Below are 55,172 nucleotides of genomic sequence, written 5' to 3' on the forward strand. Positions count from 1 at the left end.
AAGTTAAATCAGCAGGATTGTCATCTATCTCATCACCTGCCATCGCACCGATCATTTCAGGTGTAATTTCATCAGGACCACCCTTTCTATGATCATGTGCATGCTGTTTCATATGTGTGGGTGATGCCAGTCCGCACAGTTCTTCATTAAGCCTTTCATCAGCAATTTGAGAACTTTCAATATAAGACTTACCAGCTGAAATAGTTACAGTAGCTACACATATTTCATAAATCTTTGCCGTGCGTTCAAGAGTTGGTGCAGATCCACCAACCACTCCTTGTTTTACATATGCATTAATTGATCTCAAGTCCTTATCTAACCTAATAACAATGCGGTCTTTTCTTTCCTGTGCTTGGTCAGCTGTCGCATGTACTAGGTTGAGAGGTGCATCGTTTTCATAACGGTACCCTTCTAAATAAGCAACACCAGGACTAAGTGTCGTTTCCATTGATGTGCCTGCAGCTGTCACTTTTAATCCATTCACATCTTTATCGAGAAAAACACCGCTTTGAAATAAAGTACGGAAATACTCAGCAAACGCATCTGCAGAATACCTACGTATATCAGTAGGTGTACTGTCAAAAAAAGATGATTTTTCTGCCATGTTTTATCGCTCCTTTCTACACTCCGACATATCGTTTGCGCCAGTTAATTACTACATTTGCATCATCCGAATTGGAATCCATATTGTATTCAATTTCGTTATAGCCAACGTCGAGTTGCCAAAATATGCTGTTTTCATCGAGCCAGTTGAAAGCTCTTGTTTGCTTACCTGTACCATCTATAATTAGCACTGTTTTATTACCAAATGCTGTCCTAACAATTAACTTGTCGTTCGCTCCGAGCGTCCGTTTTACACGGATAAATTCTCCTGTTGTTTTATTTGTAACAATGGGATTTACTGCAGGACCATGAAAAACTATTTCCACTGGTACCTCTACATCTCCATCATTTAATAGAGTAGTGGATGAACTTTTCATTGCGAACTCCACAGGAAGTTGAAACGGAAATTCCATGCCGCCTATCCATGCACTCATTGGTTCAGACTCGGTGTGTGGATCAAGCCAGAAAGGATCTGAACAAATAAGAGACATCAAAGCTACTTGAAAAGTCGAACCCCTATTGCTTTCACCAGGAGGGAAAATTGGTGCAAATTCAGACGTGGCTTTTATTTCTCTATCTAAAGAACCGTATACATATTTCAGTGTACCTGCTCCTAGTTTTGGATTGAAAACACTTGTTAACTTTGCTCGAAGACGGAAAAGTTCATCTTGGCTTTTTGCTTGCAATAGTAGTTCTAAATTAATTGGCCTTATCTCCAACACACTATCCGTATGTGTCTGCCCATCTTGAAAAGGTGACTTTTGCATTTGTACGTTAGATTTTACAGCACCAACGCCTTCATGATTTAACAAAATAAAAGGGGCATCGTTAGCTAGCTCAACGATGTCCCCTCTTGCACTTATAAATATAAATTTTTCATCAATCATTATCTATTCCCCCATTCAAGAGCTTGTTGTCTTAATACTTGTTGGTTTTGTCTAGCTGTTTCAGATGGAGTTAGGTGTTTAGCACTGTTTATTGTTAAATGTTGTGTTATTCCACCAAGCATAGCCACGTTTCCTATTGGTGAGCTTCCTGTATATCCGATACCTTTACCACCAGTAACACCAACTATATTAACATCCGGTACATTTGGAATAGCTGCTAACGATAATTTTTTCGCTGTATTTCTTACTTTTCCGATCATGCTGTCAATTCCATCATCTAAACCTTCACCTGTGAATACGCCCAAGCCAAAAGTAAGTCGTGATGGAGATTTAATCTGTAGAACTTTTTTGATAGAGTCACCAATGCCATTTGCAATTTCTTTTGCTTTATCCCAAACTGCACTTGCCATTGAGCCAATACCATTTACTAGACCTGTGATAATGTCTTTACCTACTTGTCTTAAATCTATGTTTTTGAAGAATGTCATGACGCCATCCCATAGATCTTCAATCGTGGTTTTAACACTTCCCCAAATCGACTTAATAGAGTTTAACATTGCATTGAAAGCAGAGGTCACACCATTTTTTATCATGGTCGCTCCGTTTGTTATGAAGCTAATTAACCCATTCCAAATGGCTTCTAATCCCGCTTTAAGAGAATTGAAGATGGACATTACTACACCTTTAAATGCTTCAAATGTAGATGCTCCTCTTGTTTTAAACAAGTTAAATAGAGTAATTGCTGCATCAACAAAATCACGGAAAAAACCTACTACATTGTCTACAAAACTCTTTGCTATATTTTGCCCTGTTGTTGCAAAGCTTTTGAAAAAGTTGACAATACCCGTCGACATGTTTTTGATAATGTTTAATGCGCCTTTTGCTAGATTAGTTAGGAGTGTTTTTAATCCACCAACAAAAGTAACAGTCATCCATCCGATGATTACATCAATAGCTCCAAAAAATATTTGCTTAATGCCTTCCCACATCTTGCTAAAGTCACCTGTAAACAATCCACTAAATACTTTTATTAGACCCATAATGACGTTTAGGGCACCGTCAATAATCTGTTTAATTGCTGTCCAAACCATTTCAACAATAAATTTAACCGCGGGCATGACAAATTCTACAACTGCCATAATACCGTTAAAAACATTTTCAACTGCTTGCAGAAATTGAGCTCCGTTCTCATCCCAAAATGTTTTGATTGCACCCAGCTTTTCTTGAACAAAAGAAGAAATTGCTCCAAACACTTGTACAGCTGTAGCTTTGATACTTTCCCAAATACTTGTTACTGTGTCGCGAAAAGTCTCACTATGTTTCCATGCCGCAATAAGTGCTGCACCTATTCCGACAATTGCAGCTACTGCTATTCCGATAGGTCCGGTTAAGATAGCTAAAGCTCCGCCTGCACCTGCTATGGCTCCGCTTAATCCTGCGAAGGCAGTTATTACAGAACCGACGCTTGAAATGATTACACCTAAGGTAACTAAAAAAGGACCTATTGCTGCAGCTATTGCACCGATGGCAATAACCACCATTTGGATTGCTGGATCAAGACTTTTAAATTTCTCCGCTGCTTGTTCTGCCCATTGTAAAAGAGGTTTAATAGCCTCATTTACCATTAATAATGTCGGTAGTAAAGCATCGCCAAAAGCTATAGCAATTGCTTTTATCTGATTCCATAGCATTTGTAACTGTGAGGCAGTTGTTGCATATCTTTCCTCAGCCTCATTACTTAAAGCAACATTTTCTTCCCAAGCTTCATTTGATAATTTAACGGCATCGGCAAATAATTCACTAGCTCCTCCAGCACGAAGTAAGCTATCCCGTAACCTAATTTCTGTGATGCCCATCTCCTGGAGCATATTAATAGCTGAGTCTCCTGCTTCCTCTGCATTTGCTAGTCCATTAATAAATGCTCCGAGTGCCCCAATCGCATCTTGTTCAAATGCTTTCTTGAATTCTTCGCCTGTCATCCCTGCAATTTTCGAGAAATTTTCTAGATCTACCCCTGCATTTAGTAGGTTGGTAAGCTCAGTTTTTGTCATGCCCAAATCTTCTGCTAAGTGACCAAAAGCTTTTCCACTGTGAGAAGCCATCATCTGTAAATCTCGAATTGACATCCCTGTTGAATCTAGTAACTCTTGGACTTTGGTAAATCCAGTAGACGTTGCCACTTGCATATTGACCATAACACGGGAAATTGCACTACCTCCCATCTCTGCTTCAATTCCGACAGAAGATAAAGCCGTAGCAAGTGCTAATATGTCTGCTTCCGTCATGCCAACTTGTGCTCCGGCTCCCGCAAGACGCATGGCCATATCCACGATTTCACGTTCTGTTGTTGCAAAGTTATTACCAAGTGCGACAATCGAGGAGCCCAAACGGTCAAAGTCCTTTTGATTCATTTGGGTGATATTTGCAAGCCTTGCAAGAGATGTGGCAGCCTCATCACTGCTCATGTTCGTAGCAACACCAAGGTCAACCATCGTCCGAGTAAAGCCTAGAATATTTTCTTTTTGAATACCTAACTGCCCTGCTGCTTCTGCCACTGCCGCAATCTCAGTTGCAGCAGCAGGAATCTCTTTTGACATATCGATGATTCCTTTTCTCAAAACGGCAAATTCTTTTTCAGTTGCGTTTACAGTTTTTCTGACACCAGCAAAGGCACTTTCAAATTCAATAGCAGATTTTACTGAGGCAGTAGCTAAACCAACAATCGGAACAGTGATTGCAGCTGTAAGAGTTCCTCCGATTGCCGTTAGATCCCTACCGATATTCTGCATTTGTTGCCCAAACTGTCTTACTTGGTTTTGAGCTTGTGTAAATGTGTTAGAGAGGCCGCTCATATTCCCAAGAATACCAACCGTTAAGTTACCTAAAAGGCTCATTCTCTCACTCCTTCCGGTCGCTTAATTTTGTCGCCATATCGTTCATAAAAAGATGTTTTATCTGGAGTATCGTTATAATCTCTTTTCTGCTTTTTAGGCTCTTCTTTAACACCAAAAAAGCCAACCGCTATACGATTGACTAAAATGTTCGCTTTATTCTCTTCAAATTCAACACCATAATCGTAATACATGAATATTTGTTCAATGCTCATATGTTTAAGCATGTACTCTGGAGTTGCCCAGGCATACATGGACCCCATACGGGCAAAAATGCGCCCAAGCTCTAAAGGCTCGGGCTTTCCGCGTTTTTTCCATTTTTAGAAGATCTGTCTTTTAACGGTTTCATGATGAATTCAAGCATCGCAAGTAATTGCTCAATTGATGTTTTTCCAACTAGCCATTTCTTTGTAATTTCATCATCTGGATTACAGGCGTTACAAATTTTAACCGCCAAATCAAAAACCATATCAAAGCTTTCATCAGTTTCAGAGTCCAAAACGGTTTTCTTCTTTGCCAATTCCAAGATTACTTCCGATGGGATTTTTGAAACATCTATTACTTTTCCCGCTAATTTGACAATACGTTTTGCAGGGATAAATTTGTCTAAGTCTAAAATTTCTTGTTCGACTTCTTGGGCCATTTATTTTTCATCCTTTCAAGGTAAAATAAAAAAGCACCCATTAAATGAGTGCTTACGGTGTAGGGATTACTCCTTGTTCATCCCAAATCTCGAACAACTGCTCTCCGACAGCCTTGTTTGTATCTGGTGTACCCGTCATTTCGATAGGGGTCATTGCAGGATCTTCACCATCTGCTTCAGGAAACGTAATATTTAACCCTGTTGCAGCATTAGCTTTAAAAATGGTGATGCGGAATTCCTCTCCTGCTTCGTTATAGTTCGTGATTCGCGCAATTCGAGGTTGGAATGTGCTTGCTCCACCGGTTAGAAGTTTACGGGCTGCTTTCTTACCTGTCTCTTGATCTGCAGGAATCTCATCGTATTTATCTATACCGCCACGGATAGTTGCTAAAGTTTTGAGGTTGATTTCCATCAACTCTCCTGAAATTTTTGCACCGTGATTGGTAATGCCTGCAACAATTACCCCTGCATTATCGCTTTTTACCTGTAACTCATCCCAGGATTCTTCAAAGGTAATACCTCTCATTGCTCCAAGGTCAACTAACGATTCCTCTGTTTCCCCAACTTCAAACTTTGCAGAACCAAAACGAATTGAACTTCGTTGTTGAACTGTTGTCATGTTACGACTCAAATTAATCACTCCCAAAATATAAATTTAAAATCTATCGCAATATGATAGAGTTTGGTGTCTTTTTCATAGTTTTCATATTCATTTTCATAAACAACTTGTATGATATTTGAATTTCCCATCTGCCCTTTGAAACGCTGTAAAATTCCTCTTATTTCAGCCACTATTTCTTTGGCCTCAATGTATTTAGGGGAAAATACAGAAAACTGATATCTTGGATATGCAACATCTATATCATGATGGCTAGGTCTAGAAATACCAAGATAAGCCACGCTTGGCATTACAGCATTTTCAGGAATCCATCCAGGATAAAGACGATTGCTTATTTTTGATTTTAAAGAATCGAAAGTTAATAGATATGTCCTTAAATCTGTTTCTAGCAAGTTATCACCTTCCTAATCCTAGGATGATGCGTTCTAGGCCTTCAATAAGATGTTTTCGCATCTTTGCTTTGCTTTTATCAAATGCCGGGCGCATAAATGGTCTAGGTGGTTGATGGCTCGATCCCAACTCATAAAAAGTAACGTAAAAAGCACTAGTTGCTGTGGTATCTCCATTACGTGCACCGACAACCACATTTGCATAGAATATGCCCTTATTGTTTTTACCAATTTCGATACGTAATGAAAATCTTGTCCTACCTGTTTTACCGATAGGAGCTCTTGCGTCTGCTTCACGAAAGACAATTTCGGCACATTCAGAAACTAAGTCATTTAATTCTTTTTGAATTTGTTGATCGGCATTCCGCAAAGCTTTTACTAATTCTTCTATACCTTCAACTCGAAGGCGCATGCGGTTGTTCTGGCGGACTGATCTAGCCATTATTGCCGCTCCTTGCACATGATTTGCAACTCTTTATTTGCATATTTAGGATTAATGACATAAAGAAACTCAAATTCAATCTCATTGTGGAGAGCTTTCATCATCCGGTCTAACCCTTTTCGGTATCGAACGGTGATCTTTGTTGTGACTTCTGCATTGACCTGCATAGCAGCGAATAATTCACGACCTCTTAAAGGCTCTATTGAAGCCCAGGTTTCAGCAACTGGAATCCATTCGTCAAGAGGTTGCCCTGCTTCGTCTACATCTTTTTCAGGATCAGGCGGACGCAGAATAGAAATTCGTTTGTTAAGCTTACTCGCTAGGCTTGCCATCACTATCACCTTTTAATAGTGATTCAATATGCTCGATAACTGTCTTACGTTTTTTTCCCTCGACTTCCATCTTCAAAAGTACTTCTAATTTTTCTTTACTTAATTCGGCCGTCACTGCTTCCTTTATTTTTTCGACATTAGAATCTAAATCAATTGGATTTCCAGTGTCAGAATCATCTTCTACAACTTTAATAAATCCAAGTTTAATTAGTTGGTTCGCTCTTTCCTCATTTGGCGGTGTATGCTCATGTTTTTCTTGGTTAATCTTCATATTATCAAAACGATCATAAAAATCTTTCAAGACAATGTACTTCAAGGTGTTACACTTCCTTCCGTTGAATATTGTAGTTGTGCAAGCATTGATTGGATGGAAAATCGTACTTTTTCTGACGGTTTAGAACCTATCAAATCCCTATTTTCGTACCAATCTGTGACCAGGACTAAACAAAAAATCTTTGCACGGTGGTTAGTATCATCAAACTTTTTTCCAGTTGCCCCCTCTAAGTACTCTTCAGCTGCACCGATTATTGTAGAAATTATTGAATCTTCTTCAGTTCCATCAACACGGATCCATTCTTTAGTTTCATTTAATTCAAGAATCATAGAATCACCCTTTCAAAGGGAGAACGGCCGAAGCCGCTCTATTAAGGAGTTGGAGTGAGGTCGATTTGTCCATAAACAAATGCCTCAGCATCCCGTGTTTTAACTTCTTCACGCTCAATAGCTCTGAATAAAGTGTTATCTGTTAAATATGCATCACCAGCTACATCAGAGGCCATAATATCTGTTTGCTCACGGTCAAACATTACGATAGCTTCTTTTAAGTCTCCTATAATTACTGGGGCTTTTGTTGTATCTGTCAACAAGTCTTTATTTGAATAGACCTTTACAGGGTACTTACCGAACAAAAGTTTTTGAGTGGCAGAAGTGGGATCCTTCTGTAGCAGATAATTACCATCGGAATCCTTTTGCTTATCTAACCAGTTAAAACCATCTTGGTTTGTAACAACCACAGATGTTTCTTGAAAGGCCGGGTCAAGTTTCACATTGCAAATGTCTTTAAGATCATCAAAACCAGTAACAGCTGTTTTTGCCTTTTTTGCTAATTCGGCAAAAATTAATTTATTTCGAGTTACCCTAGATTCATCACCAATCCATCGAACTAACACGCTTCGTAAAGCTTGATCACTGTCCTTAAGCACCTCATTCGTCATCTTAAAGAATCCAGCATACTTTTTAACCTTGTATGCTAATTGTGTGAATTGAGGTGTTGCCTTTTCTGGAATAGAACCGTCCTCAGGAACTTCAACGAATCCAGTTTGTTGAGCCCTGGCTTTAAACACTCGTGAACCAGAAAGAGTTGTAACGGGCTCAACCGTGATCAGATTCTGTGCAGCATCTTTAGCCTGGCGAAGCTCATTGATTTCTGTTTGAATGTCCTGTGGTACAGTGTAACCACCATCAGTTGCAGAACCTTCACTCATAGCATTTTTAAATTTTTGACGAGCAGCATTAATGAAGTTTTTCACTTCGTCTTTTTCTGCTGGATTTTCATGTTTTTTATTTTCAATTTCTTCTTTTTCTTGATCGTAAAGGTCCTTAGCAATATCAAACTTATTTTGAAGCTCCTGTGCTTCATCACGTGCAGTCTTTGCTTCTTCAATCTTATTTTCTGCAAGTAATTGCTTAGCTTCCGCTTTCTTATTACTGATTTTTTCTAATAACTCACGAAGTTCTTTATTCATTAAAATTCCTCCTTAAATTAGGTCTAAATCCCATAATAATTTTTGTTTTTCTGCTTCATTATCCGTCTTATCCTCATTTTTAGGCTTATCAAATAGTTTAATAGCTTGATTGATTGATTTGTTTGCACTATTAACGATGGATAAACGGTTGAAGTTGAAATTTTGAATAGATGGTTCTTCTGTATCATCCTGGTACAAAACGTTATCGGCAAATCCTTTTTCCACCGCTGCATTAGCAGATAACCACGTTTCAGCATCCATCATATTAGATATATCTTCTAAGGACAGTCCTGTTTTAGCGACATAGGCATTCATGATCGATTCTTTTACTGTGTCCAAAACATCTGCAACTTTCCGTAAATCATGCATATCACCATAACCACCAGTCATAGGATTATGGATCATTAGTACCGCAGTAGGACTCATTAGGATTTCATCACCCGCCATCGCAATAACACTAGCAGCTGACATAGCTTTGTCGTCAATCTTTACAGTGACTTTACCTTTATGTTCCTTTAAGGCATTGTAAATGGATGCTCCTGCAAATACGCTCCCACCATAGCTGGAAATCCATACAGTTAAATCTTGCCCCTTGTACTCATTCAATTCGTTTCTGAATGCATTTGGGGCTGTTGCTGGCTCTCCAAACCATTCATAAATCCAAACGTCTCCATCGTCCACAATGTCGCCCTCGATGCGCAATTCAACGCTCTCCGGTTCTGTTTCAGTGGCTTGGTTCTTAATAAATTTCCAAAACTTCATCTATTCCTCACCTCCTTTCTTGTACTGCGAACCTACTTCAGTAATTGGAATATAGTTTCCGTTAACCATAAGTGTGTCGCCACCTTCTTTAGAAGGTAAATCTAAATAACCTCGAGCTTCATTGGCTGAGTAGATTCCGTTGTTTACACCCTTCGCCAACGCTTCCATCTGCGACTTAATATCAGCCCTCAAAATGACATTGACATTAAACCGCCAAAAATAACCCTGTTTAATTAATTCAGATGAAAGTGTTTTATAGGTTATCTCTTCTTCATAATGCTTTAAAGGAAATAGAAGGGTATCAACATAAAAAGCCAAGTTCTGTGCTTCTGCTGAAGCATAACTTGACTTTTCATAATCATTTATTTGATTAGGTTTAATGCCGAATGCTGCAGCGATCTGTAATGCAGAGTATTTCTTGAGCTCAAAAAACTGTGAATCAGTTAATTTAATATTCAGAGGAACTAATTTCATTCCTAAAGGAACAGGGATTATTTTCCCTGCGTTTTTCGAGCCATTAGCAAACTCTTCAAAGCCTTTGACCAATCTTTCCTTTGCTGTTGAATCCAAGTCTCCAGTGTATTCAAGAATAGCTTTTCCGGTTAATCCTGTTTTATAAAGGTTGTTCATGAATTTTTGGCTTTCGAGAGCACCTTCAACATTGTTCTTTAGAATTTCTCGAACAGGCACACCCGTGATTCCATCAAAAGTTGTGGAGGTCTTAAAGTGTAGGACTTCATCATGATTAAAGATATGGACTTTACCTGTTTTTTTATCAGTGTATCTGTACCATATCTTATCAGCTTTACCTAAAATACCTGCATCATCAATTACTAATGTTACATCCTCACTTGGCATAATCCACAAGTCTTTTATTTCTGGCCCCTTATACCTCTTCCACACATAAGCATTACCATAATGGTTTCTGTTCATTTCTGCCGTTGCCCAAAAAGTAGAGCTGGTCATATAAGGGTTTGGTCTTAGTTTTAAGAGACTGTATAAACTCTCTTTGTCGCTCGTCACAATACCCTTATCAGTTTTTTTCAACATATGAAGAGGGAGCTTACCAATACTTTCTGATAGAATTTTTAAACATGCAAAATAGGTAGATTCAGATAATGCATCTTTTGGTGTGTTTGGATCAATCCCTAACCACTCAAGTAATTTAGGATTATTCATATCTACAGTTTCGTTTTTAAAAATCCTCTTTACCCAAGAAAACAGTTTCATAAATTTTCACCTCCCTCACCATCCCATCATGTTTAGATATTCATTAGTTGTTTTGTTAATATCTATAGTTTCTATATTGAACATTGCCCTGGTATGAGCATTGATCCCAGCTGCTATAGGGTCAATCCGTTGGCGAGATTTTTCTTTATCTAACATGATGTTTCCATTATGATCTTGTCTTGTTACCGCATTACCAATAGCCCATGTTAAAACAGGGTTGTTATTATGAATGATTTTCTTTTGGAGAACAAGATCTCTAAAATTCTTAGTCGGTTCTCCTAGAGTTTTTATCCCTTGTCTAATTTCTACTGGAATAAATCCTTCTGCCTCCATATCTTGAGCAAACTGCGTAGCATTGTAAGGATCATAGCAATTTTCTCCAATGTTCCAACCGTTTTCCTCAATCTCTCGGATTACATATGCTTTAATAAAGTTATAATCTACTACTGATCCTGGAGTCAGCGTAATCCAACCTTCCCTTGCCCATAATCGATAAGGTATTTTATCCTTTTTCTCTCTTTCTTCAACTGTATCTTCTGGCATAAAACTATGGCTAAGAACAGCATGACGGCCATCTTCAAGAGGAAAATCAAAAGTAGTACTGGTTAAATCAATTTTTGAAGAAAGGTCAACTCCCATAAAACCTGTTTTCCCGCGCAAATCTGGTAAAGGGTTCTCTTTGGTTGATCCACAATCCGCCCAACGATCCATCCGCATATAGGCCTTTTCCTTTTGATTTATCCAAACATTCATATTTTTTGTAAGGTAATCATCCATCATTTCAGGTTTTTCTAGGGATTCTTTTAAACGTTTTCGGATATTTTTAATTCCTTCCGGATAAGAAGCAGCGATAGGATTCGCTTTTAACCACGCATCTTCATCTCGAATATTGTCAACTAAATTTCCATTCTCATCCTTATCTAATTCATTGACCATTGCATAATATTCATCGTTTTCAACTGGATTATTTGGATCTAATAGTTTAGAAACATAATCGTATTCTATTCGGAAACAAGGAGAACTTAGATCCTTCCCGGCAGTGGTAATTATTATAATTAATGGTTGTGCACGAGCGATCATTCCAGAATCCATAACATTAAGAATTTCATCTGTCTCATGTGCATGATATTCGTCAATAATGGCACATTGCGGGTTAAAACCATCACCAGACTTCTTATCCTCTTTCGACAAAGCTCTCATTATTGAATCACTATTTAAATGTTTTATCTCTCCATAAGCAACTTTGTATTTCCCTTTTAGTTCTGGGCAAGCTTTTAAAATTGCTTCTGTTTCATTCCAAACAATCTTTGCTTGTTCTTTTTTTGTAGCACCTATATAAACTTCTGACATGTTCTCACCGAAGGCCATTTGCTCATAGGTGCCAACAACCGCTAAGCTTTGGGACTTTGCATTTTTTCGTCCAACTTGCCAATAAGCTTTCCCGAAACGTCTATATCCTGTTTCTTTATGAATCCACCCATAGATATTTCCAAAAATAAATACCTGGATTTCATGCGGTTCTATTCGTTCTCCTCTAAGTACACCTTTGGTATGCCGGAAGAGACTCATCCAGTCAAAAAAGCGCATTGCTTTTTCCTCGTCAAAAATATAAGGAAAGTCTTCTGTTCCTTCTTTTTCGACATCTCGTAAGAATCTCATGCATGCCCAAATATGCTTTTGACATGCAATTACTTCCCCGTTAATTACAGCATGACAGTATTGGACCATCCATTGTTTCAATTCAAACATTAAACATTACCAAATTTCTTTTCGAACTCTGTTGGTTCTTTTTTGTCTTCATTTTTAGGGACAACCAACTTACAGCGAGAAGATATAGTCAAACCAAGGTCGCTTGCTGCTGTACGACATTGTTTAAATAGTTTATCTTGATTGATTAAAAGGTCTGAATATAATCCACTCGATACTTCTACGCTTTCCTCTGTTTCAGGGTCTTCTACTGTTGTAACAGGGTTTCTTGCCATTAATTCTTCCGTAACATCTAGGTATAATTTTTTGGCCAATAAAAAACGAGCTAATGCGTCAACATCAAGATTACTCATGATGCCAATATCCAAAAGCTCGCTTGCTAATTCTTTAAATTCTTTTTTTAATTTTGTTGGTAAGTATTTGGGCGGTTTAATATTATCTGTCTTAGCTTTTACTTCTTGAGACTGTCTTTCTTCAATCTCTTTTTTGGTCAAATTCTTTTTTCCTTTATATACCAATAAACTAACTGGATAACGGGATCTTCCCAAGGTTTTACTCTCCTTTCCAAAATTTCATAAAGGGAACTTTGTGTAAAGAAAGAGGGGCGAGCGGTCTTCTGTGAAAAAATTTAAACTTTTTTGACTCCCCCCTACCCTTCTACTCTTTTCTTTGTTTTATCCATTCCTGCTTTTATCTTCTTTTTAAGTTTAGCTTCCTGCTTTATTAATTTATTTTTATTTTCATTTTCATTCGGATTAGCGAACCGTTTGTGAAGCTTCTGCATCTGCTCTTGTAGTTTCCTTGTCTCAAGGTCTGTGTAATAGCAAATGTATTCATGGTCACAATGAGGGCAGTTAAAGAATACCTTCTCAATATTTCCTGGCAATTGCTCTGATTTAAACTGTTCTAAATAGAATTGATTATTACAGCCTTCATTGCAGTATGCTAGTTTACTCATACTCTACCTCCATACTCCCTCTTATCCTCTGCAGTCTTAGCTGCATGACATCTATTACATAGTGATTGTAAATTATCTAGCCACAGCCGATACTCCCAAGCTAACTTAATAGGAATAATGTGGTCCACCATATCCGCAAGTGTTATCTCTTTGTTAGCAAAGCAATGCTGGCACAAGCCGAGGTCACGTTGCAATGCTTGTTCCCTCATTCGTTGCCATGCGACTGACTTATAAAATGCAGCTGCATCTTTATCTCTTTGATATTTATCATAGTAATTATGTCGTGCTTTGTTCTGCTGCACTTCTATTTGTTTATGCTCTTCACAATAACGTTCTCTTGTTAGGTTACGGCAAGATGGGGCATTGCAAGGCCGTAAAGGTTTCCTTGCCATTAACAAGCAGTCCTTGCACTAATCCTCAATGGCTTATTGATAATTACTTGTGATCTTATTCGATAATCTTTCATGAAACATAATTTGGATGCTGGGTGAACTTGCCTTGGATAATCGGGCTTATATGATGCAACGAATTCTTTCGCTGATTTCCATACTTCTTTAATTACATCCATCAAGAACTTAAGTCCTTCTGCCATCTTCTTTATTGCAGTAGATAATAATTCATAATCTATTATCATTTGAATCACTCCTCTTTTCTCCATAATAAAAAGCCACGCTCATTTGAACGTGACTCTCTATGTAGTAGTTATTTATCTAATTCTAACGCTCTTCCGTTAAACGGTTTTACTTCATCTCCAATAACTTCCCAAACATATTTAGCTGGAGAACTTAATGGATTGTCTTTTAAATTTACTGTTGGGCTAAACCAAAAGACTACTTTACTATTCTCAATTGACCAACCATTTTCAAAGCCTGCATGTTTTGTTTCAACTAATTCTTTATAGGTTTTTCCACTTCGATGTGTATGGTTTTGCACAATACTGATTGTATCCATCTTCAACACCTCCCATCTACCCATATCATAGGATAAATGGAACGGATTGTCATATAAAATATCCAACTAAAAAGTGAATACCAATTTAGTAGCCTCCTATGCTTGTTTCTAGAATACACGTACAAGCAACGTTCTATTATAAAAGCACCCTCGAAAGGATGCGTTTATAAGTAAACTTCCATACTATCAATATAACACAGCAAAAACATTAATTCGTCCGTTAATTGTTCGCTAATAGTTCGCTAATCCTCCGTTAAAAGTTCGCCTTATTTATTTCTTAAGAAGAGCAAAGCTCACCTTCTGTAAACTAACCTAATTATCATTTTTAAGCCCATAATCACTATGAATGAGTTCTCTATAATAGATAGGGAACGGAACTCACATGGTAGTTCACTTTCTTACAGCCATATGGTTTAATCCATTCTCTTTAAAATGAGTTTGAATGTTTCTTTTTGAATCGAATTAAAAAAAGCCTAAAAAAAATAGGCTTCTCTAAATTTTAAATTTCTTCTGATATTTATTTTTTTCATCTTGCTTCATACCGATATAGATAAGCGTTATTTTCGGGTCTGAGTGGTTGAAGTGTTCCATTAAAGCAACTACGTCATTAAATTGTTTATAATGATGATATCCATATGTTTTCCGTAGAGAATGACATCCTATCCTTTCTAACCCAAATTCTTCTTCTATATTTTTCATGATGACATAAGCCATGCTAACTGTGATTGGTTTGTTTTTCCCTTCTCTGCTTTTAAAAAGGTATTCATTTTTGTCCTTCCCCTTTATATAGGAACGAAGAGCCCGTTTGAGCTCATTAGGCATGTGTATCTCTGTCAGTTTACCTGTTTTTCCTTCCTTTAAGAAAATGCTCCAACCTTCCACATCACTGACTCTTAGCTTTAAAATATCCTTAATACGTAGTCCTGTGTTGATTCCCAATAAAAAGAGGATATAATTGCGTTCATTCCAATTCTTCAAAAATTCTTTTATTTCTTGAATGAGCTCAGCATCTCTTATTGGCTGTACAATATTCATGCGCTTCTCACCTCTTTTTTCTTTTTATAAACTTCTACTCTTAAAGCAAATGCCAAACGTAACATTGCTTCGCCTTTTAGTTGGTAGTATTTTGTTTTGCCAATACCGAGCTCAGTCCAGATATCTGGATCGTAGCCAAGGTGATGTTCCATAAAACATTTAATAATAACAAATCGCTCGTCTTGTTTAAGCGAATTAACTGCAGTATGGATAACACTCATAAACTTGTTTCGTGCTCTCTCGAATTCCGCGCGCTCTATGGCTGCATCCTCTGTTGAACTATGAAACTGATTGTTGTTTACTGGAGGAAGCAATGAATATGAAGCCGTAATTGCTGGTAAAAAATCGCTAGGTAGAGTTAGTAAGAATTGGCGATATTCATATAGTTCCTTTTCTACCTTTTTTCTAGTGTCTTTTTCATCTACAACAGGTAAGTAAAAAGATAATTGTTTTTTCATTCATTTTCCCCTCCATTATTACTAAGGAATTTGGCTGACAACCGTTTATTAACGAATTATCTTCCGAACTGTATGTTTAGGTTTTCTATTAATCACTTGGCTTTTTATTCTAGTGTCTTTTGGTGCATTCCAGGAAGAGTGCATATTGTCTATTTGTTTTTTCTTTTTTAAATATTCGTCCTGAGAAGAAGCTATTGACTTTAAAACACTCCAAGCTTCACAAATATTTTTTACGACTGGTTCTAACGCTTCACGAAGTGCTGCAATAGTTTTCTGTAACTTTTCATAATCAATCATTTCCATGCTCCTCCTTTTCCTCTGCGTAATGTGCGCATGTTAGCTCCCATAAGGTTTCTGATGTCTGATTCGCTCAATCGCTCAGTTTTCGTTATTTTTGATTTATTATGATGCTTCTTTTTCTTAGAAACTGATTCTTGGTGTTGTCGCTTCCAGTCCTTTAACTGTTCTTTAAAAGATGGATTCATAATTTCAACTCCTATTAGATAAAATAAAAGAGGGCAAAAATCACCATCACGATATTGCTCGCAATGCATGATTTTTGCCCTCGGTTTTCCCGACAAGCTTATTAAAATTTATAGATAGTCTCTAATTTCCCGTGACAAGGTTTTCCTCCCTGCCAATTGATTATTTGTGTCCCGTAACCTTCAACAGGAGTAGGAACTTCTGTAATCTGTCCGTCTTTAACAATGTATGTTGCATTCTTCTTCAAATCTATTTCAGCGATTGTTTTATTGTTTGCCACAGGACCACTCCTATATGGTAAAATTTATATAGGCTAGCTGGGAGTAATCCTGGCTTTTTTTTATCCCCATCTTGCTTCTGCTGCTTTTTGTCCTCTCCACTTATAGTCCGTATGAATATTTGAGAATGCATCTTCGCCTTTCTTCTTGGTTTTCTTAGTTGGCCTAATCGGATGCTTTTCAATATAAGCAAGACGTTCCTCTTCAGTCATTTGCCATTCCGTTACTCTATTCATATGAATTCCCCTTTCTGATTAACAGGTTCTATCTTGTGTTCACTTAATTTCTTACATATCGACCTCTGGCCTTAAACAAAGATACTCTTCTAGACCATACCGATTAACATTTTATGGATATATACTCTACATACAAACTTTAAAAGGGTGAGTCTTATGTACATATCAAAAAGAATCGGTATATTAAGTTGGGTTGCTACTTGTTTGTACTTTCTTATTGAACCATTTTTCATTTTGACTTCTACAGCACCTTACAGCTTTTTAAATCATGCAATGAGTGATCTTGGGGTTACTTCTTGTGGCGAATACACCTATTCAATTGCACCTCATGAAATTTGTTCCCCATACCATTTCTGGATGAATGTATTGTTTATTGTAAATGGAATTACATTTTCAATTGGTGTTTTGTACCTTTCACAAAAACTTGAGAAAACACGATTAAACAAAATGGCAACAGTTTTTATACTTTTATTAGCTCTTGGTAATATTGTTTCTGGCTTTATACCAGCTGATATTAATCTATTTTGGCATTCAATTGTGTCTCAAATTGGCATGATTACTGTTTTGCCTGGTCTTTGGATATATGCAACATCCTTAAGAAAGGGAAAACGCTGGACTTATTACTGTTTAGCTTCATTGTTAGTCATTCTAATGCTCATCATGCTAATATTTTTTATCCCCATGCCCGCTGGATTATTACAAAGGCTATTCTATATTGTGATTTTCTTATGGGGTACAGTACTTACAATTATTTTAGAAAAATAATTTATAATCAATGTGATTTACTTGAGCCCTCTATGGGCTCATTCTTAATATAAATTACTAAATAAACCCAAGCTATCCTTGTCCTATTTTCCTGAAACATATCCTACCTTGTGTTTATTAATTTCTAATCAAACAAATTTTGGTATATTTTTTAATTACCGTTGAAAACTAATCCTTGTGGATATGAATATCCAACAAAAAGGAGAGAGCTAATTATGTCTTTCAATTTAAGGAGTGTTTTCATGGGAATTCTAAGCGGTAATCCTCAAAATGAACCTATGCATTATGGTGAAGTCTTTGGTGCTTGGAGCTACTTATCTGTAGCTAAAGGTCTTCATGCTGGCTACCAAACCTTTGCTAATCACACAGGTGATAATGACCTCAAAAAACTTATTGAAGAAGCAATTCAAGGTTTAAAACAGGAAATTAGCCAAACCGAAGAGCTTCTGAAAGTAAATGGAGTAGGACTTCCACCTACACCCCCAGATCGTCCAACAGCTGATCTCGAAAGTATCCCTGTAGGAGCAAGATTTGCAGATCCTGAAATCAGTGCTGCAGTATCAATGGACATTGCCGCTGGTTTAGTTGCTTGTAGCCAAATAATTGGACAATGCATTCGTGAAGATATCGCTTTAATGTTCGGTCAATTTCACACAGCAAAAGCTCTTCTAGGTGCAAAATTTTTAAAACTTAATAAGGAAAAAGGTTGGTTAATCCCACCACCGTTACATTTACAAACTCCTGAAAATAATTAATTTACTTAGAACAAAGTCCATTTATCCCAAATCCTTATGGACTTTGTTTTTTATTTTAATAAGCCATGAATAATTTTTACTGAGATTATAAACATTAATGTTATTACCTATGATTGGAGGAAAAACCATGTTTAATAAAATTCTTTATTCATCTATTGCTCTGCTGTTTTCTGTAATGCTGTTTGGCAGTTCAATCGGTAATGCTCAAACCCCCGTCACAGATTTTAACAATAACAAAGTCATCCATGTTGCTCAAAATGGTGATAACAATGATGTTAATGACGACAACGATATGGATTGGGGCTGGATTGGTTTAATTGGTTTAGCAGGTCTTTTAGGTTTAAGAAGAAATGATAAGAAATAAAAGACTAAGTATTTGAACTAATTTATTCTAAATCTTATTGTGACGTAAATATTTAAGATCCTTTTAATCTCAATATGACAAGTTCAAAAAAGTTGTATTCAATTTACAAATTACGTGTAATTTATACTATGAGTTAAGTTAAAACCCTATATAGCTCTACGGGGCAAGGCCCAAAAAATTGAAAAATATAATCAAACTTCAACGCCTGCCTTGCCCTGGAAACAAATTACTTATTGTGATTAGTTAAGAAGTTCTAATAGTTGCTGCCATCACGAATGGCTTTCCATTTGGTCCATATTTCATTGCTTGAGCAACGTTCTTTAACCAATCATGAGCATCTACATTCATTTCATCTTTTGCAGGAATAATAGTGGTTGTGCAATACATTGGTTCACCAGTATATTCAGGATGCTCTTCCTTAAGGAAAAACTGTGCAACCATCGGAAGATTCTCTCTCTTGCATACAGCAATTATCTGCTTCATTAGTGGAGCAATTTCATTATCATAAATTTCCTCTTTATCGAACATGCATCTTCCTCCTTAGGAAATTCCGTTACTCTTAAGTTACCTATTTACTTAATTACCTACTTATTTAAATATTTGGGTATTTTGGTATAATCACCTTAAAGGAGGTGATTATAATGGACCCTATTACGATAGGAACAGCAATTGGTACAACTTTGATAACTAACTTCGCTACTAAAGGCGACAGTGCACCTATTCAAACTTTGAACGACTTATGGTATTTAACTTTTGGTAGGTTACAATTGTTAGTTGATAAAAAACGTGCAAACCATTCTGCCCAATTAGAATCATATAAAAATGAACTGGTTGATGCTGTTTCAGCTATACCCGATGAAAACTTAATTGAACCGCCTTTAAGTATTGTAGGGCCAGCATTAGAAGCGTCAAAATATTATATTGAAGAAGAAGAATTAAGAAAAATGTTTGCAAAAATAGTAGCTTCTTCAATGGATGATAGGAAAGCTTCATTAGCTCACCATTCATTTGTAGAGATAATTAAACAACTATCCCCATTAGATGCCCAAAATATTGCGCTTTTTAAGGGTAATTATCATTTGCCATTGGTGAACTATGGTGTGAAACGAGACGGGAATAATAAAATTACCACTATTACCAATGTTTTTCTAAGTAATCCAGAATGCACTGATATTCGGGTTATAAGAAGTTCAATCACCAATTTACATAGATTGGGATTAGTGGATTTTAGATTTGATATTCTCTTTAATGATGGTCAAAAGTACGATGTATTTACCCACCATCCAGTTTTTAATAATGTGGTTAGTGCATCTATAAAAGACTTGAATGAATTCCCAAATGCTGAGCCGTTTATTGATAAAGGAGTAATTGAGATTACTCCTTTCGGAAGTGATTTTCTAAGTGTATGCTTATAGTGTTTTCTTTTTAAGAATACTTAGTGTTTCATTTCTTAATAGTTCTAATTGTTTTAGAAACCTGTCATCACTATTATTTAGTTCAAAAAGAATTTTATCTAACATAAATTTGGCTACAATTATGGCTGTAATAGTTGATGCAACGACGCTTACTATTACAGTCATCCAATTTATTGCTACCATTCCATTGCCCCCTTATGAAACTTAATAATTCAAGAGTTGATTAATATGCCTTGCCACCATGCTTATAAGTTCGCCCTTTATTTCGTTCCATCTTATCGACAATAGCCTTTTCTAAATCAAGTGTCCGTGAGCCACAAAGGTCAAACACTCTGATACAAACATCTGCCATTTCTTCAAGAAAGTTTTCTGCATCTCCTTTTCTATCTGCCTCAAGAGCTTCACTCACTTCACTGTGAATAAGTGCGAGTAAGGTTCCTGTTTCTCTAGGCTCATCATGCCACCCCTTAGATTTAGCAGTCTCATATGCCTGTTTACACAATTCATTTATCATCTTTATCCCTCCAATTTTAATGAAACATAATTTACAAAATCTATTGATTAATGATAGCTTCTGCTTGAGATTTCTCAGTTTCGTTCAATTCATAAATTGTAGCCATAGTCTCAGTTTTTTGACTGTATTTTCTGAGAAAAGCGTATAAATGTTTTTGAAAATCCTCACTATCTTGATTAGTTTTTAAAATAAACATGTTATGCATTTTCTTTATCCTTTCTTTTAATGATTTAGAGCGAAAAGCCATCAATTTTTTGGTCCATAATATCTTGGTTTATCCCGATATATCTCATGGTTACTGCTGGAGACGAATGATTAAAAATCTCCTGGAGTACTGCTACATCTTTATATTGCTGATAGAAATGGTATCCGAATGTCTTTCTTAAAGTGTGCGTGCCGACCTCTTTCAATCCCACTTCTTCGGCTGCAGCGTTTAAGATTTTCCATGCTTGGACTCGATGAATGCGATCTGTACCACGCCTTGATTTAAATAAATACTCATTACCATCTTTTTTAACAGTAAATTCTCTAATATGCTGCTGGAGCTCGTTATTGATCTTAAACCGTTTTAACTTCCCTGTTTTCTGCTCAGTAATGACGATATGGATTTTATCCCTCACGTCTCCTACCCTCAATGAGAGTAAATCACTAATGCGTAATCCAGTGTTAATGCCTAATACAAACAAGAAATAGTTGCGATAATGCTGTTTCAAAAGAACTTCTTTCATGGCCGCAATCATTGCTATGTCACGTATTGGCTGGACGGTCTTCACAACACTCACTCCTCTAAGTTATTAGTTTGCTAATCCCTTAAACTCGTAAGCTCCAGAAGCATTGTATAGAACACTATGCTTTTTACTGAATGGATTCTCTTTTCGAATATCTTGCTTTGAAATACCTTCCTCATAGATGACAATTACTTGAAGTCGTTCCCGATCAAGGCTAATTCCGTTTGTCTCGACAACTCTTCTTGTCATTTCCTTTTAACCTCCGTTCTAATTCATTCAGCGCAACTTCTCTAAAATCTGTTTTTCGTGCTATGTATAGAAGTTGGCTTAGATTTGCCTTTCTATAATCCAAGAAGAAAACCACCTTTACGCCTTGTAATTCTGTCTGTTCGCCCAAGATGGACTAATGCAAGGATTACTTCATCAGGATCTCTTTCAAATTTGTTAGAAATATACATAATGCTAAATCCTTGCGTCCATAACTCTGCAATTTCTTCTAACTCTGGTTCATCCCAAACAAAGTTAAGTTCCTCCAAAACAACGATTCTGTTTTTCCTTGGATTCCTCAGAACCACCTGATTTCTACCCATTATTCAATCTCCTTGAAGTATTCAGGGCCAAAAGCTAAACGGAATTTTTCAAGCGTTTTAGGACCAATCCCGGGCATTTCTTGAAGTTCAGCAAATTTCTCAGCAACAAAATCAACAGTCTTTTGAATACCACGGTTTTCGCCGTGATTTAGACCTAATTGATAACCCTCCTGCTTTCCTTTTTCAAATGCCTTTTGAATAACTGTATTCCTAGCCATTAAAACCACCCGTTATTCTCGTTCTCAACATCTTTCTGCCGGAATGATGCTAGCACTAACTCATATTTCAAATCTTCGTAATTTAGTTGATCAAGTGGGATTCCTTGTTGACTGACTGTGATGCCTACGTTTTGCAACTGTTCTAGAATAAAGTTGTGCTTTAACTTATTTTCCACAACAACAGCCTTTTTAAGGACAGCCATCTATTTCAACTCCCTGCTTCGTTTGATCTCATCTGTTCCAGCATCTCGTCTAGCTCTTTCTTTTTTTGTTCAATATTTGGGTCAACTACTTTAGGCTTCTTCTGTTGCTGATCATCCTCATTAAACCAACTAGGCAACATTTCAGTTCTGCGAGAATATCCCTGTTTTGGTTTAACGCGTTTATTTTCGAATTCAACGTCAAGAGCAAGTACATCATTAATGGTTTTAACATTGCTATTAGCCCAGGCTTTTAATATCCCTTCTGCATAGCCCCACTTTTTTTGTTGTTTAAGAGCCCTTTTCATTGCTTCTATCACTATTTCTGTACCTAAGTCATTTTCCCAATGAACTATGCATTCTCCGACAAAAGAACTAATGGGTCCAAAATTTACTTGAAAAAAATCAGCAGCAGTATTATGTTGTTGTTTTTCTTCTTCTTTTTCTTCTTCTTTTTCTTCTTCTTTTTCTTCTTCTTGCCACCGTGTCGTTAACGTATCGTAAAAAGGTTGATTTAAAGGCATTTCGTCTTTTTCTTCATTTTCTTCTTCGCTTTTCTCAACGACTTGTTCTCGTGTCGTATACGAATCGTATATTTTCTTGATTTCTTCCCTTTCAACTCGCTCGCCAACATAAGCAATTAAAGAAATATCTTTAACTGTTTTTAGTTCACTACTCACACAATCAAGAACAGGTTTTCCTCCACGGTTGAAGTTATACTTACCCCAGTTTTTAATAGCAATTTCGCGAGTTTCAAAACTATAGGCCACAATCTTATGATTATTTATGAACCTGTTTAACAAAGAATTGATACTTTCAATGGAATATCCCATGTCGAAAGCCATTTGTTTTTTGGTAATTTGATAGATTCCAATTTGAGTAGTATTTGAGTTTGTTAATAGATAAAGAAAAAAGAATTTATCCTCAGGCGTCATTTCCTCGACTACTCTTGGATCATCCCAAAATTCTGTGTGAACCATTCTAAACTTAGCCATTTTGTCCTCCTCTTTCACATACTGCTAAGCCGTCTTCAATGCGAACGAGCATGTAATTTTGATATTTCCTCAAGTATTCTTCAACAAGTTTGAAAAAATCACAATTCGATAAATGTTTTTCTTGTTCTAAAATTCTCAAAGGAATAACAACTTTTGATTGATTGTTTAACATTATTTCTTATCCATTCCAATGCTCAACAAATCGAATAGCTGTCTGCAACTCATGCCTTTTCACATCTCGATATGACTTAACCTTAAATTGTCTTTTCAGTGAGCTATAAATTCCTCTATAAAGTTCACTGTGTTTGTCCTTATTTTTTTCAAGCGTGTATACTCTTTCGGCAACAGCTCTCTGTAAACGTCTTTGTTCACCAGATTGCAAGGTAATTTGCTCAAACATATTCTGCTCTATTGCCAACACCTTCTTTTCGCATTCATAAAGTTTTGATTCTAAAGCAACTATCTTTTCACCTTGGACCTTCAAAAGTTCATCTGGAGAGTTAAGTCTTTTTGTGATATTAAAATAACTGTCAACAAGCAATTCGTATGCTTGCCACGCCTTGTCGTTATTTAACGACTTCGCCAGCATCCATGCTCCTTTTTCAGTCCATAGATAGAGTATCGATGCAAATTTAAGGCTAACGTCATTTTGACGTAATGCTTTAAATTCCTTCAACTGTTCACCAGCAAGTGAAAAGAAATGCTTTCCCTGTTCATACCGTTCTCGATTACGTTGATAGTTTCTATTTATTATTTTCGAATCAACGTTAAATGATTGTGCTAACTGAGTTGTTGTGAGAACTCTCATTCCTTCTCGTTCAATTACTTGAATTTCTATCATTCTCACTCCTTTTTAGGTGTACGTCATTTTGACGCAATCCATTTTTCATTTAACTAAGCAGCAATAAAAATATAAATCTGTTGTTTATTATTTTCTGTTAGATTAGCTTTCATTTCCTCAGCTAGATGCATACACTCTGATACGCTAATTGCTGGAATGAATGCTGTGTGAATCGTTGAAAAAATGTTGTTAACACGAACAGAAAAGTCGACTGAATACAACACTGCTTGTCCACCTTCTTTAAAAATGGTAAAATTTATTTAAGATATTTTTCTTAAGACTCGTGTCGCAAGCATGAGTCTTTTTTTTGTAAGTAATTCCTACACATAAAGGAACCCCTTTCAATTTTTTAGAACTAAATTCGTTCATCAAATTTTGCAAAGTGAGTAAAAGAGGAAGCCCTTAGGGCTTAATAACCTTGATCGGCAAACAATTCGTGCATACGCTTTTTGTAAGCCATTAAGCGCTCATGACGGAAAGTGTATTTTCGTGGCATATCTTTAGCTGGGTGTACCGAAAACCTTTCTGCAACCTTTTTTGTATAAAATGCAATACGCTCTGAGATTGGTTTATGTTCAGCAACCTCTTTAGTCCTAGCCCCATCATTAATCAGATCAAACTTAGCATCACAATGTGGACATGTTGCAAAAATTGATTGTTCATCTTCACCAGTGACAATTAAGTGAGTATTTCTCCTACACTCGTTGCAGTAGTCATTTGGTACAATTTTCATTTTGGGTTTTCCGAAGCATAATGTTTGAACAAGTACACCGTCCCAATACATTTCTAAAAATAGAAAACCGTCTTTATCTAAGAAAAATTGGTCTGTCATTTTTCTGCCATTGCGTTGATCAGATTCAAAAACTGCTTGCACTTCTTGGTCCATAACCATTTGATCAATTGCACTCATACCTGCATAAGCATCAACTTTTGAGATTTTTTTCATTTATGGCTGGTCTCCTTTCTTTTGACAATTTCAAGATAAATTTCAATAAACTTGTCAATCGCTCCATTCGATGGCTTTTTACGATCACCAACGTTTACAACCTTATCCACGCCCACCATCTCCTTTAAGGAATGTATATGATCGGTGGGCGCTAGGACTGCCCTACTCATCTGAATCCTCCCTTATGCTGTTTTTAATTTCCGAAAAAAATCGGATTGTGGTCCAAAAAAAATATTTTCAACCGGAATTTTATAAATGGCCTCGATATTAATAAAAAAAGAACGAGGTACATTGGATGAATCTCTTTCATACTTAGAAAGTGTATCTTTATTAATACCAAACTGTTCTGCGGCTTCAATTAACTTCAAACCAGCGTTTACTCTAGCTGCTTTAAGTGTTATTTTCATCTTTGATCACCTCCTGTTTATCTTGCTTGGTTATAGGATATCCGAATTAATTCGGAATGTCAACCGAATTTTCTCGGAAACAAAATATTTATTCTTCCCTTTCATTACTTAAATATACTTAAATCAGCAAAATAAATTCGACTATTTTCGGACGCATTATTTACATTCCGTATTTTTTCGGATATAATAAAGATATAAAAAGGAGGTGAAAAGCATGATAGACAGAGACTTACCACTTAAAAGAGAAATTTCGGATAACATAAAACGACTGATGAAAGAAAGAGGCTGGACACAGTTAAAGTTAAGCGATGTTTCTGGTATATCCAAAAGTACACTTTCAGACTACATAAACTGTAAAACGCTTATCAACCCTGGAAATGTAGAAAAATTATCAGAGGCTTTTAATGTTCCAAAATACGATATTGATCCAAGCTTTAAAAGAACAGATATTTTGAAAGAAGAAGCTCAGCTTTATGAAATCCCAAATTTCACTTCTATACCTATAGTTGGTTCGATTAGTTGCGGTAATGGCTCTCTTGCATTTCAAGATATTGAAGGATATGAAGAAACGCCAAAATCTTGGTTGAATGGTGGGAGATTCTTTTACCTAAGAGCTAAAGGCGACAGTATGATTAATGCAAGGATAAGCGAAGGTGATCTGCTTCTTATTAGAGAACAGGAAGAAGTTGAGAACGGTGAAATTGCCGCTGTTCAGATCGACGGAGAAGCAGTTTTAAAAAGAGTATTCAAAAGTGGAAACACGCTTATCCTCCAAAGTGAAAACCCAAAATACGAACCAATCATTGTTGATGGCTCAAAAAACATTCAAATTATTGGAAAGTTAAAAAAAGTAGTATTAAATTTCTAGCTAGATGTTTAATCATCAAAGGGGAGGGCGACGGCTCTCCCAATTTTATAAGGTTGGTGAATGCATTGAAAGTTGCTATTTATGTGCGAGTATCAACTCAAGAACAGGCCAAAGAAGGATTCTCTATTCCAGCACAAATAGAGAGTTTGCGCGCTTTCTGCAAAAGTCAAAGTTGGGAAATTGTTGAAGAATACAAAGAAGAAGGAAAATCAGCCAAAGACCTTGACCGGCCCAAAATGAAAAAGATGATGAGTGATATAAAAAAGCGTAAATTTGATTTAGTGTTAGTACACAAATTGGATCGTCTTACTAGATCTGTATCTGATCTATACGAATTACTTGAATACTTCGAGAAATACGATGTTAAATTTAGATCATCTACAGAACAATATGATACCACAACAGCATTAGGGAAATTGTTTATTACACTTGTTGCTTCCCTTGCACAGTGGGAACGTGAGAATCTCGCTGAACGAGTTAAGTTTGGCATCCATCAAATGATTGAAGAGGGAAAGCGACCAGGGGGGCACTCTCCTTATGGCTATAAATTCGAGAAAAACTTTGAATGTGAAATCATTGAGGAAGAGGCAAAATGGGTTAAAAAGATTTTTGATTGGTATGTTGATGGTTTTGGATATAGAAAAATATCCGATAGGTTAAACGAATTGAAAATTAAACCTCGAATTGCAAATGAATGGAATCACAATACTGTTTATGGAATGTTGAGAAATGATATTTATATAGGGGTTTATAGATGGGGCGAAAAAGTTGTTTATAACAACCATCCTGCAGTAGTATCTAATTCCTTATTTGCAAAAGCGCAACAAAAAATTAAAAGTAACCATAAAAATTTAGCTAGAAAAGGAAAGTTTCCGTTAACAGGGATACTCGAATGCGGTCATTGTAATAAACCTATGTCAGGCCTGTTTGATAAGAGAGATAATAAAACATATTATCGCTGCTTTAATTGTAATCGATCTACTGATGGGAAAAAAATCACTGATCTACTTCTAGATGAGATTGAAAAATTGATTACATCAAAAGATTATTTTTTGAAACAAATCGATAAGAATTATCAACCTCAAGCTATCAATGTTAAAGAAGTAAAAAAGAAACTTGAAGTAATTAATCAGCAGAAGGAAAAATGGTATAGTCTATTCTTAGATGAAAGAAATCCAATACCAAAAGAAACTTTATACAGTAAAATTAATGAATTGAATGATCAGGAAGAAGAGCTAAAAAACATACTCTTAGAGGCAGAAATAGAAGAAGAATCTCCAGAAGAAAAATACAAAAAGCTTTCAAGGATAAAGGATATACATTTCGTATATAACGAAGCAGATCCATTCGAACAAAAAGAATTGCTTCAAAGTATATTTGAATGTTTGACAATTAAAAGAGCTGTTGGTCGAAACATGCCTATCACCCTCAATTATAAATTGAATTAACTCCTTTTTATATTTTACCCTGTATTATGTTTAACTTCGCCCAGCTAACGCAAACGGACGGAACTTTCCTTGTTTCACGCACCAAAATTGAAAATTTCACATGGGATCAACTCAAAGGAAAAACCTTCCTTGGTCAACGTAAAGGCGGAATGCCGCAAATGGCCGGTGAATTTGTACTAAAAAAACATGGAATTGACCCTCATAAAGATTTAAATCTGATTCAAAATGTTGATTTTGCCAATATCGCTCCGGCCTTTGCTTCAGGTACAGGTGAATTTGTTCAGCTTTTCGAACCAATTGCAAGCGTTTTTGAGAAAGAAGGCAAAGGATATATCGTGGCTTCCTTTGGCACAGAATCTGGGCATATTCCATATACTACCTTTATGACAAAGCAGAGCTTTATAAAAGAAAATAAAGATACCGTGGAAAAATTCGCAAAAGCAATTTATAAAGCGCAGCAATGGGTCGATTCCCACAGCGCCAAAGAAACGGCAGAGGTCATTAAAGGATTCTTCGAAAATACAGAGCTCGATCTTATTGAAACGGTTGTGGATCGCTATAAAAGCCAAGGATCCTTTGCAACAGATCCAATCCTAGATAATGAAGAATGGGATAATCTTCAAGACATTATGGAGGAAGCCGGAGAACTTCCTAAGCGTGTTGATTATAAAACTCTTGTCAACACAGATATTGCTGAAAGTGTCATGAAAAAATAAAGTGCAACTTTATTAAGTGGGGGATTCCCACATCCACCACTGATCGTTTATCTGCGATAATCGAACCTCCCAATAGATATCACGGAACCTTAGTAGCTTTGAATTTTCACCTATTCGCTAGTGTCATGACTAAAACTTTTAAGAGGAGGGCTTCTATGGATTTCTTAAACATTCAAGGAATTCATCATACCTATTTTACTAAAAACTCAGCCACAACTGCCCTCACCGATGTCTCGCTTACAGTCGAGGAAGGAGAATTTGTTTCCTTCCTTGGCCCAAGCGGATGCGGAAAAACAACCCTTCTTTCCATTATTGCCGGCCTTATTCAGCCAACAGAAGGTACTGTAACCCTAGAAGGAAAAAAAGTAGAACCAACAGGACAGAGCATTGGCTATATGCTTCAACAGGATTACCTTTTCCCATGGAAGACAATCGAGGAGAATATTTTACTTGGTCTTAAAATTAGCAATCAGCTTGATTCTACTAAAAAAGCGTACGCACTAACTTTACTAAAACAAATGGGGCTAAAAGGAGTTGAGTCACAATTTCCAAAGCAGCTCTCCGGAGGAATGAGACAGAGGGTTGCCCTCGTAAGAACCTTAACAACTGAGCCAAAGCTGCTAATGCTTGATGAACCATTTTCCGCATTAGATTATCAAACAAAATTAAAACTCGAGGATCTCGTATCCAATACGTTAAAATCCTTTAAGAAAACGGCTATTCTCGTTACACATGATATTGGTGAGGCCATTGCAATGAGCGACCGCATATTCCTGTTCTCTGCAAGCCCAGGAAAGCTTCATAAAACCTTTATCATACCGAAAGAATTACGGGAAGAAACACCATTTAATGTACGAAGCCATAAAGCCTATTCGGATATTTTTCAAACTGTTTGGAAGGAGCTGGAGTCCCTTGAGCCCGCGAACAAATATTGACCTCCTTCATCAAAAATATCTCCATTCGTTGAAACGTGAAAAAAGATGGGTCCGTTTCTACCAGCTCATAATCTTACTTGTCTTTGTATTTGCCTGGGAGCTCGCAAGCCAGAAGCAATGGATCGATCCACTTATCTTTAGTTCTCCTTCCAAGGTTTGGACAATGCTTTTAACAAAAATTCAGGATGGTACATTATTTATTGATTTAGGATTTACATTATCAGAAACAGTTTTTGGCTTTATTCTCGGCACCATTTTAGGAACATTGCTTGCTGCAATCCTATGGTGGTCTCCTTTTGTTTCAAAGATATTGGATCCTTATTTAGTCGTTCTTAACTCCATGCCAAAGGTTGCACTTGGACCAATATTAATCGTTGCGCTAGGTCCTAACTTCACTTCGATTGTCGCGATGGGTGCCATCATTTCCATCATTATTACAACCATTGTCGTGTATACTTCCTTCAAAGAAGTCGATCCAAATTATATAAAAGTGTTACAAACCTTTGGAGCGAAACGGCTGCAAATTTTTAAAGAAGCGATATTACCAGCTTCCTTCCCAGTCATTATTTCTACACTAAAAGTCAATGTCGGACTGTCTTGGGTTGGAGTCATTGTCGGTGAATTCCTCGTTTCATCAAAGGGGCTTGGATATATGATCATTTACGGCTTCCAAGTGTTTAATTTCACACTAGTGATGCTGTCACTTCTTGTCATTGCCATCTTTGCAACCGTTATGTATCAGCTTGTTGAACTCCTTGAGAAAAAATTAATAAAGCACGGATCATAATAAAACGTATAAAAAAATACCGTTTCAGTGTGTAGACAAAGTATAATTTAATACTATTTCAGGCTGATTGAAAACGCTTGTCTTTCGAGACACGAAGCCTTACGAGGAGCGAGTTACCATGGATGGGTAATGAGCACCGCAGGAAGGTGAGTAACGAAGAAAGCGAGCGTTTGTCAACAGCCTGAAACGGCATGAAAAAATGCCGTTTTCTAATTTTCTGCCATTATTTTGCTTACACTTTTTTCAATGACCTTATCCTTCATGATAAAACTGTACTGAGAATCCCATCTTAATTTTAATATATCTCCTTCAACGAAAACGGGTCCTGAAGTCTCAAAATAATGATCCTTCTTCACCATTTCATCAATGATTCCATAAAAAATTGCTTTTACAAATGTCGTACCATCTTGGGTAACTTCATATTCACCAATGAATTGTAATTTTGAAATAGTGGCACCGGTTTCTTCCATCACTTCTCTTCTAGCAGCTTCCTCTAAAGATTCACCTATCTCAACCTTTCCCCCTGGGAATTCCAATCCCCTTTTTGAATGGTTTGTAAGCAGCCATTTACCTCTTAATTTACATATGACAAGAACATGTTTAGGAGGTGTATCGAAAGAACCGGGTTTATAAGAGAGCCGGACCGTTCCTCCAATTGCATCTTTAAAAGATTCCATATTATCCCTCTTTTCAACTATGGAAATATATTTCAATTATAACTTGTATAAAGTGAATCTTCCATCAGCGGGGTTTTCCGAAGTAAAGGACGTGCTAGTACTGATGTTAATGCTATTGAAGCCTTACTTGTCCAGTCCGTCTTGCCTTGAGGGGCAGTTTATCCTCTTTCAAGTATTGTAATCAAGATCTTATTACTCATTAACCTACTATGAATCCTTGTTACTAATCTCATGTTTTATATGGATTTTTTTGTGAATAAAGTATGAATTTTCATATTTTTGAAACCACCACCTAATTTTTCCGTATATAATAGGTGAATAAACATAAGGGAGTGTCAGATTTTGAAAAAAACATTATCGATTTTAACAGGCTTTTTTCTTATTTTTATGTTAGCGGCATGTAATCAAACAGCCCAGCCTGTTAATGAACCAGCAAAAAATGACGGAAAAACTGAAAAACAATCAGAATTAACATTAGAAGAAGTATTTAAGAAATCTACTGAAGCTTCTAGCAATCTGAAAAGTTTTTCTGTAAAAATGGACATGGAACAGGATATGAGCTCTGATCAAGAAGAATTAAATATGAAAACACAATCAGTTATTGATATGAAAGTTGTTACTGAACCGATGGCATTTCATCAAAAAATGAATATGAAATTGGATGGAGAATCCTACGAAACAGAGAGTTATTTTTCTGAAGACGGAATGTTCTTCTATGAACCTACTGGGCAGCAATGGATGAAGTTTACACAAGATATGACAGATGCATTCTTACAAATGTCTGGTCAGCAACAAGCAAATCCTGGTGAAGAACTACAAAAACTACAAAAGTTTGCAGATGATTTTACGTTTGAACAAGATTCAAAAAATTATATACTTAAATTGAATGCATCAGGCGAAAAATTTAGCGAGTTTATTAAAGAAATGGCCACAAAAGCACTTCCGCCAGAATTGGCAGGAGATGAAGAAGCGTTAAATGAAGTGTTAAAAAATATGAAAATTAATAAGGTTAATTATGAATTCTTAATTAATAAAGAAACATTTTATCCAGATGCTGTAAATGTAAATATGGAGATGGAAATGACAGCTGAAGGTCAAACTATGGTAATGAAGCAAAAAGTGAACGGTCAATATTCAGATCATAATAAAGTTGATAAAATTACCGTTCCTCAAGAAATCATCGATTCAGCGGTAGAAATGGAAATGTAATAACTGCTTATTAAGATTAGTTTGGGAGAAATCGGCGAATAAGCCGATTTCTTCATTCTGTATCATCTAATATCCCCATGCTTTGGATATGCCTTCTTGCTTCTTGATCCCCAAGCTGATATATCATTTCGTACACTTTCCTTATGGTTGAATCATAGGCATCATTATCTTTATCATTGTGGTATTCGATAAATGGAATATGTGCTCTGAAGAAGTTCATCCACTCTGTAGAATAATTTTGATTGAAATAATCACGAAGCTCAATGACCTCGTCATCTGTTGCTTCGATTTTAAAGTCCCACGCTGAATCTGTTTCACTTTGTGAGATTTCCCCGGTTTCAACCTTAATATAATATGCTTTCTTATTTTCACTCATCATTTCATCCCCTTTTTGTCGTCTAAAATAAGCTCCTTGCGCATTTTTCATTATTTAGGGTATCCCATAACACGATTAAAAATTATGTATTTATTTAATCATTATTAAGAAACTCCATAAAATAAAAATATATTAAAGCTAATTTTGCAAACAGCGAATATTTCTTATCATGAAGGGGATTCAATAAGTATAAAATATAAAAAAATATGAGTTGGAGGTGAATATATTGAAAATCATTGATGAACTATACGAGCTTTATCGTCATAAGCTTACTGGAGATGAGGAAGATATCGATATGCTTGCCTTTGCATTTTTAGAAGAAATGAAGAGAGAGGATTTATTAAAGATTATTCACGATTTAGATAACCAAGAGCTTTATGATCTAATGGGTCTTTATTTGATTGAGGGTTTAAAAGGAAAGTTTGCAAATGAGGATTTCAGAAGGCAGCATAATCCCAATACAACACACCGAAATATACATTAAATATTTCTTGTTACATATCTTGGAAAAGCGCAAGCGCTTTCAGATTAAGCATAGTTCAGATTGTTCCTGCGATTGATATGCTGTCGAAGCCTTCCCTGTGGAGCTAGACATTTCTCAAACTTTAAAAAAATTTATTATCTTATGCGCTCTTTAAATCTGAAAGCTTCTCGAAATTTCATCTCTCCTTTAGTATGCAAAAGTAATGAAAGGCTTGTCTGATTAAAATGACAAGCCTTTCTCTTCTCTATCCTAAATACGCTTTTAACATCCAAATATGCTTCTTTAAGCTTTTCTTTACAGCGATAAGCATATCACCGGTTCCCTCGTCATTCACTTCCTCAGCCAGTTCAATTCCTTCTTGAAGCTCGTCCGTCATTCTTTCAAAATCTTCACAAAGGGCTTTAACCATTTCTTCTTCCTTCTCATTTCCGGATGCCTCATTAATGGATGCTTTCTCAAGGCATTCTTTCATTGTCGCTATAGGATTGCCGTTGAGAGCAAGGATTCTCTCAGCTAATTCATCGATATGCTGATTAGCCTCATTGTAGAGCTCTTCAAACTTCTCATGAAGTGTAAAAAAATGACGTCCTTTAATGTACCAATGGAAGTTATGAAGCTTAACATAAAGGACCGTCCAATTGGCTACCTGCTTATTCACCACTTGAATTAATTTATCATTCATCTGATCATCCTCCCATTTTTATACTACCCTTATAGATTTACCTTAAACAAAATATGTATGTTATTTCTTCGTTGTTTTAACAGAATTGCTTAAGTTAGAGCCAGCAATAAAGTGAAACTTCCATCAGTGGGGATTTTTCGGCGCACAGGACGTGCAAGTGCCGACGTTGCCACAGGACGTGGCGTTCTTAGTCGGCCTTCATCCCCCACTGATGGTTAGTTGCGGCCCACAGGAAGTGGGTCACGCAGACGTTGCCACACGATGTGGCGCTTTTAGTCTGTGTTCATTTTATGGGCATTTACGGGCAGTTTTCCCCACTTACTCTTCTTTGCATACGCGAATCCTTGAAGTGGGGGTGTTACTGCCTGTTAATCTGCGATAAAATCACATCTCCATACATCCATTTTCATGGTAAACTAATAGTGAGAAGGGGGGAGTAGGCATGTTAATGTTAATCGTTTTAGCCATCTCAGTAATTATAGTCGCTATTGTTATTGTGCTAGCTGTGACGACAACATCTAAAGCTTATGCATATAAACATTCTGTGGATCCAATAGATCATTCACACGATAATCAGAATAAAGAAGAATTTAATAATGAGAAAAGAACTTCTTAATATTCTTCTCTAAAAATAATAAAACCGGACTGAAATGATACAGTCCGGTTAGCGTATTTTTATGCAAATACTTGCTTTAAGTCTTCTTTTGATTGTTCTAGCCAGAAACGCAATAGCCTCTTGGCGCCATCTAGATCATGGAGCTTCGCTTGCCCACATTGTTTTTCATTGGCAGCAGGAATTTCAGTAATTTCCACTGCATCTTTAATTGTATCATGAAGTAAATCAATGATTTCCTCTACTGACGGCTCGCCACTTACAACTAAATAAAAACCTGTTTGACAACCCATTGGGGAAATATCAATAATATCAAAGTGGTCATATTTCTCAGAATGCTTACGAATATTAAATGCCAGAAGATGTTCCAATGTGTGAATAGCATCAGGCTTCATTGCTTGTTTATTAGGCTGGCAAAAACGAATATCAAATTTATTGACCACTCCATCTGATCCAACTTTATGAATTCCACAATGTCTAACATATGGTGCCTTAACTTCATTATGATCTAAATCAAAGCTTTCAACTGAAGGCATCTTCATCACTCCTTAGCTATTTCTTCCATTGTAACTTATATTCCGAGTATATTCATCAAATTTATTGTATTTAAACAAAACATTTCTCTTTCGACTATTTTTCAATAATATGCTATCTTTTTATCAATAATACATGATACTAAGAACGGAATGATGAAATGCTAAAAAAAGCTTTGATTGCCTTCATTCGCTTTTATCAAATTGTGATTTCTCCACTTAAACCGCCTACTTGCCGTTTTTATCCGACATGTTCACATTACGGGCTTGAAGCCGTCAAACGATTTGGAGCCATTAAAGGAGGATGGCTCGCTATTAAAAGAATTTTAAAATGCCATCCTTTTCACCCAGGAGGGTTTGACCCTGTACCAGAAAAAAGCAATAAAGAATAAAGTGAAACTTCCATCAGTGGGGGTTTTTTTCATCCCCACTGATGGTTAGTTGAACCAATCACGCTCAAAACGCCACGTCCTGTGGCTTTCGCCTGACTAGGACATCGTGTCCGTCGTCGGGCCTTTACGGGCAGTTGAGCCCCCACTTAGGTTTCTTTGATTCTCTCGCAAACTTGTAGTGGGGGTCTTACTGCCGGTTAATCTGCGATAAAACTTGTCATTTGCCAATTGCAATTGGTTCATGACAAGTTTTTTCTATCTAAATTCTTATAAGTTAATCATCGTATCCATTCACTACAACTTTTAATTCTCCCGTACTCGGTTCAATGACTAATCCATGTACTGGAACATCATTAGGCATTAATGGATGTTTTTTTACCATATGGACACTATGCACAACACTTTCCTCGACATTATCAAAGCCTTTAAGCCATTCCCTAACATCAACACCTGAATAGGTAAACGTGTCAAGCGCCTCTTCTGATTTTCCACGCTTTCTCATGCTTTCCAACATGCTATCAGGCTTCATTCCACTCATTCCGCAGTCATAATGCCCAATGATTAATACTTCCTCTGCTTGAAGCTCATAAACGGCAACAAGTAGGCTTCTCATAATACTTCCAAATGGATGTGTAACAAGAGCACCTGCAGTTTTTACAATCTTGACATCGCCATTGCGAATATTCATTGCTCGCGGAAGCAGTTCAACTAATCGTGTATCCATACATGTCAATAAAACCATACGTTTATTTGGAAATTTGGTTGTTGTAAATTCTTCATATCTTTTCTCTTCTACAAATTCATGATTAAATTGTAAAATTTCATCTAGTAATTTCATATGCATGATCTCCTATTAAAATTTTTTACTAATACAAGGATACAAAATAAACATTTATTAAACAATTTTTTTTCTTGATTTTTATTTATTTCTTTTGTAAAATTACATTTGGAATCGTAACGATTACGAATTATAAAAAATTCAGTATTTTTTTTGAACATCAAATCGTAATGAGTACGTTTTGATTAGGGGGAGAAAGAGAAAAAATGAAGAAATTATTTCTTTTTTTATTAATTTTTAATTTGCTTTTAACAGGGTGTACCACTAAAAAAGTCAATTCGAAAAAAGATGACAATAAATTAACCGTCTATACAACTGTTTATCCTTTACAATATTTCACAGAACGGATTGGAGGAAAATATGTAGAAACCCATTCTATATATCCACCAGGTACTGATGAACATACATTTGAGCCCACTCAAAAAGATATGATTAAATTAGCTGATGCAGACCTATTTATTTTCATTGGACTGGGATTAGAAGGTTTTGTTGAAAAGTCAAAGAAAACATTGAAAAACGAACATGTTAAGCTAATTTCAGCTGGAGAAAATGTTCATTTAGAGTCAACTGCAGCAGAAGATGGAGATCATGAAGAAGGGGAACATCATGAAGATGATGGCCACAACCATGGTGACATCGATCCGCATGTATGGATAGATCCTGTTTATGCAAAGGAGCTTGCAGAAGCTGTTAAAGATGCACTTCTTGAAGAAATGCCTGAACATAAAGATGAATTTATTGCAAATTATGATGTATTAATAAAAGAGCTCGATCAACTAAATGCAGATTTCGAGCAATTGACTAAACATGCAAAACATAAAGAAATTATCGTTTCCCATTCGGCTTTTGGATATTGGGAGAAAAGATATGGAATAAAACAAATCGGTGTTTCAGGTCTTAATACATCAAATGAACCATCACAAAAGCAGCTTGAAAAAATCATCAATGTAGCAAAAGAACACGATTTAAAATACGTATTTTTTGAACAAAATGTAAGCTCAAAGCTAACAGAAATTATTCAAAAAGAACTCGGTGCAGAACCGCTAGTACTGCATAATTTATCAACTTTAACAGATAATGACATTAAAAATAATGCCACTTATTTTTCTATTATGAATGATAATTTGCAAGCACTTGAAAAAGCATTAAATTAAAGCCTCTCATTTGAGAGGTTTTTTTGCTTTCATTATTCGTACTTGTCTTCCTTCTATTGGCATGAATGATGGATATTGTCTATACAAAACCTATAATAGGGTTCTAAGCCCTCTCATTTATAGAATTCTTAAGGAGTGATGCGCAATGGCTAAAGACGTTTTATGTGAAGTCAATAATTGTTCATATTGGGCAAAAGGAAATAAATGTGCTGCTGAACAAATTTATGTTGTGAGCCATAAGGGAAAAACAGCAGATAACAGCAAGGAAACCGATTGTAAAACTTTTGAACCTGCTTGATTTTATGAGTGAAGAGATGAATCCAATACTAATTATTGGATTCAACTCTTCATATTATTTATGTCCTATTTGCTTTTACATGCTTTAATTGAGCAACAATCATAAAACTAACAATGACAAGCAATAACCAAGAGCTAATTTTACTAAAATGTACAAGCTCCCATTGCTGCTGTAACCCCTTCTCCCAATTCGATTATCTATCTAATAATAAACGCAGGTTTCTTCGCAAAATCTTCTTCGCAGCATTTCTCGGGATTTCATCTATGATATAGATTTTTTTAGGCACCTTGTATTTTGCTAGTTTTTGTAGGCAATATTGAATGATTTCCTCTTCCATCATATCTTTTTTAATCGTTACAAAAGCGATTGGAACTTCACCCCATTTTTCATCCTTCATCCCGATAACACCTGCATCCGATATATTTGGATGGGAAACAAGTGCCCCCTCAATTTCCGCTGGATATATATTCTCTCCTCCAGAAATGATTAAATCAGAACGGCGGTCTAATACAAATAAAAAGCCGTCAGAGTCCAAATATCCTATATCACCAGTTGATAACCAGCCATCTACAAGTCTTTTAGCTGTTTCTTCTTCTCTATTCAAATAACCAATCGTTATATTTGGTCCCTTAACAATGATTTCGCCTGCTTCATTTGGTTTTGCAACCTCTCCATTAGAGCCTATTATTTTTAACTGAGATGGAAATAAAGCCTTACCTGCGGATCCAAGCTTGCTAATGCTATATTCTGGAGAAAGGGTAACAATTTGCGACGAAGTTTCAGTCATACCGTAAGTTTGGTAGACAGGGATTTGTTTGAACATACATTTTTCAAGAAGTGCCCTAGGTGCTGGTCCACCTCCAAGCAACATGCAGCGAAAATGCTCTGGAAGCCTCTGATCCCCTAACTCCTCTTCTATTCGAGTTAACATGGTACTGACAACAGACATAATGGTTACCTTCTCATCTTCAATCAATTCAATTGTTTTCTTTTCATGGAATGAATCAAGAATAACCATTTTCATTCCATAAATTATGCTGCGCATAAGGATTGAATAACCACTAATATGAAATAAAGGAACCGCACAAAGCCAGCAGTCCTGTTCGGTCAGACCAAGATTTAAGGCAGAGCCGATAGCACTCCACATATGATTTCCGTATGTTTGTAGAACTCCTTTTGGATAGCCCGTTGTCCCAGACGTATACATGACAGTACAAACTTCGTTAAGATTTATTTCATTCTCAACAATCGGTTCTATAAACGGAGATTGGAACAAATTTTCTTTATAAATAATAGTTACGTTTGAAAGGCTCTTCTCCATTTCTTTGCCCTTAAGAGTAAATAGCTCTTCTGTTATCAAAAAAAGAGAATTTGAATCTTCCATTTGCCATGCGAGCTCATGGGCAGTTAAACGGTTATTTAATATGACAGCTTTTATCCCTAATAACTGAAAAGCTAAATAAATAAATGCAGTATCTGCATGATTAGCAAGAAGTACTCCAGCAAACTGCCCCTTTTTTAACCCAAGGCCAGTTAATTGTCCAGCAATATGAACGGCTTTATCAAACACATCTGAAAATGTATATGTTTGGTCTGCGAAACAAATCGCAGGTCTGTCTGGAGTTAAAAAGGCTCTTTTTAGTAAGAAATTTTGCATTATTTGATCATTCAATTTTAACACCTCGAATATTAGAAAAACTTGGCGAATGCCTTAGTGTTTTGTATGCGATAATAATTGCAGATATTTAATCTATGAATTCATATATCCTTTAGCACGTTAATAAACTTAAACTTTCCGATTAGGTTAGATAAAAACAAGCGTACATTTATTTTATTATATATTGACTTAAATAAAAACAGCCTGATGGAATAATCCACCAAGCTGTTTATTTCAAAACGTAAGATTTAATCAAGGAAAACGAGGGAATTGACCAAAATCAGGCTTACGCTTCTCTTTAAATGCGTCACGGCCTTCCTTCGCTTCATCAGTTGTATAATAAAGTAATGTTGCATCACCAGCAAATTGCTGAATACCAGCAAGGCCATCTGTATCTGCATTAAAGGCTGCCTTCAAGAATCGAAGAGCTGTTGGACTCTTTTCAAGCATTTCTTCACACCACTTAATTGTTTCCTCTTCCACCTTATCAAGAGGTACAACAGTGTTTACAAGCCCCATATCTAATGCTTCTTGAGCATTATATTGACGGCATAAATACCAAATTTCGCGTGCCTTTTTATGACCAACAATTCTAGCTAAATAGCCTGAGCCATATCCTGCATCAAAGCTACCAACCTTCGGACCAGTTTGTCCAAATACTGCATTATCTGCAGCAATTGTTAAATCACAAACAATATGGAGTACATGGCCTCCACCGATAGCATACCCTTTAACCATCGCTACAACTGGTTTTGGAATGACACGAATTAAACGCTGTAAATCAAGAACATTCAAACGTGGAATTTGATCATCACCAACATAGCCACCGTGTCCGCGTACTGACTGATCTCCACCTGAACAGAACGCTCTATCCCCTGCACCAGTTAAAATAATCACTCCAACATTTGAATCATCTCGCGCATAAGCGAAAGCATCGATCAATTCCATTACCGTTCTCGGTGTAAAAGCATTATGCTTTTCTGGACGATTAATTGTAATCTTTGCAATTCCGTTGTATGTTTCATACATAATCTCTTCATACTTACGTCCGGCAACCCATTCTACTGCTGACATTACGGAATCCTCCTTTATATGTATATGTATTCTATTTGTAACATAACCCTTTAGGTTAAATCACTAATTCTCTCCACTCATGATAAATGGATGATATTTTACTCCTTTTTATCATGCGACAAGAATTCACTTACTATTGTACCAAATATTTCGGGTTTCTCCACATGAATTGCATGTCCACAATCATCAACCGTAATCGATTTGGCATACTTAACTTTTTTTTGCATTTTTTCTGTAATTAGGCAAAATTTTTCATCTATTCTTCCAGTGATGAATAGAGCTGGTGCTTTCAATTGCTCAAGATGCCCCCACCAGGAAGGCTGCGAGCCAGTCCCCATGCCTTTAAGGCTGTTCATTAACCCTAAAGTTGTATTCCTTAATCTTTCCATTCTCAATTTTCGCCGGATTATTTCAGGTAGCCTCTTCTGACTTTCGAAAAGGGGAATGTTTTCCCAATAATCGACAAATTTTTCGATTCCATGCTCTCGAATACGAACTGCCAGCTTTTCATCCTGTAGTCGTCGATCTTCTCTTTCCATATCAGTTTCAAGGCCTGGTGAGGAGCTTTCGAGTATTAGCTTTCTCACCTTTTCAGGATATTTTAAAGCAAAGGTTAAAGCTAGCCTGCCGCCCATTGAGTAGCCAAGTAAATCAGTCTGCTCTATCTTCATTACTTCTAACAGAGTATGTAAATCACTTGCTGCTGATTCAATATCATACTTTTGTAATTCTTTAGGTGAGTCCGTTTGTCCATGACCGATAATATCAACAGAAATGACGTAGGAATGATCTTTCCATTGTGTTTCAAACTGCCGCCAAGATGCTCCATTACCTGTAAACCCATGAAGCAATAATAAAGGTTGGCCTATAGGATTCCCCCATATTTCAACATGATAGCGAATGCCATTGATGACATAATTCATCAGCATTCGCCATCCAATAATTGACTTATTTCCCGGGAAACCGCGTCCCATAATTCTCGATGCTCTTGAATATTTTTATCTCGGTTTGTTGTAATTTCCATTACTTTTAAACCTGGCTTTTCTTTATTTGCATTTATTGAGGAAGAAAGATGCTCCCAGCTAGTTATTAACTCATAATGTCCGCCATACATTTCTACGACAGACTGGAATTTCAAATCTAATGGTGTCCCAAAAAGCTGTTCAAAGTTTTTTGGATGGCTTGCCTGCGGCAGAAACGAGAATATTCCTCCGCCATTATTATTGATTAATAGGATATTAATATCGATTCCAAATTGCTTTGCCGCAATTAAACCGTTCAGATCGTGGAAAAATGTAAGATCCCCTAATACTAAGTAAAGCGGCTGTAAGAATGTCCCTGCACCTAAAGCAGTTGAAATGATACCATCAATTCCATTCGCTCCACGATTAGCCATAATTCTTATTGATTTATGATTAAAATGGAAAAAAGTATCCAAATCTCGAATCGGCATGCTATTTCCAACAAATAATGTAGCACCTTCAGGCAGTCTTTCAGTCAGCAGATAAAATAGTTTTCCTTCACTTAATACATCTAGTTCATTAATTTCTGCTAAATTCTTTCGAGTTAATTGATTTATTTTTTCCCACTTTTCAAAATAGGAAAGACTGTTCTTCTTAGAAATATAAGGAATAATCGAGCGACAAAAATCTGTTTCATGACAATAAACCATTTCTGAGGACAACATTCCTGGATCTCTCCATCCGGCTCCACCATCAATAACAAATTGTCGTACATCACTATTTTCTTTTAGAAAAATGGTTAAAGGCTTAGACACAGGCATTGCACCAAAACGAATGACAACATCTGGCTTTAAATATTGCTTTGTTTTTTCATTTTTTAAAAAGGTGTCATATGTATCAATAATATAAGTTCCACTATGGCTTCCACTTCTTAGTTGAGAAAGCGGGTCAGCAAGAATAGGGAATTGAAGCCTTTCTGCTAAGGCGATGACTGCTTCATTAAAGCCATCCGCTTCAATTGATCCACAAACAATGATTCCTCTTTCATACGAACTGAGATTTTCTCCAATTTCATTGTATTCCTCATTCGTAAGCTTATATTCCCCAGCTTGAATACGTACATATCCGGCTGAGCGCTCAGTTAACTCAAATAAGTCCGCCTTGTCCAATTGCGGAATTAATGGCTCTCTAAAAGGAAAATTCAAATGTACAGGCCCTGCTGGAGAACGTTTAGCTGTAGAAGCTGCCCTAGCACAAATAGTGCGTACATACCGAATCATGTCTTTAGAATCCTCTGGTGGCGCCATTTCAACAAACCATTTAACATGATTTCCATATAAGTGAATTTGATCAATGGCTTGTGGAGCACCAACATCTCTTAATTCATGAGGGCGATCAGCTGTTAAAACAAGGAGTGGCACTCTTGCAATATTTGCTTCCACAATAGCAGGGAAGTAGTTTGCTGCTGCTGTCCCTGATGTACATAGAATAGCTACAGGCCTTTTAGAGGCCTTTGCCATTCCTAAAGCAAAAAAGGCAGCCGAACGCTCGTCCACATGAATATGCACACGAAGTTCAGGATGCTCAGCCATTACCATTGCCAAAGGGGTAGACCTTGAACCAGGACTCACCACAACATCCTCTACCCCGATATTTACTAATTCTGATACGAAAGCAGCGATATAAGTGGTTAATGTTTCTTGATGATTCATTTATTATTTCCTCCAAGAGCAGTCAGCATCGGCCGGAATTTTATTTTAGTTTCAATATACTCACTGTCTGCATTAGAATCCTTTACAACACCGCAACCAGCAAAAATAGAAGCTTCATCCTTCTGAATAAGGCCTGATCGAATAGATACAGCAAACTCTCCATTGTCCTGATAATCCACCCAGCCAAGTGGAGCGCCATAAAAGCCTCTATCAAGCTCCTCAACTTCACGGATTTTCTCTACTGCTTCTTGCTTTGGCAGCCCTCCCAATGCAGGAGTTGGGTGGAGACGGTCAACTAATAAAAGCAAAGAAGTATCTTCTTTAGCTACTCCTGCCACCGGTGTATAAAGATGCTGAATATCTCTCATTTTCAGCAAATTAGTCTCCTTAGGTAATGACACTTCCTCACAAACCTCTTCCATAGCCTCTTTTATCATCTGCACAACATATTGATGCTCGATTAAATTTTTTGGATCATTCAATAATTCTTCTCCAAGCATTTGATCCTCGTCTTTTGTTTTGCCCCTCGCAATCGATCCAGCTAGACAAGTGGTAAAGAGGTTATTCCCAGTCTTTTTCACTAGCCGTTCCGGAGAGGCGCCAATAAAGCAATCACCGTTCGATTCAAAGGCAAAAATAAAGCTGTCTTGCTGCTGTTTCAACAATAGTTCAAGGACATTTTCCACTTCCACTTGTTTGTCATAAATTAATCTCGTTTCTCTAGCAAGAACAACCTTTTCTAACGGACCTTGTTTTAATTCCTTTACAACAGATGAAACAGTTTCTTTCCATTCCGCGGGATTGATTTCAATCTCTTTTACTAGTTGATGCCCATCTTGTTTCTTAGCATCTATTATAGATGAAAAAAGTGCGTTTTTTTCCTTATTAATAATCTCAACAAGCGTGTGATCATCATGTTGAGTACAAATGATATTTGTCGTTAAAAAGGCTTTTCCTTGTATGACACTATACATAAATGTAGGAATATGGAATAGCGAATCGGAATATTTAGACCAAAGCTTGGTTTTCTCTTTTAATGGATCAAAGGAAAATCCACCAAACATAAGAGGTCCTATGCCATTCAAATTAAATCGATTAAAAATGATGGCATCTTTAATTAAGCGCTTCCACTCATTTTCTACATGAAAAAAGCGGCCAGCTGCCTGATCCGATTGAATTTGGTTACATATTCCCATACCGATGATAAAGGTTTCCTCTGAAGGGTCTTTCCAGAAAAAACGCTCACCAAAAAAGCCTTCTACTCCTGCTGTGAAGAAAGTAAGAGGATCTATATGATTAATCTGCTGCACTTCACTTACTAAAACTGGTTTAGATAAGGCTTTTGCCCTATCAATTGCTTCCAGGATCCCTTCTTTTAGTTCCGTTTCTTGTTTGGTAACCAAAAAAACCCCTCCAAAAACACCTAATAACATATTCCAAGCTTATTTTAACATACTCCTCACTACATTCATATGTCAATGCTAGTCATATTTAGGACAAGTTATCTTACTTTAAATTATGTTTTGTTATTCCGTACCATTGACACTTTGCTTCTCTCAACTTACACTTATCGTTGAGAAGAACTCTAGATCAATTTTGACAGTACAAACCTTTTCCATTATAATAAATAGGTTTGATAAAAAGAAAAGCAGAATCGCCTAATTGCGCAAAGCTAAATGGAAAAACTTTTGGATTCAAATTTTACATTTAATATAGACGACGAGGGGAGAGTTCTATGCAAACACAAATGCATACAAATATTCCAACTTCCAATTCAAAAAACTGGAAGGTTTGGTGGCAATTAACAAGACCTCATACTCTTACTGCTTCTTTTGTACCAGTCCTGCTTGGAACGGCCTTAGCCCTTCAAGTAACGGAAATCCATTTTGGATTATTTCTTGCTATGTTAATTGCTAGCCTACTTATTCAAGCTGCAACGAATATGTTCAATGAATACTATGACTATAAGCATGGACTTGACAATGAAGAATCGGTCGGGATTGGAGGTGCGATTGTTCGCGATGGCATTAAACCAAAAACGATCTTGAATTTAGCATTAGCCCTTTATGGAATTTCTCTATTAATTGGTATTTATATTTGTATGAGCAGCAGCTGGTGGCTTGCTCTTATCGGACTTGTTTGTATGCTTGTTGGCTATTTATATACAGGCGGCCCAATGCCAATTGCATATACCCCGTTTGGTGAAATTGTTTCTGGTTTCTTTATGGGCATGATTATTATTCTGATTTCCTTCTTTATTCAAACAGGAACGATAACACCTACGAGTATTTTAGTTTCTTTTCCTATATTAATTCTAGTTGGAGCCATTATGTTATCGAATAATATCCGTGACTTGGATGGCGATAAGGAATTTGGACGAAAAACTCTTGCCATTTTAATTGGTCGAAATAGAGCTATACGTTTGCTTGCTGGGATGTTTATTATTTCATATGCATGGGTTTTCATTCTTATTGCGATGAATATTATTTCTCCTTGGCTGGCAATTGTCATTCTAAGTGCTCCAAAAGCGATTAAAGCAACAAAAGGATTTATTGGAAAAACAGTTCCAATACAGATGATGCCTGCTATGAAGGCAACAGCTCAGACAAATACCACTTTTGGATTTTTATTATCAATTGGCCTCTTTATAGGATATTTATTATAAGATTTAGAATGATCCCATGCATATTGCATGGGTTTTTTTCTGAAAAAATTTATATTGTCATGATTTTATTAATAAGGTTCATACTAACTTCATAAGAATGACCACTGAGAATTTAATTTCAATATAAAGTGGAAACGAACTTATGAGGAAGTGATTAGTTTGTTAACAATTGAACAACTAAGCCAACTAAAGCAGCAATTAAATGAGGAAAAATCTTCTTTAGAATCACAGCTGCATGGAAATAAAGAAGGCAGCCTTCAAGGAGTAAATGCACGCGAGACAGTCGGAGAGCTATCTATTTATGATAATCACCCTGCAGATATGGGATCTGAATTATATGACAGAACAAAGGATTTTGCCTTAGAAGAGCATCATGATTCCGAGCTCAATAAAATAAATGCGGCACTTCAAGCGATGGAAGATCGTTCATATGGAAAATGCAAAGTATGTGGCAATGATATTCCATTTGAACGCCTCGAAGCTCTTCCTTATACTTTATATTGTAAGGAACATAGCCAAGAACAAAGAGTTCCCGGCGATCGGCCAGTAGAAGAAGATGTACTTGAGCCTGCACATGGAAATGCCTTTCAGCACCATCAATTCAGGGAAGTCATTGATAATGAGGATAGCTTTCAAGAGGTTGCCCGATTCGGAACATCTGAAACACCATCTGACCTAAGAGGCGATTATGAAGACTACAACTCCCTTTATAATGAAGGCCATGATGATGAAGGCTTCACAGAGGATTATGAAACTTTCATCGCCAATAACATTGAAGGGACAGAAAGAAGGATTTTTCCATCAAAAAAACACGAAGAATATGAAGCCATGCTTGATGAAGTTGGCAGCGATACACCATTCGGAGACGTACATTATCGACGAACAGATGGATATGTAGAAGTAGATGAATAAATGAACGAAGAGCACCTGAGTATTGGTGCTCTTTTACAATGTCTCTTTCCTAAGAGATTGTTGTTCAATGTTCCAGGACTATTATATAAAAATTTCAATTATGAACAGTGTTGATGACCGTGAGCGCCATTTTCTTCATGAGACAGGCATCAAAGATGGCTTTTGATTACCGTAAACCCCTTTTTCTTCATGAGACGGGCATCAAAGATGGCTTTTGATTACCGTAAACCCCTTTTTCTTCATGAGACGGGCATCAAAGATGGCTTTTGATTACCGTAAACCCCGATTTTAAAGGAACAAAGTCATCAAAGACGAAAACCGCTTTTTCAGTAAGCCTCTAAATTGATTTTATTTTCCAGATCTCTTCTGCATATTCACGTATCGTGCGATCACTGGAAAAATAGCCAGATGCAGCGATATTTCTTAAGCTCTTCTTTAGCCATTGGTCTTGATTTTCGTAAGTTCTTTCTGCCTGTCTTTGAATATTTACATACGAATCGAAGTCACGAAGGACAAAATATTGATCATTTTCCATGAGTAATGAATCAACAATAGGCTCGAATTCACCATCAACATCAGGAAAGAAGCCATTTATTAATTGATCTACTACTTGACGTATCCTTTTGTCATGATGGTAATAATCTAGTGAATGGTAACCACCTTGCTGTTCATATTCCATTACCTTTTCTGCTGTTAGACCAAAGATAAATAAATGGTCGAATCCTACCTTTTCCATCATTTCAACATTCGCCCCATCAAGTGTCCCTACAGTCAAGGCACCATTCATCATAAATTTCATATTCCCAGTTCCTGACGCTTCTTTACTAGCAGTTGATATTTGCTCACTAATATCTGCTGCAGGAAATACTTCCTCAGCTAATGAAACTCGATAATTTTCAAGAAATACAACCTTTAATTTTTCTTTAGTCATCTCATCTTGATTAACTATATCTGCTACTGTGTTAATAAGCTTAATAATTTTCTTGGCATAATAATACCCTGGTGAAGCTTTCGCACCGAATATAAACGTGCGTGGATACATATGGAAGCTCGAGTCCTCTTTCAACCTATTATATAAATACATTACATGTAAAATATTTAAGAGCTGCCTTTTATAAGCGTGAAGTCTTTTCACATGGATATCAAAAATAGAGGCAGTATCCACAACAAGTCCAGTCTTATCCTTAATCCTTCTAGCTAGCCTTGTCTTATTTTGCTGCTTCACTTGGAAAAGCTGCTGTAGAAAGGAATGATCCTCCTCATATTTTATTAATTGCATTAGCTTTTTTGGTTCCCAAATCCAATCATTCCCTATAGCTTCTGAAATAAGGCTCGCTAAAAGTGGATTCGCTTTTAACAGCCATCTTCTATGTGTAATGCCATTCGTTTTATTATTAAATTTTCCCGGAAAAATTTGATAAAAAGAATTCATTTCCCTTTTTTTTAAAATCTCTGTATGAAGTGCAGCTACACCATTCACACTATAGCTTCCTACAAGTGCAAGATGAGCCATTTTCACTTGATCTTGGGCAATAATGGCCATACTCTCAATTCGCTTCCATTCCCCTGGATACTTCCCCCACAGTATCTGGCAAAATCTCTCATTTATTTCACCTACGATCATATAAATACGAGGCAGTAATGGCTGGAAAATACGAACTGGCCATTTTTCTAATGCCTCTGATAATGTAGTATGATTTGTATAGGAAATGGTATTCACAGTTATCTGCCAGGCCTCATCCCATCCAATGCCCTCCTCATCAAGCAGTATTCGCATAAGCTCTGGGATTGCAAGAACGGGGTGAGTATCGTTAATATGAATACTAATGTACTCATGAAAAGCATGTAAGCATTCATGCTGCTTTTTATAGGAGTGGATAATAGACTGAAGGCTTGCAGACACAAGAAAATACTGCTGTTTTAACCGCAGAATTTTTCCTTCATCATGAGTATCATCCGGATATAAAAATTCCGAAACTAATTCTGTATCTCTCTTATATTTTAAAATATCTTTATGCACCGGATAGGCAGACGGCTCTGCACTCCATAGCCTAAGCGTATTGACAGTTTCCGTTTTATACCCGACAATCGGCATATCATAAGGGACAGCTGTGATTGTTTCAGCATCTACATGGCGAAAAAAAAGCCCCCCATTTTCCTCCTTACAATCAACACTTCCCCAAAACGGTACCTTTACTGCCAAATCCTCTCTCCTAACTTCCCACACATGCCCATGCCGAAGCCACTGCTCAGGCAGTTCCACTTGGTATCCATCCACAATTTTCTGCTCAAATAAACCATGCTTATAGCGAATTCCGCACCCATGTCCCGGTAAATTCAACGAGGCTAAAGAATCCATAAAACAGGCTGCAAGTCTTCCAAGGCCCCCGTTTCCTAACCCAGCGTCAGACTCTATTTCCTCTAGAGCACATAAATCAATGCCTAAATCCTTTAAGCCATCCTTTACAACAACCTCTATCCCTAAATTTAATAAATTATGATAGAGAAGCCTGCCTAGCAAAAATTCAATCGAAAAATAATAAACCTTCTTTCCTTTTGAAGTTCGGTAACGCTCATTTGTGTTAATCCATCCTGTACTAATATATTCCCTCACCATGTTTCCTAGGGTAGAATATTGATCACGCTTCGTACTTTCTCCAAAGCTTTTTCCGCACATCATCTCAAGCTTTTGTAAAAAGGCTTGTTTAAACTTTTCTTTATTAGAAAACATGACTTTCACTCCTAGAGATGATTTCTGCGTAAAGACAGTTATATTGATAAGCAGACCGTGCCCAGCTGTAATCCATCGTCATTGCATTTATCACAATCACGTTCCAGCATGATTCATCCCTATAAAAACTAAGTGCTCTTTGTATCGTAAAAAGCATATCATGAGCATTAAAATGCTTGAATGAAAAGCCGTTGCCTTTACCTGTTCCTTCATTAAATGACTGAACTGTATCATTCAGCCCTCCCGTTTCTCTAACGATTGGAATGGCCCCGTATTTCATTGCTATCATCTGACCGAGTCCACAAGGCTCGAATTTTGAAGGCATCAGAAAAAGATCGGCTGCTGCATAAATTTGGTGGGCAATCCCTTCGTCAAAGCCAATATAAGCTCTAAATTTATTCGGATAGGCTAACTCCATCTCTCTAAAAAATTGTTCATACTGGACATCACCTGTACCTAAAATCAACATCTGTATGTTATCTGACATCAACTCTTGAAAAACACAGTGCAGGAGGTCAAGCCCCTTTTGCTCTGTCAGTCTCGTGACCATGGCAATAAGAGGAATTTTATCAGCAATCGGAAGACCAAATTGTTTTTGTATATGTAGCTTATTTACCGATTTCTTTTTTAAATTTTTATGATTATAGCTTTCGGTTAGAAAATTATCGTTTTCAGGATTATAAATTGTCTCATCAATGCCATTTAATATCCCTTCCAGATCGGAAGACCGATGCTGTAAAAGAAGATGCAGCTTTTCACCATAGTGCTCCATTTGTATTTCATTCTTATAAGTGGGGCTGACCGTTGTAATTTTATCAGCTGCCACAATCGCACCCTTCATAAAGTTAATATTGCCATAGAACTCAAGTTGATCAACATGAAAATGACGGTCACTAAGACATAATAAATCAGCCAGTGCATGATTCGGCATGATTCCCTGAAATTGCAGATTGTGAATCGTAAATACAGTTCGTATAAATTCATATCCTTTTTTTGCTTGATATTCAACTCTTAACAAGAAGGGAATCATCCCTGTATGCCAATCATGACAATGAATAACATCAGGGTAGAACGGAATAAATGGAAGAGCATCCAATACCGCTCTGTTAAAAAAAGCAAATCTCTCACCATCATCATAAGCTCCATACAATTTTTCTCGATGAAAATAATATTCATTATCTACAAAATAATAAGTAATCCCTTGATACTCTATCTCTTCAATCCCACAATATTGGTTTCTCCAACCTACCTTAACTGTAAATTCTGCTTTTTTTGTCATTTTTGATTTATATTCGTTTAAGATCAACCCATATTTCGGCAGAATAACCCTGATATCAGTCCCTTGCTTGAAAATCTCCTTTGGCAAAGAACCAGCAACATCAGCGAGTCCACCCGATTTAACAAATGGAACACATTCTGAAACAACAAATAATACTTTCACGAATTCATCAGAGCTCCTTGTATCGTTCCTTTTTGAATTACATAAGGAGATTCGATTGAGCCTTTTAACAATGTGCCTGATTCCACCTTGACATCCTTATCTAAAATCACAGAATCTAGACGGCAATTCTCTCCTATTTGGCTCTTTTGCATAATAATACAATTCTTTACTACCGATCCAATCCCGATCTTAACACCTCGTGAAATGATGCAATTTTCAACCGTTCCCTCAATTTGACATCCATTTGCTATCATTGAGTGATGAACAGTAGCCTCCTTTAAATACCTTGTAGGAGGCTCATCTTTCACCTTCGTATAAATAGGCTGATCCCTTAAGAATAGACTTTTCCATATCTGGGGCTGAAGAAGATCTAGGTTCACTGTGAAATATTTATGAATCGTATCAATCATTTCAGCATAACCTTCATATTCATATGTACATATTCGATAGGATGGATGATAACTTGACACAACATCATGCATGCAAGAATAGCCGGTCATGTCCCTTGTTCGAATCAACTCAATAAGCAAGGATGTTTTAATTAAATACATTTCTAATGATCTTCCATGTTTGCGGATCTCAGTAATATCACAGCCAGTTTGAATATGCCTGTCTAGTACTGGCCTGAAATCCATATTAAAAACAGTATAGCAATTGGAAATGAGGGCATATTCCTGTCTACTTTTTTTGAAATAATCGAGATTGGCTGCAAAATGGCTGAAGGGACCGATTCCATGCTTCTCTCCTTCTATATTTGGAGAGGGAAAAAAGAAAAGGCCATCTCTTTTTCGATTAAGATCCCAGTTTTTCCCTGACCCTAAATGATCCATTAAAGATCGATATTGAAATTTCGGGAAAATCGCAACACTTTCAATATCAGAATTCACCATATTAGAAAGTACAAAATCAATGAGCCGATACCTGCCAGCAAAGGGAAGTGCTGCAAGTGACCTATGGATCATTAACTCTCCTAATTCTTCATGATAGGTTGTCGCATCAATAACACCAAGCAAACGATTCTTCAAACGAATCCCTCCTATTAGAAACGATGGTCAAATATTAGATGTGCAGAAATAGAGGCTAGCATGAAAGAAAACTGCTAGCCTATTAAAGTAAATTATGAAAATTTATGAAACAAATTTTTGCAGCATTTCATTAGAAACTAAAACAATCTTATCCTTTTCCTCAGAGCCTCTAATAACCATTCCATCCGGTATACTCATATCGGTTGGAATAATCGCTTTTTCGATAAAAACATTTTGACCTATTTTTGCATTTGGCATGATGACTGTTTCACGTATAAGCGATCCTTTCCCAATCATTACCCCTTGAAAGAGGACGGATTTTTCAACCTCCCCCTCAACTGTGCAGCCTTCATTAATTAAGGAACACTTAACTCTTGCTTCAGTGGATATATATTGTGGAGGATGATTAGGGTTGACGGAGTAAATCCGCCACTCATAATCGAATAGGTTTAATTCACATTTTTCATCTAATAAATCCATATTGGCTTCCCATAGGCTTTTTACCGTCCCTACATCCTTCCAATACCCTTTAAATGGATAGGCAAATAAATGTTTCTTTTCTTCTAACAACATAGGAATGATATCCTTGCCAAAATCATGACTTGAATCTGGATTTAAGGCATCTATTTCTAAATATTCCTTTAAGAGCTTCCAATTAAATATATATATTCCCATCGAAGCTAGATTATTTTTCGGTACAGTGGGCTTCTCCTCAAATTGTATTATTCTCATATCATCGCTTGTGTTCATAATGCCAAATCTGTTTGCTTCCTCCCACGGAACTTCAATGACCGAAATCGTCGCATCTGCCCCTTTTTCTATGTGATATTCAAGCATAAGCTCATAATTCATTTTATAAATATGATCACCTGATAAAACCAATACATATTCAGGCTCATATTGCTTTAAATAATTTAAATTTTGATAGATCGCACTTGCTGTTCCCGTATACCACTTTACTTCAGATGATTCACTATATGGGGGCAAGACAGTAACACCACCGTTTCTACGATCCAAATCCCATGCGCTGCCGATTCCTATATAGGAATTTAAGACAAGTGGCTGATATTGGGTGAGGACGCCAACAGTATCAATACCAGAATTCGTACAATTGCTTAACGTAAAATCAATGATTCGATATTTACCTCCAAAAGGCACTGCTGGCTTAGCTAGATTTTGTGTCAATGAATGAAGCCTGCTTCCCTTTCCCCCTGCCAGCAGCATGGCTACGCACTTTTTCTTTGCCATTTCCTTTTCTCTCCTTCCTATGTTTAACAGGACGTAATATGGATACGCTAAATGGTGCGATTGTCATTTTTACTGAGTATGGTTTCCCATGATAATCTTGATTTTCTGATTTTAAGACTTTTTTATTAATACAGTCTGAACCTCCAAATACTTCTCGGTCACTATTAAAAATTTCCCGGTATGAACCGTTTTTTGGTACACCTACCCGGTATTCATCATATGCTTGATCTTTGAAATTACAGATCACTACAAGGTGCTCATCCTCTCTTTTTCCAAAGCGGATAAAAGAAAAGATTGATTGCTGATAATTATTTACATCAATCCATTCGAATCCATCCTGTAGAAAATCTAATTCATAAAACGGCCTAGAACGACTATATAGTTTGAGAAGCTCTTTAACAAAAACATTCATTTTTTGATGCATTTCATAATCTAATAAATGCCAATCAAGCTGTTCCCTATCCTTCCATTCTGCAAATTGCCCTAATTCAGCCCCCATAAATAGGAGCTTTTTTCCTGGGTGTGCAATCATATAGCTAAGAAGCAAACGCATTTGCGCAAATTTATCCCAGTAATCACCAGGCATTTTGTTTAAAAGAGATTTCTTTCCATGAACAACTTCATCATGAGAAAGCGGGAGAACAAAATTTTCTTTAAAAGCATATAACAATGAAAAAGTCATTTTCCCATGAGCATGCGACCTTGATTCTGGGCTAGTTTCCATATAGCATAGAACATCATTCATCCACCCCATATTCCATTTGTAATGGAAGCCTAATCCACCATATTGTGTAGGAAACGTAACCTGTGGCCAGTCAGTCGAATCCTCAGCCATCAAAAGGAAGGATGGGTCTCGATCGTAAACGACTTGATTTAATTTTTGCAAAAACTGAATACCAAATGGGTTCTCACTTTTTTCATAACGATTCGGCCAAAATAAAATATTTGCGACTGCATCTAACCGAAAACCATCGATATGATAATATTCCATCCAAAAAATTGCATTCGAAATTAAAAAGCTTTGCACTTCGCTTTTTGTAAGATCGAAATTAGCCGTACCCCAAATCATGTTTTCCCGATCCCACTCGTTTTCATATTCGTATAAATACGTACCATCAAACTGATGCAATCCATTCGCATCCTTGCAAAAATGGCCAGGAACCCAATCAAGGATAACCCCAATGCCTTTTTGATGGCATTGATCAATAAAAAACATAAAATCATGCGGAGTTCCGTACCTGCTTGTAACAGAATAGTATCCAGTTCCTTGATAGCCCCACGATTCGTCGAGCGGATGCTCAATAAGGGGTAATAATTCAATATGTGTAAACCCATGCTCCACGACGTAAGGAATTAATGTATGTGCCAATTCCTTATATGAAAGAAATGATCCATCTGCTCGTTTCCTCCATGAGCCTAAATGAACTTCATAAATCGCAACAGGTTCTGCAAGCAAATTTTTCTTCTCTCTTTTCTGCATCCAAATATGGTCATTCCATTGATAATCTTCAAGGGAATAAACAATAGATGCTGTACCTGGTCTAATTTCTGAATAATAGCTAAAGGGATCTGATTTCAAAAACCTATTTCCTTCTTTTGTAAAGATTTCATATTTATATAAAGCTCCTTGTAAATTGTGATCTATGTCGATCACCCAAATACCCTCATTATTAACTCTATGTAAGGGATACCCATCTCCATTCCAATCATTAAAATCACCGACTAATCTGATAATTTCGGCGTTTGGTGCCCACAAACAAAACCTCGTACTAACTTTTCCCCCTTGCTTAATGACGTGAGAACCAAAGAGTCGAAAACCCTCACATAAAGTACCTTCATGGAATAGATGCATCTCATAATCGGTTGGAGATACAGCATTCATGTATATCCTCTCCTTTAAACCACACTTCCATGATTATATTCGCCTGATTACAGAAAAGACCTTGTAAAGATTTTCTAAAGATTTTGACAACATTTTTAAAGAAATGATAATAATCGAATACATTCAAATTGAATCTTGCCGTTTCGACATAATTTATTGCATTTCATGACAAAATAAAATATAGGATTATTAGATATTTGAAGGAGGAATAATAATTTGAGTAATAAAGAAGAGGATTTTTTAATAAAAGAGGCAACGAAAAACGAAATAAAAATCCCCCTATTTGGACCTCCAGATGGAAAAATCATTGCCACTGGCGAAATGTTCAGAGGACCTTCTACGGGAATTACATCTGAATTTGATTTAGAAAATCCAGGCAGGCAGCTGGCGGAAAAAGATCAGAAGATTGATTGAGGACCACACAATTATTATAACTGCTCATTTAGATCAGCTACAATCGTGAAAT

Annotated in this window: 72 protein-coding genes and 3 pseudogenes; 18 read left to right on the forward strand and 57 right to left on the reverse strand. The window is 36.6% G+C overall.

The genetic code is table 11. The features are described from left to right. From KHA94_RS16230 to KHA94_RS16355, 26 genes and pseudogenes are all read right to left on the reverse strand, one after another. Positions 1–604, reverse strand: a pseudogene (locus KHA94_RS16230) (hypothetical protein); the annotation flags it as partial. Positions 605–620: 16 nt separating this feature from the next. Next, positions 621–1,490: a phage tail family protein gene (locus KHA94_RS16235; RefSeq protein ID WP_213103152.1), complete on the reverse strand. Its 870-nt coding sequence runs from the start codon at positions 1,488–1,490 to the stop codon at positions 621–623. Continuing rightward, positions 1,490–4,384, reverse strand: coding sequence for a phage tail tape measure protein (locus KHA94_RS16240; RefSeq protein ID WP_213103153.1), 2,895 nt, complete (start codon positions 4,382–4,384; stop codon positions 1,490–1,492). The genes KHA94_RS16235 and KHA94_RS16240 overlap by 1 nt, the downstream gene beginning before the upstream one ends. Then, positions 4,381–4,635, reverse strand: coding sequence for a hypothetical protein (locus KHA94_RS16245; protein WP_213103154.1), 255 nt, complete (start codon positions 4,633–4,635; stop codon positions 4,381–4,383). The genes KHA94_RS16240 and KHA94_RS16245 overlap by 4 nt, the downstream gene beginning before the upstream one ends. 32 nt (positions 4,636–4,667) lie before the next feature. Beyond that, positions 4,668–5,024, reverse strand: coding sequence for a hypothetical protein (locus tag KHA94_RS16250; protein WP_213103155.1), 357 nt, complete (start codon positions 5,022–5,024; stop codon positions 4,668–4,670). 52 nt (positions 5,025–5,076) lie between these two features. Beyond that, complete coding sequence (locus tag KHA94_RS16255) at positions 5,077–5,655, reverse strand: hypothetical protein (RefSeq protein WP_213103156.1); 579 nt, start codon at positions 5,653–5,655, stop codon at positions 5,077–5,079. Between the two features lie 5 nt (positions 5,656–5,660). Further along, complete coding sequence (gene gp17, locus KHA94_RS16260) at positions 5,661–6,035, reverse strand: tail completion protein gp17 (protein WP_213103157.1); 375 nt, start codon at positions 6,033–6,035, stop codon at positions 5,661–5,663. A gap of 4 nt (positions 6,036–6,039) precedes the next feature. Further along, positions 6,040–6,474, reverse strand: coding sequence for an HK97-gp10 family putative phage morphogenesis protein (locus KHA94_RS16265; RefSeq protein WP_213103158.1), 435 nt, complete (start codon positions 6,472–6,474; stop codon positions 6,040–6,042). Then, positions 6,474–6,806 (reverse strand): phage head closure protein, encoded by a 333-nt coding sequence (locus KHA94_RS16270; protein WP_213103159.1) that lies wholly within the window; start codon positions 6,804–6,806, stop codon positions 6,474–6,476. Before KHA94_RS16270 ends, KHA94_RS16265 begins: the two co-directional genes overlap by 1 nt. Next, on the reverse strand, positions 6,787–7,122 hold the full coding sequence (locus KHA94_RS16275) for a hypothetical protein (RefSeq protein ID WP_213103160.1): 336 nt from the start codon (positions 7,120–7,122) through the stop codon (positions 6,787–6,789). Before KHA94_RS16275 ends, KHA94_RS16270 begins: the two co-directional genes overlap by 20 nt. Then, a complete protein-coding gene (locus KHA94_RS16280) occupies positions 7,119–7,409 on the reverse strand; it encodes a head-tail connector protein (protein ID WP_213103161.1) in 291 nt (96 codons plus the stop codon). The genes KHA94_RS16275 and KHA94_RS16280 overlap by 4 nt, the downstream gene beginning before the upstream one ends. 41 nt (positions 7,410–7,450) lie before the next feature. Then, a complete protein-coding gene (locus KHA94_RS16285) occupies positions 7,451–8,551 on the reverse strand; it encodes a phage major capsid protein (protein ID WP_213103162.1) in 1,101 nt (366 codons plus the stop codon). A 12-nt stretch (positions 8,552–8,563) separates the two neighbouring features. Next, positions 8,564–9,313 carry a head maturation protease, ClpP-related gene (locus KHA94_RS16290; RefSeq protein WP_213103163.1) on the reverse strand — a complete coding sequence of 250 codons (750 nt, stop codon included), beginning with the start codon at positions 9,311–9,313 and terminating at the stop codon, positions 8,564–8,566. Beyond that, positions 9,314–10,543: a phage portal protein gene (locus KHA94_RS16295; protein ID WP_213103164.1), complete on the reverse strand. Its 1,230-nt coding sequence runs from the start codon at positions 10,541–10,543 to the stop codon at positions 9,314–9,316. A 15-nt stretch (positions 10,544–10,558) separates the two neighbouring features. Beyond that, complete coding sequence (locus tag KHA94_RS16300) at positions 10,559–12,292, reverse strand: terminase large subunit (RefSeq protein ID WP_249365516.1); 1,734 nt, start codon at positions 12,290–12,292, stop codon at positions 10,559–10,561. Further along, complete coding sequence (locus KHA94_RS16305; protein ID WP_213103165.1) at positions 12,292–12,798, reverse strand: phage terminase small subunit P27 family; 507 nt, start codon at positions 12,796–12,798, stop codon at positions 12,292–12,294. The genes KHA94_RS16300 and KHA94_RS16305 overlap by 1 nt, the downstream gene beginning before the upstream one ends. A gap of 101 nt (positions 12,799–12,899) precedes the next feature. Next, complete coding sequence (locus KHA94_RS16310; RefSeq protein ID WP_213103166.1) at positions 12,900–13,208, reverse strand: hypothetical protein; 309 nt, start codon at positions 13,206–13,208, stop codon at positions 12,900–12,902. Then, positions 13,205–13,600, reverse strand: coding sequence for an HNH endonuclease (locus KHA94_RS16315; protein WP_213103167.1), 396 nt, complete (start codon positions 13,598–13,600; stop codon positions 13,205–13,207). The genes KHA94_RS16310 and KHA94_RS16315 overlap by 4 nt, the downstream gene beginning before the upstream one ends. Continuing rightward, on the reverse strand, positions 13,600–13,842 hold the full coding sequence (locus KHA94_RS16320) for a hypothetical protein (protein WP_213103168.1): 243 nt from the start codon (positions 13,840–13,842) through the stop codon (positions 13,600–13,602). The genes KHA94_RS16315 and KHA94_RS16320 overlap by 1 nt, the downstream gene beginning before the upstream one ends. A gap of 68 nt (positions 13,843–13,910) precedes the next feature. Next, entirely contained in the window at positions 13,911–14,159 is a 249-nt protein-coding gene (locus tag KHA94_RS16325) for a hypothetical protein (protein ID WP_213103169.1), read from the reverse strand. Between the two features lie 492 nt (positions 14,160–14,651). After that, positions 14,652–15,194, reverse strand: coding sequence for a tyrosine-type recombinase/integrase (locus tag KHA94_RS16330; protein ID WP_213103170.1), 543 nt, complete (start codon positions 15,192–15,194; stop codon positions 14,652–14,654). Further along, the gene (locus tag KHA94_RS16335; RefSeq protein ID WP_213103171.1) at positions 15,191–15,652 is read right to left on the reverse strand and encodes an ArpU family phage packaging/lysis transcriptional regulator; all 462 of its coding nucleotides are present in this window, start codon (positions 15,650–15,652) and stop codon (positions 15,191–15,193) included. Before KHA94_RS16335 ends, KHA94_RS16330 begins: the two co-directional genes overlap by 4 nt. Positions 15,653–15,700: 48 nt before the next feature. Then, positions 15,701–15,949 (reverse strand): hypothetical protein, encoded by a 249-nt coding sequence (locus KHA94_RS16340; RefSeq protein WP_213103172.1) that lies wholly within the window; start codon positions 15,947–15,949, stop codon positions 15,701–15,703. After that, a complete protein-coding gene (locus tag KHA94_RS16345; RefSeq protein ID WP_213103173.1) occupies positions 15,946–16,137 on the reverse strand; it encodes a hypothetical protein in 192 nt (63 codons plus the stop codon). The genes KHA94_RS16340 and KHA94_RS16345 overlap by 4 nt, the downstream gene beginning before the upstream one ends. Before the next feature lie 101 nt (positions 16,138–16,238). Further along, positions 16,239–16,415: a DUF3954 domain-containing protein gene (locus tag KHA94_RS16350; RefSeq protein ID WP_338030789.1), complete on the reverse strand. Its 177-nt coding sequence runs from the start codon at positions 16,413–16,415 to the stop codon at positions 16,239–16,241. 60 nt (positions 16,416–16,475) lie between these two features. Continuing rightward, a complete protein-coding gene (locus KHA94_RS16355) occupies positions 16,476–16,649 on the reverse strand; it encodes a hypothetical protein (RefSeq protein ID WP_213103283.1) in 174 nt (57 codons plus the stop codon). A 156-nt stretch (positions 16,650–16,805) separates the two neighbouring features. Between KHA94_RS16355 and KHA94_RS16360 the strand changes: the two genes are divergently transcribed. The 3 genes from KHA94_RS16360 to KHA94_RS16370 all read left to right on the forward strand — a co-directional run bounded on the left by KHA94_RS16360 (position 16,806) and on the right by KHA94_RS16370 (position 18,533). Further along, the gene (locus tag KHA94_RS16360) at positions 16,806–17,414 is read left to right on the forward strand and encodes a DUF998 domain-containing protein (protein ID WP_213103174.1); all 609 of its coding nucleotides are present in this window, start codon (positions 16,806–16,808) and stop codon (positions 17,412–17,414) included. A gap of 242 nt (positions 17,415–17,656) precedes the next feature. Continuing rightward, a complete protein-coding gene (locus tag KHA94_RS16365) occupies positions 17,657–18,169 on the forward strand; it encodes a DUF3231 family protein (protein WP_213103175.1) in 513 nt (170 codons plus the stop codon). Positions 18,170–18,296: 127 nt separating this feature from the next. Next, on the forward strand, positions 18,297–18,533 hold the full coding sequence (locus KHA94_RS16370) for a WGxxGxxG family protein (RefSeq protein ID WP_213103176.1): 237 nt from the start codon (positions 18,297–18,299) through the stop codon (positions 18,531–18,533). 243 nt (positions 18,534–18,776) lie between these two features. On the opposite strand, the gene KHA94_RS16375 is transcribed toward KHA94_RS16370, so the two are convergent. After that, a complete protein-coding gene (locus KHA94_RS16375; RefSeq protein WP_213103177.1) occupies positions 18,777–19,061 on the reverse strand; it encodes a hypothetical protein in 285 nt (94 codons plus the stop codon). Positions 19,062–19,174: 113 nt separating this feature from the next. Between KHA94_RS16375 and KHA94_RS16380 the strand changes: the two genes are divergently transcribed. After that, positions 19,175–19,948 carry a DUF4393 domain-containing protein gene (locus KHA94_RS16380; protein ID WP_213103178.1) on the forward strand — a complete coding sequence of 258 codons (774 nt, stop codon included), beginning with the start codon at positions 19,175–19,177 and terminating at the stop codon, positions 19,946–19,948. Here KHA94_RS16380 and KHA94_RS16385 read toward each other — a convergent pair. From KHA94_RS16385 to KHA94_RS16450, 14 genes are all read right to left on the reverse strand, one after another. Then, positions 19,943–20,131, reverse strand: a complete 189-nt coding sequence (locus tag KHA94_RS16385; RefSeq protein WP_213103179.1) for a hypothetical protein — start codon at positions 20,129–20,131, stop codon at positions 19,943–19,945. The two genes, KHA94_RS16380 and KHA94_RS16385, sit on opposite strands and share 6 nt — an antisense overlap. Positions 20,132–20,171: 40 nt before the next feature. Continuing rightward, positions 20,172–20,462: a MazG nucleotide pyrophosphohydrolase domain-containing protein gene (locus KHA94_RS16390; RefSeq protein ID WP_249365517.1), complete on the reverse strand. Its 291-nt coding sequence runs from the start codon at positions 20,460–20,462 to the stop codon at positions 20,172–20,174. Positions 20,463–20,692: 230 nt separating this feature from the next. Then, entirely contained in the window at positions 20,693–21,235 is a 543-nt protein-coding gene (locus KHA94_RS16395; RefSeq protein ID WP_213103180.1) for a site-specific integrase, read from the reverse strand. A 21-nt stretch (positions 21,236–21,256) separates the two neighbouring features. Then, positions 21,257–21,439: a hypothetical protein gene (locus tag KHA94_RS16400; protein WP_213103181.1), complete on the reverse strand. Its 183-nt coding sequence runs from the start codon at positions 21,437–21,439 to the stop codon at positions 21,257–21,259. A gap of 92 nt (positions 21,440–21,531) precedes the next feature. Next, positions 21,532–21,780 carry a hypothetical protein gene (locus KHA94_RS16405; protein WP_213103182.1) on the reverse strand — a complete coding sequence of 83 codons (249 nt, stop codon included), beginning with the start codon at positions 21,778–21,780 and terminating at the stop codon, positions 21,532–21,534. Beyond that, positions 21,780–21,998 (reverse strand): HhH-GDP family DNA glycosylase, encoded by a 219-nt coding sequence (locus KHA94_RS16410; protein ID WP_213103183.1) that lies wholly within the window; start codon positions 21,996–21,998, stop codon positions 21,780–21,782. Before KHA94_RS16410 ends, KHA94_RS16405 begins: the two co-directional genes overlap by 1 nt. After that, positions 21,998–22,201 (reverse strand): hypothetical protein, encoded by a 204-nt coding sequence (locus tag KHA94_RS16415; RefSeq protein WP_213103184.1) that lies wholly within the window; start codon positions 22,199–22,201, stop codon positions 21,998–22,000. The genes KHA94_RS16410 and KHA94_RS16415 overlap by 1 nt, the downstream gene beginning before the upstream one ends. A 5-nt stretch (positions 22,202–22,206) precedes the next feature. Continuing rightward, positions 22,207–23,133 (reverse strand): DnaD domain-containing protein, encoded by a 927-nt coding sequence (locus KHA94_RS16420; protein WP_249365518.1) that lies wholly within the window; start codon positions 23,131–23,133, stop codon positions 22,207–22,209. Between the two features lie 52 nt (positions 23,134–23,185). Beyond that, entirely contained in the window at positions 23,186–23,365 is a 180-nt protein-coding gene (locus KHA94_RS16425) for a hypothetical protein (protein WP_213103186.1), read from the reverse strand. Positions 23,366–23,371: 6 nt separating this feature from the next. Beyond that, positions 23,372–24,034 (reverse strand): ORF6N domain-containing protein, encoded by a 663-nt coding sequence (locus KHA94_RS16430; protein ID WP_213103187.1) that lies wholly within the window; start codon positions 24,032–24,034, stop codon positions 23,372–23,374. 53 nt (positions 24,035–24,087) lie between these two features. Further along, the gene (locus KHA94_RS16435) at positions 24,088–24,258 is read right to left on the reverse strand and encodes a hypothetical protein (protein WP_213103188.1); all 171 of its coding nucleotides are present in this window, start codon (positions 24,256–24,258) and stop codon (positions 24,088–24,090) included. 185 nt (positions 24,259–24,443) lie between these two features. Continuing rightward, complete coding sequence (locus KHA94_RS16440) at positions 24,444–24,980, reverse strand: hypothetical protein (RefSeq protein ID WP_213103189.1); 537 nt, start codon at positions 24,978–24,980, stop codon at positions 24,444–24,446. After that, the gene (locus tag KHA94_RS16445; RefSeq protein ID WP_213103284.1) at positions 24,977–25,150 is read right to left on the reverse strand and encodes a hypothetical protein; all 174 of its coding nucleotides are present in this window, start codon (positions 25,148–25,150) and stop codon (positions 24,977–24,979) included. The genes KHA94_RS16440 and KHA94_RS16445 overlap by 4 nt, the downstream gene beginning before the upstream one ends. A 12-nt stretch (positions 25,151–25,162) precedes the next feature. Continuing rightward, positions 25,163–25,387, reverse strand: a complete 225-nt coding sequence (locus KHA94_RS16450; protein WP_213103190.1) for a helix-turn-helix domain-containing protein — start codon at positions 25,385–25,387, stop codon at positions 25,163–25,165. Positions 25,388–25,601: 214 nt separating this feature from the next. Here KHA94_RS16450 and KHA94_RS16455 point away from each other — a divergent pair, with 214 nt between their 5' ends. The 5 genes and pseudogenes from KHA94_RS16455 to KHA94_RS16475 all read left to right on the forward strand — a co-directional run bounded on the left by KHA94_RS16455 (position 25,602) and on the right by KHA94_RS16475 (position 30,141). Next, complete coding sequence (locus KHA94_RS16455) at positions 25,602–26,255, forward strand: LexA family protein (RefSeq protein ID WP_213103191.1); 654 nt, start codon at positions 25,602–25,604, stop codon at positions 26,253–26,255. A gap of 56 nt (positions 26,256–26,311) precedes the next feature. Beyond that, the gene (locus tag KHA94_RS16460) at positions 26,312–27,703 is read left to right on the forward strand and encodes a recombinase family protein (protein ID WP_420828165.1); all 1,392 of its coding nucleotides are present in this window, start codon (positions 26,312–26,314) and stop codon (positions 27,701–27,703) included. Between the two features lie 26 nt (positions 27,704–27,729). Further along, a pseudogene (locus KHA94_RS16465) lies at positions 27,730–28,419 on the forward strand (ABC transporter substrate-binding protein); the annotation flags it as partial. Positions 28,420–28,574: 155 nt separating this feature from the next. Next, complete coding sequence (locus KHA94_RS16470; protein WP_213103193.1) at positions 28,575–29,354, forward strand: ABC transporter ATP-binding protein; 780 nt, start codon at positions 28,575–28,577, stop codon at positions 29,352–29,354. Continuing rightward, the gene (locus KHA94_RS16475; protein ID WP_249365519.1) at positions 29,332–30,141 is read left to right on the forward strand and encodes an ABC transporter permease; all 810 of its coding nucleotides are present in this window, start codon (positions 29,332–29,334) and stop codon (positions 30,139–30,141) included. Before KHA94_RS16470 ends, KHA94_RS16475 begins: the two co-directional genes overlap by 23 nt. A 209-nt stretch (positions 30,142–30,350) precedes the next feature. Here KHA94_RS16475 and ytkD read toward each other — a convergent pair whose 3' ends face one another. Further along, positions 30,351–30,818, reverse strand: coding sequence for an RNA deprotection pyrophosphohydrolase (gene ytkD / locus KHA94_RS16480; RefSeq protein WP_213103195.1), 468 nt, complete (start codon positions 30,816–30,818; stop codon positions 30,351–30,353). A 342-nt stretch (positions 30,819–31,160) separates the two neighbouring features. Here ytkD and KHA94_RS16485 point away from each other — a divergent pair, with 342 nt between their 5' ends. Further along, positions 31,161–32,027: a DUF6612 family protein gene (locus tag KHA94_RS16485; RefSeq protein WP_213103196.1), complete on the forward strand. Its 867-nt coding sequence runs from the start codon at positions 31,161–31,163 to the stop codon at positions 32,025–32,027. A gap of 52 nt (positions 32,028–32,079) precedes the next feature. Here the strand turns inward: KHA94_RS16485 and KHA94_RS16490 are convergent, their stop codons facing one another. After that, positions 32,080–32,454: a hydrolase gene (locus KHA94_RS16490; protein WP_420828166.1), complete on the reverse strand. Its 375-nt coding sequence runs from the start codon at positions 32,452–32,454 to the stop codon at positions 32,080–32,082. Positions 32,455–32,629: 175 nt separating this feature from the next. On the opposite strand from KHA94_RS16490, the gene KHA94_RS16495 reads away from it, so the two are divergent. Next, positions 32,630–32,887: a DUF6154 family protein gene (locus tag KHA94_RS16495; RefSeq protein WP_213103197.1), complete on the forward strand. Its 258-nt coding sequence runs from the start codon at positions 32,630–32,632 to the stop codon at positions 32,885–32,887. Between the two features lie 244 nt (positions 32,888–33,131). Here the strand turns inward: KHA94_RS16495 and KHA94_RS16500 are convergent, their stop codons facing one another. Next, positions 33,132–33,569 carry a Dps family protein gene (locus KHA94_RS16500; protein ID WP_213103198.1) on the reverse strand — a complete coding sequence of 146 codons (438 nt, stop codon included), beginning with the start codon at positions 33,567–33,569 and terminating at the stop codon, positions 33,132–33,134. 442 nt (positions 33,570–34,011) lie between these two features. Between KHA94_RS16500 and ytzI the strand changes: the two genes are divergently transcribed. Beyond that, entirely contained in the window at positions 34,012–34,185 is a 174-nt protein-coding gene (ytzI, locus tag KHA94_RS16505; RefSeq protein WP_338030790.1) for a YtzI protein, read from the forward strand. Between the two features lie 59 nt (positions 34,186–34,244). Here ytzI and KHA94_RS16510 read toward each other — a convergent pair whose 3' ends face one another. Next, positions 34,245–34,718, reverse strand: coding sequence for an S-ribosylhomocysteine lyase (locus KHA94_RS16510; protein WP_213103199.1), 474 nt, complete (start codon positions 34,716–34,718; stop codon positions 34,245–34,247). 158 nt (positions 34,719–34,876) lie between these two features. Between KHA94_RS16510 and yidD the strand changes: the two genes are divergently transcribed. Further along, positions 34,877–35,107: a membrane protein insertion efficiency factor YidD gene (yidD, locus tag KHA94_RS16515; protein WP_213103200.1), complete on the forward strand. Its 231-nt coding sequence runs from the start codon at positions 34,877–34,879 to the stop codon at positions 35,105–35,107. A gap of 274 nt (positions 35,108–35,381) precedes the next feature. On the opposite strand, the gene KHA94_RS16520 is transcribed toward yidD, so the two are convergent. Then, positions 35,382–35,945 (reverse strand): beta-class carbonic anhydrase, encoded by a 564-nt coding sequence (locus tag KHA94_RS16520; RefSeq protein WP_213103201.1) that lies wholly within the window; start codon positions 35,943–35,945, stop codon positions 35,382–35,384. Positions 35,946–36,151: 206 nt separating this feature from the next. Here KHA94_RS16520 and KHA94_RS16525 point away from each other — a divergent pair, with 206 nt between their 5' ends. Further along, on the forward strand, positions 36,152–37,099 hold the full coding sequence (locus KHA94_RS16525; protein ID WP_213103202.1) for a metal ABC transporter substrate-binding protein: 948 nt from the start codon (positions 36,152–36,154) through the stop codon (positions 37,097–37,099). A gap of 145 nt (positions 37,100–37,244) precedes the next feature. After that, a complete protein-coding gene (locus KHA94_RS16530) occupies positions 37,245–37,397 on the forward strand; it encodes a DUF1540 domain-containing protein (protein WP_213103203.1) in 153 nt (50 codons plus the stop codon). Between the two features lie 58 nt (positions 37,398–37,455). Here KHA94_RS16530 and KHA94_RS16535 read toward each other — a convergent pair. The 6 genes and pseudogenes from KHA94_RS16535 to KHA94_RS16560 form a co-directional block, all read right to left on the reverse strand. Beyond that, positions 37,456–37,569, reverse strand: a pseudogene (locus KHA94_RS16535) (DUF817 domain-containing protein); the annotation flags it as partial. A 21-nt stretch (positions 37,570–37,590) separates the two neighbouring features. Then, a complete protein-coding gene (locus KHA94_RS16540) occupies positions 37,591–39,069 on the reverse strand; it encodes an o-succinylbenzoate--CoA ligase (RefSeq protein WP_213103204.1) in 1,479 nt (492 codons plus the stop codon). Between the two features lie 237 nt (positions 39,070–39,306). Beyond that, entirely contained in the window at positions 39,307–40,128 is an 822-nt protein-coding gene (gene menB / locus KHA94_RS16545) for a 1,4-dihydroxy-2-naphthoyl-CoA synthase (protein ID WP_213103205.1), read from the reverse strand. Between the two features lie 98 nt (positions 40,129–40,226). Next, positions 40,227–41,051: a 2-succinyl-6-hydroxy-2,4-cyclohexadiene-1-carboxylate synthase gene (gene menH / locus KHA94_RS16550; protein WP_213103206.1), complete on the reverse strand. Its 825-nt coding sequence runs from the start codon at positions 41,049–41,051 to the stop codon at positions 40,227–40,229. Continuing rightward, positions 41,051–42,802, reverse strand: a complete 1,752-nt coding sequence (gene menD, locus KHA94_RS16555; protein ID WP_213103207.1) for a 2-succinyl-5-enolpyruvyl-6-hydroxy-3-cyclohexene-1-carboxylic-acid synthase — start codon at positions 42,800–42,802, stop codon at positions 41,051–41,053. The genes menH and menD overlap by 1 nt, the downstream gene beginning before the upstream one ends. Then, positions 42,799–44,205: an isochorismate synthase gene (locus tag KHA94_RS16560; protein WP_249365520.1), complete on the reverse strand. Its 1,407-nt coding sequence runs from the start codon at positions 44,203–44,205 to the stop codon at positions 42,799–42,801. The genes menD and KHA94_RS16560 overlap by 4 nt, the downstream gene beginning before the upstream one ends. A 332-nt stretch (positions 44,206–44,537) precedes the next feature. Between KHA94_RS16560 and KHA94_RS16565 the strand changes: the two genes are divergently transcribed. Further along, on the forward strand, positions 44,538–45,467 hold the full coding sequence (locus KHA94_RS16565) for a 1,4-dihydroxy-2-naphthoate polyprenyltransferase (protein ID WP_213103209.1): 930 nt from the start codon (positions 44,538–44,540) through the stop codon (positions 45,465–45,467). Between the two features lie 159 nt (positions 45,468–45,626). Continuing rightward, a complete protein-coding gene (locus KHA94_RS16570; protein ID WP_213103210.1) occupies positions 45,627–46,379 on the forward strand; it encodes a TraR/DksA C4-type zinc finger protein in 753 nt (250 codons plus the stop codon). Between the two features lie 337 nt (positions 46,380–46,716). Here the strand turns inward: KHA94_RS16570 and KHA94_RS16575 are convergent, their stop codons facing one another. The 5 genes from KHA94_RS16575 to glgB form a co-directional block, all read right to left on the reverse strand. Beyond that, positions 46,717–49,110: a glycogen/starch/alpha-glucan phosphorylase gene (locus KHA94_RS16575; protein WP_213103211.1), complete on the reverse strand. Its 2,394-nt coding sequence runs from the start codon at positions 49,108–49,110 to the stop codon at positions 46,717–46,719. Continuing rightward, the gene (glgA, locus tag KHA94_RS16580; protein ID WP_213103212.1) at positions 49,100–50,551 is read right to left on the reverse strand and encodes a glycogen synthase GlgA; all 1,452 of its coding nucleotides are present in this window, start codon (positions 50,549–50,551) and stop codon (positions 49,100–49,102) included. The genes KHA94_RS16575 and glgA overlap by 11 nt, the downstream gene beginning before the upstream one ends. Further along, positions 50,548–51,576 (reverse strand): GlgC family sugar phosphate nucleotidyltransferase, encoded by a 1,029-nt coding sequence (locus tag KHA94_RS16585; RefSeq protein WP_213103213.1) that lies wholly within the window; start codon positions 51,574–51,576, stop codon positions 50,548–50,550. Before KHA94_RS16585 ends, glgA begins: the two co-directional genes overlap by 4 nt. A gap of 102 nt (positions 51,577–51,678) precedes the next feature. Beyond that, positions 51,679–52,824, reverse strand: a complete 1,146-nt coding sequence (locus KHA94_RS16590; protein WP_213103214.1) for a glucose-1-phosphate adenylyltransferase — start codon at positions 52,822–52,824, stop codon at positions 51,679–51,681. Beyond that, positions 52,742–54,712, reverse strand: coding sequence for a 1,4-alpha-glucan branching enzyme (gene glgB / locus KHA94_RS16595; RefSeq protein ID WP_420828174.1), 1,971 nt, complete (start codon positions 54,710–54,712; stop codon positions 52,742–52,744). Before glgB ends, KHA94_RS16590 begins: the two co-directional genes overlap by 83 nt. Before the next feature lie 210 nt (positions 54,713–54,922). On the opposite strand from glgB, the gene KHA94_RS16600 reads away from it, so the two are divergent. Further along, entirely contained in the window at positions 54,923–55,120 is a 198-nt protein-coding gene (locus KHA94_RS16600; protein ID WP_213103216.1) for a hypothetical protein, read from the forward strand. Positions 55,121–55,172: the final 52 nt, after the last annotated feature.

It is taken from the genome of Cytobacillus citreus (genome assembly GCF_018343665.1).
Taxonomy (GTDB): domain Bacteria; phylum Bacillota; class Bacilli; order Bacillales; family Cytobacillaceae; genus Cytobacillus; species Cytobacillus citreus.

What these genes read in the sequence shown, in the direction of transcription:
- KHA94_RS16235 (WP_213103152.1), bottom strand. Translation starts at nt 1,490, where the DNA reads ATGATTGATGAAAAATTTATATTTATAAGTGCAAGAGGGGACATCGTT.
- KHA94_RS16240 (WP_213103153.1), bottom strand. Translation starts at nt 4,384, where the DNA reads ATGAGCCTTTTAGGTAACTTAACGGTTGGTATTCTTGGGAATATGAGC.
- KHA94_RS16245 (WP_213103154.1), bottom strand. Translation starts at nt 4,635, where the DNA reads ATGTATGCCTGGGCAACTCCAGAGTACATGCTTAAACATATGAGCATT.
- KHA94_RS16250 (WP_213103155.1), bottom strand. Translation starts at nt 5,024, where the DNA reads ATGGCCCAAGAAGTCGAACAAGAAATTTTAGACTTAGACAAATTTATC.
- KHA94_RS16265 (WP_213103158.1), bottom strand. Translation starts at nt 6,474, where the DNA reads ATGGCTAGATCAGTCCGCCAGAACAACCGCATGCGCCTTCGAGTTGAA.
- KHA94_RS16270 (WP_213103159.1), bottom strand. Translation starts at nt 6,806, where the DNA reads ATGGCAAGCCTAGCGAGTAAGCTTAACAAACGAATTTCTATTCTGCGT.
- KHA94_RS16280 (WP_213103161.1), bottom strand. Translation starts at nt 7,409, where the DNA reads ATGATTCTTGAATTAAATGAAACTAAAGAATGGATCCGTGTTGATGGA.
- KHA94_RS16285 (WP_213103162.1), bottom strand. Translation starts at nt 8,551, where the DNA reads ATGAATAAAGAACTTCGTGAGTTATTAGAAAAAATCAGTAATAAGAAA.
- KHA94_RS16290 (WP_213103163.1), bottom strand. Translation starts at nt 9,313, where the DNA reads ATGAAGTTTTGGAAATTTATTAAGAACCAAGCCACTGAAACAGAACCG.
- KHA94_RS16295 (WP_213103164.1), bottom strand. Translation starts at nt 10,543, where the DNA reads ATGAAACTGTTTTCTTGGGTAAAGAGGATTTTTAAAAACGAAACTGTA.
- KHA94_RS16300 (WP_249365516.1), bottom strand. Translation starts at nt 12,292, where the DNA reads ATGTTTGAATTGAAACAATGGATGGTCCAATACTGTCATGCTGTAATT.
- KHA94_RS16310 (WP_213103166.1), bottom strand. Translation starts at nt 13,208, where the DNA reads ATGAGTAAACTAGCATACTGCAATGAAGGCTGTAATAATCAATTCTAT.
- KHA94_RS16315 (WP_213103167.1), bottom strand. Translation starts at nt 13,600, where the DNA reads ATGGCAAGGAAACCTTTACGGCCTTGCAATGCCCCATCTTGCCGTAAC.
- KHA94_RS16320 (WP_213103168.1), bottom strand. Translation starts at nt 13,842, where the DNA reads ATGATAATAGATTATGAATTATTATCTACTGCAATAAAGAAGATGGCA.
- KHA94_RS16325 (WP_213103169.1), bottom strand. Translation starts at nt 14,159, where the DNA reads ATGGATACAATCAGTATTGTGCAAAACCATACACATCGAAGTGGAAAA.
- KHA94_RS16330 (WP_213103170.1), bottom strand. Translation starts at nt 15,194, where the DNA reads ATGAATATTGTACAGCCAATAAGAGATGCTGAGCTCATTCAAGAAATA.
- KHA94_RS16335 (WP_213103171.1), bottom strand. Translation starts at nt 15,652, where the DNA reads ATGAAAAAACAATTATCTTTTTACTTACCTGTTGTAGATGAAAAAGAC.
- KHA94_RS16340 (WP_213103172.1), bottom strand. Translation starts at nt 15,949, where the DNA reads ATGATTGATTATGAAAAGTTACAGAAAACTATTGCAGCACTTCGTGAA.
- KHA94_RS16345 (WP_213103173.1), bottom strand. Translation starts at nt 16,137, where the DNA reads ATGAATCCATCTTTTAAAGAACAGTTAAAGGACTGGAAGCGACAACAC.
- KHA94_RS16355 (WP_213103283.1), bottom strand. Translation starts at nt 16,649, where the DNA reads ATGAATAGAGTAACGGAATGGCAAATGACTGAAGAGGAACGTCTTGCT.
- KHA94_RS16360 (WP_213103174.1), top strand. Translation starts at nt 16,806, where the DNA reads ATGTACATATCAAAAAGAATCGGTATATTAAGTTGGGTTGCTACTTGT.
- KHA94_RS16365 (WP_213103175.1), top strand. Translation starts at nt 17,657, where the DNA reads ATGGGAATTCTAAGCGGTAATCCTCAAAATGAACCTATGCATTATGGT.
- KHA94_RS16370 (WP_213103176.1), top strand. Translation starts at nt 18,297, where the DNA reads ATGTTTAATAAAATTCTTTATTCATCTATTGCTCTGCTGTTTTCTGTA.
- KHA94_RS16375 (WP_213103177.1), bottom strand. Translation starts at nt 19,061, where the DNA reads ATGTTCGATAAAGAGGAAATTTATGATAATGAAATTGCTCCACTAATG.
- KHA94_RS16380 (WP_213103178.1), top strand. Translation starts at nt 19,175, where the DNA reads ATGGACCCTATTACGATAGGAACAGCAATTGGTACAACTTTGATAACT.
- KHA94_RS16385 (WP_213103179.1), bottom strand. Translation starts at nt 20,131, where the DNA reads ATGGTAGCAATAAATTGGATGACTGTAATAGTAAGCGTCGTTGCATCA.
- KHA94_RS16390 (WP_249365517.1), bottom strand. Translation starts at nt 20,462, where the DNA reads ATGATAAATGAATTGTGTAAACAGGCATATGAGACTGCTAAATCTAAG.
- KHA94_RS16400 (WP_213103181.1), bottom strand. Translation starts at nt 21,439, where the DNA reads ATGACAAGAAGAGTTGTCGAGACAAACGGAATTAGCCTTGATCGGGAA.
- KHA94_RS16405 (WP_213103182.1), bottom strand. Translation starts at nt 21,780, where the DNA reads ATGGGTAGAAATCAGGTGGTTCTGAGGAATCCAAGGAAAAACAGAATC.
- KHA94_RS16410 (WP_213103183.1), bottom strand. Translation starts at nt 21,998, where the DNA reads ATGGCTAGGAATACAGTTATTCAAAAGGCATTTGAAAAAGGAAAGCAG.
- KHA94_RS16415 (WP_213103184.1), bottom strand. Translation starts at nt 22,201, where the DNA reads ATGGCTGTCCTTAAAAAGGCTGTTGTTGTGGAAAATAAGTTAAAGCAC.
- KHA94_RS16420 (WP_249365518.1), bottom strand. Translation starts at nt 23,133, where the DNA reads ATGACGCCTGAGGATAAATTCTTTTTTCTTTATCTATTAACAAACTCA.
- KHA94_RS16425 (WP_213103186.1), bottom strand. Translation starts at nt 23,365, where the DNA reads ATGTTAAACAATCAATCAAAAGTTGTTATTCCTTTGAGAATTTTAGAA.
- KHA94_RS16430 (WP_213103187.1), bottom strand. Translation starts at nt 24,034, where the DNA reads ATGATAGAAATTCAAGTAATTGAACGAGAAGGAATGAGAGTTCTCACA.
- KHA94_RS16440 (WP_213103189.1), bottom strand. Translation starts at nt 24,980, where the DNA reads ATGAAAAAAATCTCAAAAGTTGATGCTTATGCAGGTATGAGTGCAATT.
- KHA94_RS16445 (WP_213103284.1), bottom strand. Translation starts at nt 25,150, where the DNA reads ATGAGTAGGGCAGTCCTAGCGCCCACCGATCATATACATTCCTTAAAG.
- KHA94_RS16450 (WP_213103190.1), bottom strand. Translation starts at nt 25,387, where the DNA reads ATGAAAATAACACTTAAAGCAGCTAGAGTAAACGCTGGTTTGAAGTTA.
- KHA94_RS16455 (WP_213103191.1), top strand. Translation starts at nt 25,602, where the DNA reads ATGATAGACAGAGACTTACCACTTAAAAGAGAAATTTCGGATAACATA.
- KHA94_RS16470 (WP_213103193.1), top strand. Translation starts at nt 28,575, where the DNA reads ATGGATTTCTTAAACATTCAAGGAATTCATCATACCTATTTTACTAAA.
- ytkD (WP_213103195.1), bottom strand. Translation starts at nt 30,818, where the DNA reads ATGGAATCTTTTAAAGATGCAATTGGAGGAACGGTCCGGCTCTCTTAT.
- KHA94_RS16490 (WP_420828166.1), bottom strand. Translation starts at nt 32,454, where the DNA reads ATGAAAAATGCGCAAGGAGCTTATTTTAGACGACAAAAAGGGGATGAA.
- KHA94_RS16500 (WP_213103198.1), bottom strand. Translation starts at nt 33,569, where the DNA reads ATGAATGATAAATTAATTCAAGTGGTGAATAAGCAGGTAGCCAATTGG.
- ytzI (WP_338030790.1), top strand. Translation starts at nt 34,012, where the DNA reads ATGTTAATGTTAATCGTTTTAGCCATCTCAGTAATTATAGTCGCTATT.
- KHA94_RS16510 (WP_213103199.1), bottom strand. Translation starts at nt 34,718, where the DNA reads ATGCCTTCAGTTGAAAGCTTTGATTTAGATCATAATGAAGTTAAGGCA.
- yidD (WP_213103200.1), top strand. Translation starts at nt 34,877, where the DNA reads ATGCTAAAAAAAGCTTTGATTGCCTTCATTCGCTTTTATCAAATTGTG.
- KHA94_RS16520 (WP_213103201.1), bottom strand. Translation starts at nt 35,945, where the DNA reads ATGAAATTACTAGATGAAATTTTACAATTTAATCATGAATTTGTAGAA.
- KHA94_RS16525 (WP_213103202.1), top strand. Translation starts at nt 36,152, where the DNA reads ATGAAGAAATTATTTCTTTTTTTATTAATTTTTAATTTGCTTTTAACA.
- KHA94_RS16530 (WP_213103203.1), top strand. Translation starts at nt 37,245, where the DNA reads ATGGCTAAAGACGTTTTATGTGAAGTCAATAATTGTTCATATTGGGCA.
- menB (WP_213103205.1), bottom strand. Translation starts at nt 40,128, where the DNA reads ATGTCAGCAGTAGAATGGGTTGCCGGACGTAAGTATGAAGAGATTATG.
- menH (WP_213103206.1), bottom strand. Translation starts at nt 41,051, where the DNA reads ATGAATTATGTCATCAATGGCATTCGCTATCATGTTGAAATATGGGGG.
- menD (WP_213103207.1), bottom strand. Translation starts at nt 42,802, where the DNA reads ATGAATCATCAAGAAACATTAACCACTTATATCGCTGCTTTCGTATCA.
- KHA94_RS16565 (WP_213103209.1), top strand. Translation starts at nt 44,538, where the DNA reads ATGCAAACACAAATGCATACAAATATTCCAACTTCCAATTCAAAAAAC.
- KHA94_RS16575 (WP_213103211.1), bottom strand. Translation starts at nt 49,110, where the DNA reads ATGTTTTCTAATAAAGAAAAGTTTAAACAAGCCTTTTTACAAAAGCTT.
- KHA94_RS16590 (WP_213103214.1), bottom strand. Translation starts at nt 52,824, where the DNA reads ATGGCAAAGAAAAAGTGCGTAGCCATGCTGCTGGCAGGGGGAAAGGGA.